The organism is Fibrobacter sp. (assembly GCF_017551775.1).
Classification (GTDB): Bacteria; Fibrobacterota; Fibrobacteria; order Fibrobacterales; family Fibrobacteraceae; genus Fibrobacter.
In genome coordinates this window covers 1-50,584 of sequence record NZ_JAFZKX010000086.1, presented here as the reverse complement: position 1 = coordinate 50,584, position 50,584 = coordinate 1, and the positions used below count along the sequence as shown (strand labels likewise).

General features: G+C 54.1%; 30 protein-coding genes, 2 tRNA genes and 2 pseudogenes. 15 read left to right on the top strand and 19 right to left on the bottom strand.

Features of this window, described 5'->3' with window-relative positions; translation table 11 throughout:
- Together IK012_RS10605 and IK012_RS10600 are read left to right on the top strand one after the other, a co-directional pair.
- Positions 1–1,256, top strand: a pseudogene (locus IK012_RS10605) (hypothetical protein); the annotation flags it as partial.
- Positions 1,257–1,519: 263 nt separating this feature from the next.
- Positions 1,520–5,587, top strand: coding sequence for a VWA domain-containing protein (locus IK012_RS10600; protein WP_290954185.1), 4,068 nt, complete (start codon positions 1,520–1,522; stop codon positions 5,585–5,587).
- 9 nt (positions 5,588–5,596) lie between these two features.
- On the opposite strand, the gene IK012_RS10595 is transcribed toward IK012_RS10600, so the two are convergent.
- The 3 genes and pseudogenes from IK012_RS10595 to IK012_RS10585 form a co-directional block, all read right to left on the bottom strand.
- Positions 5,597–6,208, bottom strand: coding sequence for a hypothetical protein (locus IK012_RS10595; protein ID WP_290954181.1), 612 nt, complete (start codon positions 6,206–6,208; stop codon positions 5,597–5,599).
- A 179-nt stretch (positions 6,209–6,387) separates the two neighbouring features.
- Positions 6,388–7,152: a TIGR03915 family putative DNA repair protein gene (locus IK012_RS10590; protein WP_290954178.1), complete on the bottom strand. Its 765-nt coding sequence runs from the start codon at positions 7,150–7,152 to the stop codon at positions 6,388–6,390.
- 337 nt (positions 7,153–7,489) lie between these two features.
- Positions 7,490–8,695 (bottom strand): annotated as a pseudogene (locus tag IK012_RS10585) (putative DNA modification/repair radical SAM protein); the annotation flags it as partial.
- 230 nt (positions 8,696–8,925) lie between these two features.
- Here IK012_RS10585 and IK012_RS10580 point away from each other — a divergent pair.
- Entirely contained in the window at positions 8,926–10,458 is a 1,533-nt protein-coding gene (locus IK012_RS10580; protein WP_290954172.1) for a carboxypeptidase regulatory-like domain-containing protein, read from the top strand.
- Between the two features lie 453 nt (positions 10,459–10,911).
- A complete protein-coding gene (locus tag IK012_RS10575; protein WP_290954169.1) occupies positions 10,912–11,514 on the top strand; it encodes a TIGR01440 family protein in 603 nt (200 codons plus the stop codon).
- 112 nt (positions 11,515–11,626) lie between these two features.
- Here the strand turns inward: IK012_RS10575 and IK012_RS10570 are convergent, their stop codons facing one another.
- Positions 11,627–12,436 carry a hypothetical protein gene (locus IK012_RS10570; RefSeq protein WP_290954167.1) on the bottom strand — a complete coding sequence of 270 codons (810 nt, stop codon included), beginning with the start codon at positions 12,434–12,436 and terminating at the stop codon, positions 11,627–11,629.
- The gene (locus IK012_RS10565) at positions 12,436–13,188 is read right to left on the bottom strand and encodes a YkgJ family cysteine cluster protein (protein WP_290954164.1); all 753 of its coding nucleotides are present in this window, start codon (positions 13,186–13,188) and stop codon (positions 12,436–12,438) included. The genes IK012_RS10570 and IK012_RS10565 overlap by 1 nt, the downstream gene beginning before the upstream one ends.
- A 171-nt stretch (positions 13,189–13,359) precedes the next feature.
- On the opposite strand from IK012_RS10565, the gene IK012_RS10560 reads away from it, so the two are divergent.
- Complete coding sequence (locus tag IK012_RS10560) at positions 13,360–14,649, top strand: tetratricopeptide repeat protein (RefSeq protein WP_290954161.1); 1,290 nt, start codon at positions 13,360–13,362, stop codon at positions 14,647–14,649.
- 2 nt (positions 14,650–14,651) lie between these two features.
- Complete coding sequence (locus tag IK012_RS10555) at positions 14,652–15,905, top strand: conjugal transfer protein TraF (RefSeq protein WP_290954158.1); 1,254 nt, start codon at positions 14,652–14,654, stop codon at positions 15,903–15,905.
- Here IK012_RS10555 and IK012_RS10550 read toward each other — a convergent pair.
- From IK012_RS10550 to IK012_RS10495, 12 genes are all read right to left on the bottom strand, one after another.
- Entirely contained in the window at positions 15,902–16,414 is a 513-nt protein-coding gene (locus IK012_RS10550) for a hypothetical protein (RefSeq protein ID WP_290954155.1), read from the bottom strand. The two genes, IK012_RS10555 and IK012_RS10550, sit on opposite strands and share 4 nt — an antisense overlap.
- Positions 16,415–16,515: 101 nt before the next feature.
- Positions 16,516–19,128: a DNA mismatch repair protein MutS gene (mutS, locus tag IK012_RS10545; protein ID WP_290954153.1), complete on the bottom strand. Its 2,613-nt coding sequence runs from the start codon at positions 19,126–19,128 to the stop codon at positions 16,516–16,518.
- Complete coding sequence (scpB, locus tag IK012_RS10540) at positions 19,128–19,838, bottom strand: SMC-Scp complex subunit ScpB (RefSeq protein ID WP_290954150.1); 711 nt, start codon at positions 19,836–19,838, stop codon at positions 19,128–19,130. The genes mutS and scpB overlap by 1 nt, the downstream gene beginning before the upstream one ends.
- Before the next feature lie 37 nt (positions 19,839–19,875).
- Positions 19,876–21,294 (bottom strand): MBOAT family protein, encoded by a 1,419-nt coding sequence (locus tag IK012_RS10535; protein WP_290954147.1) that lies wholly within the window; start codon positions 21,292–21,294, stop codon positions 19,876–19,878.
- Between the two features lie 104 nt (positions 21,295–21,398).
- A complete protein-coding gene (locus IK012_RS10530; protein WP_290954144.1) occupies positions 21,399–21,800 on the bottom strand; it encodes a hypothetical protein in 402 nt (133 codons plus the stop codon).
- Between the two features lie 37 nt (positions 21,801–21,837).
- Positions 21,838–23,361, bottom strand: a complete 1,524-nt coding sequence (locus IK012_RS10525) for a fibro-slime domain-containing protein (RefSeq protein ID WP_290954141.1) — start codon at positions 23,359–23,361, stop codon at positions 21,838–21,840.
- 104 nt (positions 23,362–23,465) lie between these two features.
- Positions 23,466–23,538, bottom strand: a tRNA-Asn gene (locus IK012_RS10520).
- 107 nt (positions 23,539–23,645) lie between these two features.
- Positions 23,646–24,476, bottom strand: a complete 831-nt coding sequence (locus IK012_RS10515) for a deoxyribonuclease IV (RefSeq protein WP_290954138.1) — start codon at positions 24,474–24,476, stop codon at positions 23,646–23,648.
- Positions 24,476–28,462, bottom strand: a complete 3,987-nt coding sequence (locus tag IK012_RS10510) for a hypothetical protein (protein WP_290954135.1) — start codon at positions 28,460–28,462, stop codon at positions 24,476–24,478. Before IK012_RS10510 ends, IK012_RS10515 begins: the two co-directional genes overlap by 1 nt.
- Positions 28,463–28,478: 16 nt before the next feature.
- Positions 28,479–31,526, bottom strand: coding sequence for a hypothetical protein (locus tag IK012_RS10505; RefSeq protein WP_290954132.1), 3,048 nt, complete (start codon positions 31,524–31,526; stop codon positions 28,479–28,481).
- Entirely contained in the window at positions 31,526–33,073 is a 1,548-nt protein-coding gene (locus IK012_RS10500) for a FecR family protein (protein ID WP_290954129.1), read from the bottom strand. The genes IK012_RS10505 and IK012_RS10500 overlap by 1 nt, the downstream gene beginning before the upstream one ends.
- 227 nt (positions 33,074–33,300) lie before the next feature.
- Positions 33,301–41,271 carry a cadherin domain-containing protein gene (locus IK012_RS10495; protein WP_290954126.1) on the bottom strand — a complete coding sequence of 2,657 codons (7,971 nt, stop codon included), beginning with the start codon at positions 41,269–41,271 and terminating at the stop codon, positions 33,301–33,303.
- Between the two features lie 666 nt (positions 41,272–41,937).
- Here IK012_RS10495 and IK012_RS10490 point away from each other — a divergent pair.
- Entirely contained in the window at positions 41,938–42,555 is a 618-nt protein-coding gene (locus tag IK012_RS10490; protein WP_290954124.1) for a histidine phosphatase family protein, read from the top strand.
- A 44-nt stretch (positions 42,556–42,599) separates the two neighbouring features.
- Here IK012_RS10490 and IK012_RS10485 read toward each other — a convergent pair whose 3' ends face one another.
- A complete protein-coding gene (locus tag IK012_RS10485) occupies positions 42,600–43,727 on the bottom strand; it encodes a DUF5683 domain-containing protein (RefSeq protein ID WP_290954121.1) in 1,128 nt (375 codons plus the stop codon).
- 189 nt (positions 43,728–43,916) lie between these two features.
- Between IK012_RS10485 and IK012_RS10480 the strand changes: the two genes are divergently transcribed.
- The 3 genes from IK012_RS10480 to IK012_RS10470 all read left to right on the top strand — a co-directional run bounded on the left by IK012_RS10480 (position 43,917) and on the right by IK012_RS10470 (position 46,464).
- Positions 43,917–44,513 carry a CinA family protein gene (locus IK012_RS10480; protein ID WP_290954118.1) on the top strand — a complete coding sequence of 199 codons (597 nt, stop codon included), beginning with the start codon at positions 43,917–43,919 and terminating at the stop codon, positions 44,511–44,513.
- Positions 44,514–44,555: 42 nt separating this feature from the next.
- Entirely contained in the window at positions 44,556–45,656 is a 1,101-nt protein-coding gene (gene recA, locus IK012_RS10475) for a recombinase RecA (RefSeq protein ID WP_173379931.1), read from the top strand.
- Positions 45,657–45,741: 85 nt separating this feature from the next.
- Positions 45,742–46,464, top strand: coding sequence for a hypothetical protein (locus IK012_RS10470; RefSeq protein WP_290954114.1), 723 nt, complete (start codon positions 45,742–45,744; stop codon positions 46,462–46,464).
- Here IK012_RS10470 and IK012_RS10465 read toward each other — a convergent pair.
- Positions 46,428–47,360: a hypothetical protein gene (locus IK012_RS10465; protein ID WP_290954111.1), complete on the bottom strand. Its 933-nt coding sequence runs from the start codon at positions 47,358–47,360 to the stop codon at positions 46,428–46,430. The genes IK012_RS10470 and IK012_RS10465 overlap by 37 nt on opposite strands.
- Positions 47,361–47,484: 124 nt before the next feature.
- Between IK012_RS10465 and IK012_RS10460 the strand changes: the two genes are divergently transcribed.
- From IK012_RS10460 to murD, 5 genes are all read left to right on the top strand, one after another.
- On the top strand, positions 47,485–47,928 hold the full coding sequence (locus IK012_RS10460; protein ID WP_173379928.1) for a hypothetical protein: 444 nt from the start codon (positions 47,485–47,487) through the stop codon (positions 47,926–47,928).
- Positions 47,929–48,027: 99 nt separating this feature from the next.
- Positions 48,028–48,789, top strand: coding sequence for a triose-phosphate isomerase (gene tpiA, locus IK012_RS10455; RefSeq protein WP_290954106.1), 762 nt, complete (start codon positions 48,028–48,030; stop codon positions 48,787–48,789).
- A 36-nt stretch (positions 48,790–48,825) separates the two neighbouring features.
- The gene (gene secG, locus IK012_RS10450) at positions 48,826–49,233 is read left to right on the top strand and encodes a preprotein translocase subunit SecG (protein ID WP_290954102.1); all 408 of its coding nucleotides are present in this window, start codon (positions 48,826–48,828) and stop codon (positions 49,231–49,233) included.
- 63 nt (positions 49,234–49,296) lie between these two features.
- Positions 49,297–49,380 (top strand) — tRNA-Leu (locus IK012_RS10445).
- 104 nt (positions 49,381–49,484) lie between these two features.
- The coding region (gene murD / locus IK012_RS10440; protein ID WP_290954099.1) for a UDP-N-acetylmuramoyl-L-alanine--D-glutamate ligase at positions 49,485–50,584 on the top strand (1,100 nt) is incomplete at its 3' end.

Here is a 50,584-nt window from a genome sequence, read left to right as displayed (position 1 = left end):
CCGCAGCACCCGCACCCGCAGCAGAGCAGGCCGCTCCCGCTGCCGAAGCCGCCCCTGCAGCCACCGCCGAAGCGGCTCCCGCTGAAGCACCTGTAGCCGAAGCAGCGCCCGCCAGCGAAGCCCCTGCAGCAGAAGCCGCCCCGGCCGAAGAAGCCCCGGCAACCGAAGTTGCAGCAGCCGAACCCGCACCTGAGGAACAGGTCGCAGCCAACGAGCAGAAACCCGCCAAGAAGAAAAAACGCCGCAAAAAGAAAAAAATGATCCAGAACGCCGTGCTCGAAACGCCTAAGCTCGCTTTCGACATCAACGCTGACTTCGAATTGGAAGCCGGCAAGGTCTTCTGGTACAGCGAGGATGACGAGATGAGCGACAACCTCGAAACCTGGAGCGGCGAAGCGAACTTCGCAGTTCTCGCCGAAGGCGAAGACTTCAAGGGCAAGATTGCCGTGGCCTTCTACCCCGGTGACCTGAAGGATGAATTTTTCTCCGACAAGGCAGCCAAGAAGGAAGCCTTCCGCAACGACGAAAACGGCAAAGCCGATGACTACTTCAGCCTCGACGAAGCTTGGGCATACCAGGAAACCGACATGTTCAACTTCAAGGTCGGTCGCTGGGACAACACCGACAAGAACGGTGACTACTTCGGTGGATACATCGACGGCTACATGAACGGCTTCATGTCCACGCAGCCCTCCGAAAACCAGTTGCAGTTCGGCATCACGCCGTCCGAAACGATGGACCTCTACCTTTCGTTCATCAGCAAGTCGGCCAACCTGAACAAGGGCGACCTCCGCGCCGTGTTCAACTTCCACAACCTCGAAGCGCTGAACAACATCAAGATCCAGCTCGGTTACCGCAGCAACATCTTCGACCTGGTCTATGATGCCGACGCCGAAATCGAGCACAACGTCTCCCTCAAGGCCAACGTGCCGGTTCTCGACTTCATCAACGTCTTCGGTGAAATCGCCCTTATGGACCTGAGCGCCAGCGGTGACATGGTCATTCCTATCACGGGTGGCATTGCCATCACCACGCCGGTCGTCGACCGCATCATCCTCGAAGCCGAATACGTGGGTGACCGTCACGAGCACGCCAAGTACGTCAGCGCGAACGCCAAGCACGTGAAGGACGTCCTCGGTGCCTTCTACATCGAAAAGGCATTCACCGACCGCTTCAGCCTCTCTGCCGGCTTCCACAGCTTCGGCAGCACGAGGGACTGGACGCTCTCCGGCAACCTCGTCGGCAGGATAAATTAAAGCGACCGCTTGCGCTACATTCAGGAGTTAAATTACTCCGGTATGCGCTCGCTCTCGCAACCACGCCCGGTTAATACCGGGCGTTTGTTGTATACAGACGAGCGCTTGAACCTTCCTTTTTAAGGAGGAAAGTTTACTTTTTTCGAAATTAATTTATACATTTTGTATACAACGTCATTCTTGTTTACGGCGTTGCAATCCTGGGGGAACGGATTGTGGTGTACAAATTGACAAAGGTTCTACTATTTACCTTGGCTTTGGCCATGGGCGCTTCGGCGTATACGCTCCAAATTAGTCCATCGACAACTTCTGGTTCCGGAAGCATCGATTCCTCTGGAATCAGCGTCAAAACATTAAGCAATGTCAACAGGGGCGATTCCATTATGATCATGGCAAGCGCGGCTTTTGACTATCTGTTCGACCACTGGGAAGTTATCGAAGGGTCGTGCAAAATACAAAACACAAAAAAAATCGCAACAAAGGTTTACGACATATCAAGCAACTGCACCGTCATGCCGATCTTCCGCTTGGGCTCCCTCTACGCCATCACGGAAACGCCCACCCTTTACAACTTCACAGAACACCTGTATGCAAAATTCGTTACTAGCGGAGTCTCCGGAGTCCGGTTCTTCTTCAAGCCCATTACGCCAGGCGACTATACGCTCGTCATCTCCAACGGATTGACCCAAGATTCACTAAAATACCTCCGGTACACCTCGCTCCACTTTACATCAATCAATAAGTCGCAGACTTTCTGCGGCACGTTTTCCGAAACCATACATTTCAACCAAGACACCGACCTGTACATCATCATCGCAAACACAACCGAAAACCCGAACAACTTTTGGATCAGCATTGCATCGCAATCATATAAGCTGAAGTTCAGTTCCGACGGGCACGGGACCGTCATGCCAGCAAACGGATACGATTCCGCTTTTGCCAATTCCAAATACACCGTCTATGCGAAAGGAGACTTCGGTTACCGATTTGCCGACTGGCAGACAATAACAGGTTCGCCCACCATCGACGACAGGGTAGCTGCAAGCACCTTCGTCACCGTCAAGGGCAATACCGAACTGAAGGCACGATTCAAGCCCGGCGAGATATACAGCGTGTCTACGCAAAAGCAAACTTTCAACTTCAAGAAAAATTACTACACGGAATCGACCCAATCGGCCATCCGCTTCACATGGACCCCGCCCGACACCATGCCGTACATCGTCAACTTCGGTATCGCCGATTCCATCCGAGGAACCTATACCGGATATAATGAAGACGGCTCTTTCCGGAATTCCTCAATCCCACAGCTGACAAGCGGTTCAAAATACTTCCTCGTAAAAGGAACCGCGGGCACCCCGCTCTACTGGACATTCCGGGAAAATTCCAACAACATCCCAGACTTATCCTTCACGAGCTGGATATCGACGCCCGCCATCCTGGACGTGAACGCGACAAAGGGCGGCGCCACAAGCCCGTCAGGGCGACAATATACGAATCCGGGAAGCAAATTCACCATTACGGCATGGCCCCACGGAGGTTATGAATTCAGTTCCTGGGTTCCCACCAGATGCAACCTGACCCTCGGTGACAGCAAGAAATCCAAGACTTCCGTCATCCAGACTGATCAGCAATGTTCTGTCGAGGCGCAGTTCATCGAAGACACGTCAGCCATACCGTCCCTTACCATATCGAATCTCGACATCGGGAATTATCCCGAAATCTGCGCGCAGGTTTCCGCGACCGACAAGAACTCCGGTCTTTCGTTCTACGGGCTCGGCGAGGACGATCTACAACTTTGGCAAGACGGCACCGCCATCAAACCCCAGGTCACTAGCATCACCAACGTTTCGGGAATTTCGGTCGTCATCGTCGTCGACGAGAGTCCCTCGATGGAATTCAACGACCGAATGATCAAGGCGAAGGACGCCATCAAGTCATTCATAAACAACATGGGCACCTACGACAGGACGGCCCTCGTCGGATTCCGCGGCTACGGAGACTCGACCATCGTACTCCAGTCCATGACCTCGAACAAGTCCCTGCTGCTAAAAGCCGTAGAAAAGCTCACTACCAAAGGGAACGGCACCAACATCATCACGGGCGCCTATGCAGGCCTGCGGCAAATCAGGAACGAGACCAACCCGACGGCGGTCATCATCTTCTCTGACGGGGAGAACAACGAAGGCACCATCGCACTCGAGACCGCCATCAACCTCAGCAAGTCAAAGAAAACCGTCATCCATTCCATCGGCGTCGAGACCGAGGCCTCGTACCCGCTGGAAGACCTTGCGCAACAAACCGGCGGCATATTCACAACAACAAACGACGCAAGCGAACTTTCCGGAATCTACGAGGCCATCCGCGACAACATCAACTCGCAGTACATGGTCTGCTACCAGGCGCCCGACACGCTCCAGGACGGCGAAACGCACGACGTCGTCATCGGCATGAGATTCAACAATATAGATGCGCGCGATACCGCCCAGTGGAGCAAAGGCGCCCTCCCGCCGACCATCTCCCTTACCGAAGAGACATGGGACCTGATCAACAATACGCAGGCGGCAAACAACACGCTCACCATCAGCGCCTACATCCATTCCGGAATCAAAATAAGTTCCGCCGACCTGTACCTGCGCACATCCGGCACGTCATACACGTCCTTCACGAAGTACACCCTGCGAAACACCCGCGACAGCCTCTGGGAATATACCGTCCCGGCAAACCTCGTCGTAGCGCCGGGGCTGGACTTCTACCTCGTCGTGACTGATTCTATCGGGCAAACAGGCAAGTCCCCGAAAATCCAGACACCGGCCATGGAACCCTACACCATATTCGTCGACAACGACATTCCCGACGTGGAATCAGTCTCCGTCGCCTGCGTAGATTCCTCAGACATCAAGACATTCTCGTTCCGCATAAAGGACAGCGACGGAATCGACAAGGCGCAAATCTACGTCAGGGACGCGCGAGCGGTACTCTTCCAGGAGGCGCCCCTCTCCTATTCTGTGGAAAAAGACGTCTGGACCATCGCTTTCCAGGCACCGGCAAGCGACATTCCGTCCATCCACTACTACCTGCGCGCAACCGACGCCCTGGGCGCGACAGTCCGCTCCCCGGCAAGCGGCTACATGATTACGGACGCATGCGAAATCGGCACCACCATTCCGGAGGATTCACTCCAAGACTCCGTAGAATATTCAGGACGTGATTCCGTCAAGTATTCCCTCATCGCCGATACCGCCGAAATGTACGACAGGGATCTGGACGGCAGGGCCGACTTCGTGCGCATCCATTTCAAGGAAGAACACGACGACAACATATCGAGCATCGATTCCATATTCTGGAATTCGAGCCGCGGGCAATGGCGCTACGCGACGAGCGATGCCATAAAGAAGAACCCGCAAGACGGGAAATGGATAGAAGCCTACATCAACGAGCCGTACGACTACGGTCTGACCATGGCCGATTCCTCAAGGAAGCCGTTCCTGAGTTTCTCGACACCGCTATCCAGCGAACTCGAAAACGTGACGTTGCGCGACAAGGTCGGCGCAGTCCCCGCAAGGGCGGTCCTGCATCCGGGCGAAATGAACCTCGGAAAATACATGGATCCGTCCTCAAACGACCCGCCCGACACTCTAGTCATCCAAATGTCAGAACCCATCATCGGCGGTAACAGCGAGAACGCCTGGGAGAGCCTGTTCCGCTACTCGGCCTCCTGCAAGGATTCCAATTCGGAGGCTCTTGTCACGAGCCTGCCTCCGACCGTCAACGAAGACATGACGCAATGGACGTTCGTTCTCGACAGGCACATCCTCAAGACCGGATTCTGCCTGTCTACCGACCCGGAAGCCGACTACATAGACTTGGCCGGCAACGCCCTCGGTCGCGGCGGCGTCAACATCAACGGTACGGACGGAGTCATTTACCTGACCGAAGTCATGCCGTTGCAACCGGTCAGCGGCATCGGGCCCCGTCCCAACTGGATTTCCCCGGATGGTTCCAGATGGGAAGAGCTGCCGGACACGCTTTCCGCCATCGGCGTAAGGGCAGTGCTCCCCTACACCGCAGACATCTACATCTTCGATGCAATATCCGTATTCGTAAACAACTTCGAGCAGAAATTCGGCTACGACGGCGAAATGAACGACCCGAGACGCGACGGCCCCGACGGGCAATCCAAATTGGGATTCCTGTACTGGGACGAACACTCGAAAAACGGGCGCAAGGCCGGTACCGGAGTTTACATCTGGAAGATATTCTTCACGTTCGAGGACGGCCACAAAGAGACAATTACCGTCAAGACCGGCATCATGCGGAAACAGGGCAAATAATTTTCGGGCCTAGCCGCCCGACTTGTACACCTTGGTGTGGGAAACCTCGATATTCATCCCGACCATGATTCCCACGCGGAGCGAGGAAACCCGGTACGTGACGTCTTCTTCCGAATAGGATTTCCGCATGGAAGATTTGTCGACACTGACCTCCAGCGTGAAGCCCATGGGGAATACGGCACCCACGCCGCAATTGACGAAGAAATTCGCAGGACTTTCCCACCAATGCTTGTCGCCTGTCAACGGAGTGAGGTAGCCCCCGCGCAGGGTAAAATACGGCGAGATGAAGTCATCCCAATTAATGCGCCCTATCGAAAGGACTCCCCACACCGGGAGCGTCGCCGGAGCCGCTTCGGAATCCTCGTTATGTTGAGAAGTCCTGAACCCCAGACCTAAACCGGTTCGCATCGGGATAAATTCCGACATGAACAACGCTTCGATGCCGGCCTCGATGACATATTCGGTTTCCCATTCCTCATCAGAAGAAACGGACTTGGAATCCTTCGGAATGGAGACTGTTGACGGGAAAAAGAACTGCGCCGACGGTTTCAAGTCGAGCGAATGGGAATAGCCGAACAGGCAAAGACCTGCCAGCAGAAAAGAACACTTTTTCAAGGACACCTAACCCTCCCTGTTATCCATAAACAAAATAACAAACAATCCGAATAAAATCAAGTCTTCGGATAAAGTATCCGCGTCGAGAGGCGTTTCGGATGCAAAAGGGCCCAGATAGGCGCGCGATGCAGGCCTAATCCGCAAGTTTATGCGGGCCTAGAAACGCGCCTTGTCAATTTCCATATCTAGAAACGCGCGGCCTGCCGCTCGGGCAAATTCTTCCAGTAGCGTACCGGGAGGCAACGGCGCAGCAGTTTCGGGTTCTCGCGCTCCTTGATGGCGATGGAATTGTAGTAGTCCTGCCACAGCCGGGTATAGTCATCCGAATTGATCGCATTTATCAGCGCCGCATCGTCGGGTATGTCGACGACCCGGCATTTTCCGGTCTTTTCGTGGAGCAACGCGTACCTGCGCTTCGCATCGTAGATAACCCAGTTCCCGTCCGCAAAGCGGTTGGTGAAATGCGATTCCATCAGCAAAAGGATATCGTATTTCGGTTCAATCTTCGCGACGTAGAAATTGCCCGGAGCTTTCGAGAAGCGGACCATCCCGAGCATGCCGCCTGCCTCGTGCCGCACGGAACCCGCAATCTTGTACAGCGGGAGCATCTCGGGCGATGCGGGATTCTTGCCGTAATTCGGGTCGTCGCCCGCGAACAGTTTGCGCAGGAACGCGAGAATCATCATCTCGATGCCCGCCTCCTCCGAAAGGAACGCCGTCTCAAGCAGGTTCAGTACGTCCTCGCTCGCATAGTTCACGATGGCGCGTCGCAGGCGCATTGCGGAATCCTCGTTCGCCTCCACGCGGAAGCGCTGCTGGAACAGGTCTCCCGCAGTTCCCGCATCACGATCAGGGACAAAACTTTCTACGTCGAGGTGCTGCGAATAGATTTCGAAAACGGCACTCAGGAAGCCGTCGAAGGTGGAATCGTATGAAATGCAGATAGACATGCTTTTTGCTCTGTAGTCAAAGGTTTTTAGAAATCACGGGGAGAACGTATTTATCGAAAGCCGCCGTCCGGATTCGCCTCTACCCCGCCGCCAGCAGTTGCGGTCGTGCCGGCAATGCAAGCGATGGCACACTGGCCGCGGGAATCACCGGTGCAGGCACGGAAGCGACGGACATCGGCATGGCGGTTGCAGGGAGCGGCACCGTCTGCGCAGGTACAGGCATGGCGCTCGACAAATGCGTTACTGACGGCGCAGGCATAGGCATAGGCATCGCGGCCGCGGGCATTGCAGGCGACGGCAACGCGGGCGTTTCCAGCGGGCTGAACAAGTCGAGCTGTTGCGATTTCGCGGGCGCAATCAACAGGGGGCGAATCATCTCGGGATAAAACTGCCGGATACCCGCGGGAATATCGGGATGGTAGATGAAGTACTTGGCGCGCTTCAAGACCACGCCCATCTTCTTCAGGGTTTCCAGGCGAATTTTGCTGTACCTGCGGCTCGAAACAATGAGCTGCGCCGACTTCACGCCGATACCGGGAACCCGCAAAATCATCTCGTAATCCGCCGTCTGCAAGTCGACCGGGAAGAACTCCGGGTGCCTAAGCGCCCAGCCCGCCTTCGGGTCCAGATTCAAATCCAGATTCGGATGTTTAGCGTCGAGAATCTCGTCGTAATCGAACTTGTAGAACCGCATGAGCCAATCGGCCTGGTACAGCCGGTGTTCGCGCACCAGAGGCGGCTTGGTGGTAAGCGCTGGCAGGCGCTTGTCCGCATTCACGGGTACATATCCCGAAAAATACACGCGTTTCAGGCGCTGCTGCTTGTAAAATCCCGCCGACAGCGTGAGAATCTGGAAATCGCTCTCGCCCGAGGCGCCCACAATCATCTGCGTGCTCTGCCCCGCCGGCAAAAAGTTCGGAGTATACCGCCCCCGCGAGCCGCCGTACTCGATTTTGCGCTCAGCAAAGTAGTTCATGGGGCCATAGACCGAACCATAGTTTTTTTCGGGAGCGAGGTACGTAAGCGAGCGCTCCGACGGGACCTCGATATTCACGCTGGTGCGGTCGGCATAGAGCCCCGCCTCGTGAAGTAGCGCCTCGGACGCCCCCGGAATGCTTTTCAGGTGAATGTAGCCGCCGAACCGGTGCACCCTCCGCAGTTCCTTGGCCACCCGCACAAGCCGTTCCATCGTGGCATCGGGCGAACCCACCACGGCCGAACTCAGGAACAGGCCCTCGATGTAGTTGCGGCGGTAAAATTCCAAGGTCAGGTCGATAACCTCTTTCGGAGTGAAGGTCGCCCGCGGGATGTCGTTGCTGCGGCGGTTCACGCAGTAGGCGCAATCGTACTTGCAGGCGTTCGAAAGCAGAATCTTCAAGAGCGAAACGCACCGCCCGTCCGAAGACCACGTATGGCATATTCCCGCCGGGCAGGCATCGCCCAAGCCGCTCGGGGGCGCGGAACGCCTGGAACCGCTCGACGAACAGGAAACGTCGTACCGGGCGGCAGCGGAAAGAATATTCAGTTTTTCACGGACATCCATATTCTACTCATTTATTCACTTGAACTCATGTGCACTATAAAATATAATACATAGTGAACAAAAAAGCAAGAATTTCCCCATTTTTTCAAAAAAAAGAATTGTAAACTTCCTTTTATAGACAAATCATCCATAAGCAATCGTATCAACCGTGTAATATTAAAAACACATCATATTAGATTATTACAAGGAAAGATGAGTTTCCAATGAGTTTTGGGATAAAAGGAACACTGATGAGCATCAAGACAAACAATCTTTTGACTACGGCTTGCCTCCTCGCGGTCTGCGGCATGGCTTCGGCATATTCCCTGTCGGGTACCGTTTCCGATGAACAAGGCAAAGCCCTCAAGGGAGCCTCGGTAAGCCTCCTCAAGGAAGGCAAATCCACCACGACCGACGACCAGGGCAAATTCACCATTCACGAAGACGAGCCGGATGATACCCTCACGGCAATCCACTCCTTCCGTAATTCCGTCGGTTACATCGGAATCAATAACGGCATTCTTTCGTACTCGCAGAGCAGTACATCTCCAGTACAACTAAAGATTTTCAACTCGCTGGGCCACCAAGTTTTTAAGAAGACCTTGCAAGGCTCTGGTTCTTATGATTTGAGCAAGGCCGTCAAGGCCCGTGGCACTTACTTTACGCAGGTTTCCGTGGGTAGCGCCAAGCAGAATTTCAAGTTCTCTACAGAAGGCAACTACAGCGGTACATTCGGTACGCAGACCGGAAGCCTCATGAAGGAAATCCAGCAGGGCGAAGCCGTCCGCTTCGTCGCCGAAGGCTTCGATACGCTTACCGTACCGCTCGGCACGCTCGATACCACGCTCGACGTGAAGCTCAAGGCAACCGCTCCGCAGTTCAAGTTCGGCTACGCTATTGGCAACGACCCCACCCCCAGCAAGGGATGCGGCACCAACTCCACGCTCAAAAAGGTCAAGAGCGTCGAAAACGGCGAACAGTTCGAGATCAGGGTCGGTAGCGACACGCGCAAATACTTCATCACGCTGCCCAAGAACTACGACAACAACAAGCCGCACAAGGTGCTCTTTGCGCTGCACTGCTACGGTAGTAACGGCGAGGACTTCGTGCACCATGCCGCGGACTACGACCATCCGACTCCTTACTATGGCCAGCAGGTGCTCGACAAGAACGGAGACTATATTTTCGTCTCGCTCGATGCTATCGGAGGCCTCTGGAACAAGGGCCAGGGCGACCACGATTTCTTCGCCCAGACGCTTACCGCTCTGAACGAGAACTATTGCATCGATACAAGCCGCGTGTTCATTACGGGCTTCAGCTACGGCGCCATGTTCAGCTACTCCTTGATGCAGGACATGCAGAGCCGCGTGCGCGCTGCCGCTACCTACGCTGTGGCCGATTACAACATCTGGCTCCCCGAAGGCAACAACATGAAGAACCTGCCCATCGCTTGGATGAACGTACATGGCGTGAATGACAGCCGCTGCGATTACAGCCGCGCCAAGACCAGCGCCCTCCCGAGAATCCTGAAGCGCAACGGCAAGGCCGACGCCGACGAAAACTTTACTGACGCAAGCAGCGAAAAGCCCGAAGAAGTCAGAGGCAATACCGGACACGTCTGCTATGACTTCAAGAACGTTGACGAACGCTTCCCGGTCAAGTGGTGCAGCTGGCCCGGAGACCACCAGTGGACCGCTCACGACACCGGCAACATGGGCATCGGCTGGAACTGGGAACAGACATGGGTTCCTGAAGAAGTCCACAAGTTCTTCGAGCAGTTCTAGAATTTACCTCCATAACCAAACCCAAAGACTTGCCAGAAATGGCAAGTCTTTTTTAGACCGCTCGCTCGACGTTTGGGGTATCAAGACCTCCGGTCTCTCACTCGCTCTCGCACACGCCACGGCTTAACGCCTGTGGCTTTGGTGCTCACGGTTAGACCGCTCGCTCGACGTTTGAGGTATCAAGACCTCCGGTCTCTCACTCGCTCTCGCACACGCCACGGCTTAACGCCTGTGGCTTTGGCGCTCACGGTTAGACCGCTCGTTCGTCATTTGGGGTATCAAGACCTCCGGTCTCTCACTCGCTCTCGCACCCGCCACGGCTTAACGCCTGTGGCTTTGGTGCTCACGGTTAGACCATTCAATCGACGTTTAGGGCAATTTCTTTTCGGCGCACGTCATTGACACCCTATTGTATTGTTGTTATTTTACGTCTGTAAAAAAAGGACGCAGAAAATGGCAGGCATAACTTACGAAATCGAAGACAAGGGCATCCTGGAGCAACTCCGCGCGGATGCGACACGCGCAGCGGAAGAACTCGTCGAGGCGGCGCACCTGGGCAAAGGCCAGATTGTCGTAATCGGATGCAGCACGAGCGAAACGCTCGGTCAAAAGCTCGGGAGCCATTCCGTTCCCGAAGCGGGCAAGACCATTTTCGAAGCGCTCCAGGGAGTTTTCGCACCGCGCGGAATCTTTATCGCCGCGCAGTGCTGCGAGCACCTGAACCGTGCCATCATTATCGAACGCGAGGCCGTCCCGAACGCCGAAATCGTGAACGTCGTCCCTCAGCCCAAAGCCGGCGGCTCGTTCGCGACCGCCTGCTACAAGGCATTCAAGAACCCCGTCGCCATCGAGCATATCAAGGCCGACGCTGGCCTCGACATAGGCGGCACCCTTATCGGCATGCACTTAAAAGAAGTCGCCGTACCCCTCCGCCTCTCGCAGAAAAACATCGGGCAGGCCTCACTCGCCGCCGCCCGCACCCGCCCGAAGTTCATCGGCGGTGACCGCGCCTTCTACGACGTGCGCCTGAAAGACGGGTATCCGAAGTCATGCTGACGCCGGTCAACATCAGATTTCCGACCCTGTCCCCGTTCCGAGGATTATATCCACTAAGTAGCAAAGCTGCAAGTGGCTATTAAAAACAAGTTCAGGGTGACTATGCCGGTAATTACAGTGGTTTGTGGCGGTGCATCGCCCGGATATTCTTGGGCAGCACTTCCTTGTGCCACTTGATCCACTCGTCGTAATAAATGTACTGGCGTTCGCGCTGTCTGAAAACGCGCCCGTGGACAACGCGCCTGCCGTTCTTCTCTTCGACAGGGATGACCACATGCAGGCATTCATGGTACACCACGCCCGCGACCGCATAGAGCGGGCAGTTCGCGGCATCGTATCCTTTGCTGATGCTTATCAGGTGGAATTCCTCGCCTGTCAGCGGGTCCTTGCGCTTGGAATGGAAACTCAGTCCCCCGACGCGGTTGCTCCAAGTGATGCGGCACTGCAGCGAATCCTCGAAGTACGTATGGTTGATAGCCTCCAGCACTTCGTCGAGATTGAAATAGTGGCCCTTCGGCCTTATGGGCGGAAGCCTTCCCCCGCTTTCGAGCGGAGCATGCCCCTTGTCCACGAGCACCTGGTCCACCACCGCCCAGAACCGCACGACCAGATCTTTGACAATTTCCTTGTTCTTCTTGGTCTTGCGCCTTACGGCATGTTCCGCCCACTCGGCGGCAAGCTCGCGCGCGGCCGCAAACTCGGGCGCCTCCATGTAGCCCGGGAGCAGCACTTCCGGATGCCCGAACAAGAAATTCGCCTTGCACCTTATGCTGCGCTTCATGCGCGGGTTGTACTTGAAATGCACGAGGCCGTTCGCGGAACACTTCGACATCTTCCGTGCAAGCGAAGGGTCCGGACCGGCGGGTTCAACAAGCGGCAGGCCCAGCTGGTCGAAAAAATCCATCTGTCCGGAGCCACTCATCAGCCCAGTACTCCTTCAAAGGCGTTCATCGAAACGAGCCCCCCGAAATAGCTTTCGGGAAGTTCCAAGCCGGCGTAATGCTCCGATATGCCGATAAGCGCCTCCTCGATATTGTCGGGAAGGTACACGATGTAGCTTTCGTTCTGCGGAGTCAGGAGCGTCTCGGGTCTGCAGAAGCAAGGGTCCGTCTGGCTAAAGTACATGCGGCACGATACCGGGCGGAACCCGTAGATGCGGCAATCGCCCTTCCGGTCCGAAAACGGGCACGGGACCCACTGCGCGAAATAATCATGGAGGGCCTGGTCCTCGGCTTCATCTTCCGAGTTCACCGCCTCCAGTCGCTTCTCAAACAAGTTATTGAACATGTCCGCACGCCTGCGGCACGATTCCATCACCGTAATCAGGTCGTCGCTCTTGCGCAGTTCCTGGTAAAGGAATATCAGTTCGAAGGGTTCCACCGACATCGGGTAATGATGGCAACAGTTCCCGCAGGCCGCCCTGCACTGGATAGGCTTGTCCTGCTGCGGCAAGACCGCCTTCAGGTACAAATCGTACGCGGCATGGTATTCCCGGGCGAAAGAGATTATATTCGGGAGTTCTTCCTTCAAGTTGTCGAGCCCGATGGCGTAGTCCCGCCCGAGTTTCTCGGCAATCAAATCCAGCCTGTCGCGTTCCCCGCCCAAAAGGCTCCCCAGACGCATTTCGGCGATTCTGTAGGCACGGGTTGGGAAATAATCACGACAAAGTTCCATTGGGCACAAATATATTTTCTAAAAGCCGTCCTGTCCATTTTTTTACGCAAAAAAAGGCATTTGCACCACAAACAGGAAAAAAAGCACAAAAAATAAAACTTTTTTCCAAAAGAAAGTTATTTTTTGCTTATAGATTATCTTTTGATAAATCGATTTTTGGGGGAACGACACATGAACCGTATAAAGAGGCTGTGGCTGTGCATCGCACTTGCGCTCATGACAGGCATAGTAGGATGCAACATTTTTAATCCGACAGATTCCGTCCACATCAAATCCAACGACGCAGACGCGCTTACCTACGAAGGCTATATCTATTTCCGCAAGGGCGAATATACCATGGCCAGGGCTTATTTCGAAAGGGCACTCGCTGCGGATTCCGCCGCCTCGGAAGCATGGTACGGACTCGCGAAGAGCGTTTTGAACCAGCAGAAACTGAACGTTTTCGAAATGCTCAAGTACACCAAAACAAAAGGCGGACAGAGCGGGTTCATGAGCATGGACGACTCCACCGCGACCCACTACAAAGACGGCATCGATTCCGTACTGAAAGTCCTGGATCCGTTCATCGTAAGGGACACGACCGGCCAGACCGACAAAAAGGTGACGTTCAAGACCATTTCGGCAAGTTACACTATTCTCCACCTCACCAAGGCCGCGCTCATCCTGCGCATCTTTTCCAAAGACCTGACAAAGATGTTCATCGCGTCCTTAGACCCGCCCATCATTGATATAGACTGGGCTGCCATGAAGGACTTGGGCAAAGAAGCTTTAGAAGTTTTCAGCACGCTGGGTGATGTCGGCAGGGCGGTTGCCGCCGACCCGAGCATCGCGACGGATATCATGCGTTCCTATGTTCCCGAAGCGGCGCTCTTCTCCGACAGCGGGCTCACGGTCGCAACCGAAACGATGGCCTCTTACGTCATCAACGCCAGCGAAACGGTCGAAAAGAGTTCCGACGGCTTCGCGGGTTACATCTCAATGGCCGACCTCATAGACAACGACGGCGACGGATGTATCGACGAAGAAATTGCCGACGGCTACGACAACGACGGTGACGGCCTCATCGACGAAGACATGCGCAACAACAAGCTCATGGTTCTCGAGACGGACTTCCTGAAGCATAAAATCGGGCAGGTGCAGTCGGTGAACTCGAGCGAAACCTACGACGTCATTGATATCGACATGAACGGAATACCGGCCGATGAACCCGAAAGGACCTTCTACATCAAGAATTCCAACGACCGCGATGTCGTAGGCAACTACATGTTCGAAGCCTTCACCGGCAACTTCTTCTGGAGCAAGTCGGAGTTCGCACTCACCGACGTCATGAAACTGGTCAAGGAAGACACCGACATAAACAACATAAAGTACAACCTCGCGTGGCGCAAGGCCTACGTCGGCGGATGTTGGAACAACTACAACGAAGAAACCTTCCTCAAGTGGTTTGAAGGGAGGAACTAGCAATGAGACTGATTCTTGTAGCATTCTATGTACTCGGATTTGCGGTAATCGCCCTTGCCGCCAAGGCACCGACCCACCATTCCATGCGCGGCGAATCCATGGGTAACGCCCACGTGGCCGTCGTCGACGACAAAGAAGCCATTTACTACAACTACGCGGGGCTCTCCCAAATCAACCGACTGGGCAACTACAGCAAGCGCCCCGAACAAGGCTACTACCCGCGCAACTTCTTCGGAGACGCGCGACTGAACCTGGGCGGCGCAGGCCCCTTCGAAAACTACTTCTCCACCTATAACGTGGCGAAGGATTTGCAGAAGCTCTACCAACGCGTGCACAAGGCAGCCGAAACCACGGGCCTCGACGAAAACGAGTTGCTCATGGATACGCTGTCCACCCATCCCGAACTCGTGCACAAAATCAACTCATACGACCACCAGTACCTCACCATGAAACTCAAGATGGATGCGGAACTCGCCCTCCGTGGTTTCGGCGGCGCGATATGGGTCGACGCGAGCGTGGCACCGTACCTGGACGGAGGCCTGGTGCTCCCCTTCATCGGTGTGGACACGTTCTACGTGGACGCCGTGATACAGGGCGGTTTTTCTGTCGCATTCACCAACAACTTCTCCGTCGGTATGGGCTTGAAGGCAGCAAAGCGCCACAAGGTCGAGGTCATCACCGTCGACATCCTGAACTACTCCTCGCTGCAAGACACTCTCGATGACCGCTACCACGACGCGGCCGACCATATATTCGATTCCAAATCCCTCTCCTTCGGTCTTGATTTCGGCGTGCTCTACCAGCTCACCCGCGAAATCCGCGTAGGCGCATCGCTACGTGACGTCTACTTCAAGGATTTGGCCGGAGATACGATTACACCGAACTTGAGCGTGGGCATAAACTACAGCCCGAGATTCTTCAACAAGAACACGGCCTATGCCCGAAAGTTCAACGTCGCCTGCGACTTCGCGGACGCCATCAACTCCGAGAAGAACTACAAGATCCTAAGCCACCTGAACTTCGGCCTCGAAGTGGAACAGACCCTGCTCGCCTGGCCCGGCTACAACAACGAAATCCGCGCGCTGAGCCTGCGCCTCGCCGGCGGTTTCAAAGGCGGCTACCCTTCCGCAGGCGTAAGCCTCGAAGTACTCCATCTCGTGACATTCGAATTCACCACATGGGCCGAAGAACTCGGATATTTCACCGGCCAGGATGAAGAACGAATCTACATGGGACAAGTCAGTATCGGTTTCTAGCGGAGCGTAGGCGCGACGGCACGCAGCCATTCGCGCATCGCATAAACGGAAACCTTCTGGGAATGCGCGGCACGGGCAAGCTTCTTGCCGAAACTTGTCGCCATCTTTTCGGGGTTGAGCGGAATGCCAACCCTACCCAGGTCAAGCCTATCGGCATCGTAGCAGGTATTGACAGTCGCATCGTCCGAGGCTCGCTCGTGCGTATGCATCCGGCAGGCATGATATAGCTTGTTGAACTGTTCCTGCGTGATATCGAGACGCTTTTCCTCGAAGCACTGCTTTGCGAAGGCGGCACCACGTTCCCCGTGCTCGCCGTCGTACGCATCATCCTGCCGCTTGCAGTCGTGGAAAAGCGCGAACAGGCGCACCACCGTGATATCGGCTCCCGTTACCGGCGCAAGCAGCAGCCCGTTGAATTCCACCTGCCGCCAATGCGCAAGACCGTGGTAGTCCGAATCGAACACCCGATTTTCAAAAACGTAATCTTGCAAGGCGGCGAAGTCAATCATAAGGTGGTCAATAGTTCCTAGTTACTAGTTCATAGTTTTTCTGTTTAAAACAGCTTCTTTCCTTCTGCATTACTAAAAACTAGTAACTCAGAACTCGTAACTCATTTTCCGTAATTTTCCTTCAGTTCCATCAAACGCTGGAGGGCCTGCATGGGAGTCATTTCCTCGGGCTTGAGTCTCCGGATTTCGTCCTTCAGGAGCTGCGTGTTTTCGTCGGGCGGGGCGAACATGTCAATCTGCGGATGTTCCTTCTGCTTTTTCTTCACGGCGCCGTCACTCGGGTCAATCTTTTCCTTCTCGAGACGGAGCAGAATCTTGCGCGCCCTCCGGACCACATTGTTCGGGAGGCCCGCCATTTCAGCCACATGGATGCCGTAGCTCGAATCGCAGGCGCCCGCGAGAATCTTGTGGAGGAACACCAGCTTGTCGCCCTTCTCCTGAACGGCCACCTGGAAGTTGCCCGCGTGTTCGAGCCCTTCGACAAGCCCGGTCAATTCGTGGTAGTGCGTCGCGAACAGCGTAAGCGCCTGCCTTGCGGGTTCGTCGTGGAGCGTTTCCACAATCGCCCAGGCAATGGAAAGTCCGTCGAACGTGCTGGTGCCGCGCCCGATTTCATCGAGCAGCACGAGGCTGTGCGGGGTCGCATTGCGCAGGATGTTCGCGGTCTCGATCATCTCGACCATGAACGTCGAAAGCCCGCGGCTCAGGCGGTCGCTCGCACCCACGCGGGTGAATATGCGGTCCACAACCCCAATGCGGGCAGATTCCGCCGGCACAAAGCAGCCGATTTGCGCCATCAAAACGATAAGTCCGGTCTGTCGCAGGTATGTCGATTTACCCGCCATGTTCGGGCCCGTGATGAGCATCAGGCGCGTTGCGTCGGGCGAAAGCGTCACGTCGTTCGGGATGAATTCCTGGTCGGGATTCACCGCGACAATCACGGGATGGAAACCGCCCTTGATCTCGATTCCTCCGTCTTCGACCACCTCCGGGCACACGTAGTTGTACCTGCGGGCCGCCCGCGCGAAACTGTACAGCGCGTCGACACGCGCGATAGCATCGGCAATCTCCTGGAGTTCGGCACGCGATGCGTTCACGCGGTCGCGCAGTTCGCAGAAAATCTTGTATTCGAGCGCATGGATGTTCACTTCGGCATTGCTGATGACGGATTCGCACTCCTTCATCTCGGGAGTGATATAGCGTTCGCCGTTCACCGTCGTCTGCTTGCGGATGTACTCTTCGGGTATGGGCTGCGTGGCCTTCGCCATCTGCGCCTTGGTAATTTCGATGTAGTAACCGAACACGCGGTTGTAGCCGACCTTCAGTTGCGGAATTCCGAGGCGTTCACGTTCGCGCACTTCGAGGTTCGCGAGCCATTCGCGGCGTTCCTTGATGTCCTCGTTCATGGCATCGAGTTCGGCATTCGCGCCCGGACGGATCATTCCGCCTTCGCGAACGGTGAGGGGCAAGTCTTCGTTGAAGTTGTCGAGCAACTGCTCTCCGCGGCCCTTCGCCTGCACGAGCTTTTCTCGCAGGCCTTCGAACATCGGGGCGCGCAGGCCCTCGAGCACGTCGGCAACCCGGGACGCCTGCATAAGCGAGCGTCCCATGCCCGCGAGGTCGCGGGCGTTGGCGCGGCCCGAGCCGACACGGCCCATAAGGCGTTCCATGTCGAGGATGGACGTGAGGGATTCCTTCAGCTCGTCGAGCGCCACGGGGTTGCCGACAAGTTCCCCCACGGCTTCCTCGCGCTCACGAATGCGCGGAACCGAAATCAGCGGGTGGCTCACCCAGTCCTTGAGCGTACGGCCGCCCATCGCGGTAACCGTATTGTCGAGCACATAGCACAGCGTACTGGAGTAATCGTCCGCATTCAGCGGGCGCGTGAGCTCCAGATTCCTAAGCGTACTCGGATCGAGCGTCATGTAGTCGTCGAGATTCAGAATCTCGAGCGTCGTAAAATGCGAAAGTTCGGACTTTTTCTGGTCCATCAGGTAGGCCATCATGGCACCCGTGACGCAGGTCTCGCATTCGCGTCCGTCGAGCCCGAGCCCCACCAGAGATTCCACCTTGAAGTGCCCATACAGCACGTCACGGCACTGCTCTTCCCCGAACATGAACGGGGGCAGTTCCGTTACCAGCACGTTTTCGGCCTTCACCAGGTCCATCACGGGCTGCGGAATGCTGCAACCTTCCGGCACGATGATTTCCTTGGGCATGCGTCGGCTGAACTCGCATTCAAACGCCTGCACGCCGCTTTTGCATACGGCCAAATAACCCGTCGTCACATCGGCAATGGCGAACGCGGCATCCTTTTCCGCAGGCATGTACGCAAAGAGGTAGTTCGCCTCCTTCGCGTTCAGGTTAGCCTCGTTCATCGCGGTGCCGGCACTGATAATTTCCACGATATCGCGTTTTACGATACCCTTCGCGAGTTTCGGGTCTTCCACCTGCTCGCAAATCGCAATCCTGTAACCGGCCGCCACCATCTTCGGCACGTAACGGTCCGCGGCATGATGCGGGAACCCGCAGAGCGGGGTGGCTCCCGAAGCCCCGTTATTGCGGCTCGTGAGCGTGATACCTAATATCTTGGAAGCGATGACGGCGTCGTCCTCGAAAAGTTCGAAGAAGTCGCCCATGCGAAAAAACAAAATGCAGCCGGGATTCTGTTTCTTGATCTCGTAATACTGCTGCATCAACGGGGTAGCAGCCATTACAGGTCTCCCATCGAAAGTTCAATCTGTTCGGGATTCTGTTCCTGTTCCACCGGTTCGGTCGGGCCCGGATCGGGCTTCGCGTATTGCGGCACGAGCGTCCCCGCTTCCAGGAGTTCGCTGAACTCGCGCAGGCGCGGCAGGTCCTCGGGAATGCGGTTGATGCCGAAATACTTCATGAATTCCTGGGTGGTAATGTACGTGTAGGGGTTGCCCACCGTCTCGGCGCGGGCGCCCAAGGCAATAAATCCCTTGTCGAGCAAATTGCGGATAGGACCATCCACCGACGACACGCCGCGCACCTGTTCGATGGCCGCCTTCGTAATCGGCTGCTGGTAGGCAATCACCGCGAGCGTTTCGAGGGCCGCCTGGCTCAAACGGCGGGCATTCGCCTCCGGAAACAACTTGCGCACCCACGGGTAATACTTGGCGCGGGTCCTGAACCGGTAACCGCCGGCCTGTTCCACAATCTCGAACGGAGAATTAATCTTGTTCAGCGAGTCGTTTGCGGCTATGAGAGCATCAGAAACGGTGCGCGCATCCAAAAAATCGCCTAGAATTTCACGCAACTTCTTCATCGTCACGATATCGGGCGACGCAAATACGATAGCCTGGATTATGCGGGCAAGGTCCTCGCTGCTCTCCACTTTCGGGAGCTCTTCTTCGACTTCCTCAGCAATTTCATCCATATTCTGAACGTTTTCACTCATACTACCCAATGTAGTAAAAAGTGCGGCAAAAAGAGGCCTAGAACTGGAAATACAGGAACGGATTGTAGCTCTGCGTAAACAGGGCAAGCGTCGCGAGCACGAAGAGCCCGAGGGCAACAGCCGCCTTCCAGGGCTTCACCTCGCTGCACCAGTCAAAGCTGCGGAACTTCCACAGAGAAAGGACGGCGGCCACAGCCATGAATACCACGCAGGTGGGCGTAAAGATTTCGGCCGAAAGGATGGCATCGGCAGCGCTTACCGGGTTGAGCCCGAGCATCGCCTTCCACATGCGCCACGCTTCGCCAATGCTATCGGCACGGAACAGCACCCAACCGAACAGCACGATGACCTGCGTAATCAAGATCTGCACGACCTTCGGGGCCTTCCAGTAGAAGGCGTTCTTGTTGTTCGCGCGTTCCACAATCATGAAGAAGGCATGGTACAGGCCCCAGCAAACGAACGTCCAGTTCGCGCCGTGCCACACGCCGCTCAGGAACATGACCATGAACAAATTAAAGTACAGGCGCTTTTTGCCCACGCGGTTTCCACCGAGGGCGATGTACAGATAGTCGCGGAACCAGCTGGTAAGCGAGATGTGCCATTTTTTCCAGAAGTCCGTGATGCTCACCGCGCGGTAAGGGCCGTTGAAGTTGCGCGGGAAATGGAACCCGAGCATAAGCCCGAGGCCAATCGCCATGTTGCTATACGCCGAGAAGTCAAAATAAATTTGGAACATGTACGCAATGGAACCCCACCACGTATTCAAAACACCCGGAGCGGCGGCGGCAAACACGCGGTCAGCGATGATGCCCACCTGGTTCGCGAGGAAAATCTTCTCGGCAAAGCCGAAGCTGAAGAACATGATGCCGCGGACGAAGTTTTCGAGCGTGTGCGTACGCGTTGCGAGTTCTTCGGCGACCGTATTGTAGCGCACGATCGGGCCCGCGACCAACTGCGGGAACAGCGCCACGTAGCAGGCGAACGTCACGAAGTCCTTGACCGGAGGGGCCGTACCGCGCCACACGTCGATGGCGTAGCTCATGGACTGGAACGTGTAGAACGAGATGCCCACCGGCAACAGCACCGTCATCACGGAGAACGGCTCGCAGCCGAGCTTCGCCACCACGTCGTTGATGACGCCCATGCCGAACATGTAGTACTTGAAGAAGCCGAGCGCGCCGAGGTTCACGACAATCGCCGCGAGGAGCGCCAGGTTACGCTGCCGCTTGCTCGCGCCCGGTGCAGAAATGAACCGCCCGCTCACGTACACCACGAGCGTGGAGCCGAACATCAAGAAGACGAGCCACGGCTCGAGCCAGCCGTAAAAGATGTAACTGAATATGGTAATGAAGAAATTGAGACCGGAATGCTTCACCCCGGCACGGAACAGCACGAAATAGCCAACGAGGAACGTCGGCAGAAAATAGAACAAAAAGATTTGGGAAGAAAAAACCATATGTAGTAGTTAGTTATTGGTCACTAGTTATTGGTTTCAACAATCGCAGCTACGCTGCACAAACACATTCTAATGACTAACGACCAATGACTATTGACCATATTCTACTCATTAACTTCCACAGCCAGGTAGCGCGGGGCTTCATCGTCAAAGTATTCGTCTTCGACAGCGCCGTCCCAGTTGCCTTCGAGCGGCACAATCTTGAGCGTGTACTTGGCCTTCGCCTTGAACTCGCCCACGTTGCCCTTGCTCTTGTCGGCCATCTTGTCCTTGACCTTGCCGCGGGCGATGAGCGGGTTGTACACACCCACGAGGATTTCCTTCGCGTCAAGCTTGCCCGAAACGACTTTCAGCACCTTGTACTTGAACACGTACACGTAGCTGTACAGGTCGTTGCTCGGCATCTTGCCCGGGATTTCGGTCAGGCGGGCTTCGACAGTGACGGGATCAGCCGCCAGCGTGAAAGCCGCAGCCGCGAGAATGGCGATAAAAAGTTTCTTGAGCATAAGTCAAATATACAAAAAATAAATGTTTCAAAATTCTCTAGAACTTCAAGTACAGGGCCGACCCTTCAGAACTTCTATTCGCATAGAATATGTGGATATGATGCCAAGAGCCATCTTTCCATGCACCCTTGTCGTCCACACGTCCTTCGCAGTAATCTTTCAGGGGGTCACCCGCATGGCACCCATGCCCTTCCGAAGCAAGGCTCTTCAAATCAACCTTTCCTCTGGCAGGCAGATGCGTTCCACCCAAATCCAAAGCCAGCACGCCATCGACAAAGACCCACAAGTCGTCTTGGGAAGTAAACTCGAACACCTTGCCCGCATCCTTCTTATACTTGAACGGTGCGTAGCCCATCATGGTATAGCCAGCATTGCGCAAATGCCAAAGTCCAATAATGTTTACCGCCATCGCAGCATTTATGGCAGCGTCACCCACTCTCGGGCCTCCATTCAACAACCATTCAGAGCACAAGCCGTATGTATTCGCAAACCTGTTATCGTTCTGCGTCGACGCATACTCATATTTATAAGGAGGGCAGTAAATAGTCAAGCTCTGGGGACCGAACTGATTTGGGTATTTCGGGTTTATCGAAACAAATTCTGACCTGTCAGAAATGGAATCCAGTGGATAGAACCCACCATTATTCCAGTCATACGAAATTCCCATCGAGTTTGCATCAAGCGAAGTAAGGGGCAACGTACCATCGGAACGCTTGTTCAAATCGTTATCGGTGAACCACTGTTCAAAATACTTGTTGTCGCAAGCATCGCGCGCCTTGGCAATGTTCGGCTCATGCAAGTCCGGCTTGCCGTCTTCCCCTTTCGGGAACGAAAGAACCGGTTTCACCATGTTCGATGTAATATAGACCCTCTCCGACCACAAAAGGCCATGGCAACGCTTATTACACTGGTGCGTTGAGTCCGATCCCCAGTCTTCTATCGCATCGGAGCAAAGGTCGTGAACAAAACCGCGCATTAGCGTATCGACCTCATCACAAAACCTAAATTCGCCATACCAGACTTGAGCGGAATTTTCAAGCACAGGCGTTCCGTATTCAGGAGTCTTATGGTTACCGCAACCATAAGTCGCATAGCCGCCGGGAATCTCACGGCGCGCCATCCAATCCGCATTGTCCGCATAACCGGGATAAACCCACGTATCAAAGTTTTTGTACGCGCTCGTCTGGCTTGCGTAGGCAGCCGACTGGAAGTTATCGAAATCGGGATAACCCGCCTCGAAGTCTCGCAAAACGATTTCCAGTTCCTTGATATCTTCACTTGCATCGACAGGATCAATCGCACCACGACTAGAAGAACTCACCTTCTGTTCACCATCCTGCGAATTCACTTTCCCGGCATCTTCACTTGAATCGACAGAGTCAATCGCTCCATGACTAGAAGAACTTCCCTTCTGTTCATCGCCCTGCAGATCCTCATCATCCTGCAAATCCGATTCCGGACCAACAAGAATTTTATTACGAGACGCATCCGACGGAGAATCACAGCCAAAGACCGCAAAAGCCAAGAGGCCAACAATCCCCAAACGCATAATTTTATTCATTCTTCCACCTATTTTTTATACAAGATAGAAATATGTGCAATCTTCGCTCTATTCGTTGCCGCAGCAAAAACAAAGAACCCCGCTCTTTCGAACGGGGTCCTAAGCTGCTTCACTTGGACTCGAACCAAGGACAACGCGATTAACAGTCGCGGGCTCTACCAACTGAGCTATGAAGCATCGTCTGTTAGACGCACCCAAATATAGATATTCCGTCTAACTTGTCAAGGGATTTTTTATGATTTTTTCAAAAAAAACGTTTTTTTAAGCATTTTATTCGCAGTTACTCAAAGTGCACGGCTTTTCATAAGAGCAATTTCGGCCGCATACCCCGGCAATTCGTTCGGAGTCTCGAGGTAGAACGGCAAATTCTTCAATGCCGGATGGTTCACCACGCGCACCAGGGCTTCCAACCCGATGTATCCCGCACCGATGACCTCGTGGCGGTCCTTGTGGCTTGCCAGCGGGTTCTTGCTGTCGTTCAGGTGTATCGCCCGCAAGCGCCCAAGCCCGACAACCTTGTCGAACTGTTCCAGCACCCAGTCCAGGCGGTTCACTATATCGTAGCCGCCGTCATGCACGTGGCAGGTATCGAGGCACACCCCGACCTTGTCCGCCAGTTCCACGCGGTCAATAATCGCACGCAGTTCCTCGAAGGTGCGCCCGACCTCGCTTCCCTTCCCCGCCATGGTTTCCAGCAAAACCACTGTCTTCAAGTCCGGACGGAGAATCGCGTTCAGGTGTTCCGCAATCAGCTCGATTCCCCTTTCCGCTCCCTGCTTCACGTGGCTTCCCGGATGGAAGTTGTACATCGCCCCCGGAAAGTGGTCCATGCGCCACAGGTCGTCCTTCATCACGTCGCGGGCATAGTCGCGCAGCCCCGAGTCCGCCGCACACGGATTCAGCGTGTAGGGCGCATGCGCAAGCGCGGGCCCGAACCCGTTTTCGCGCATCAAATTCACCAGCGCCGCAGCGTCGGCCTTGTCGAAGGGTTTAGCGCTTCCCCCGCGCGGATTGCGGGTAAAGAACTGAAAAACATTTGCACCAATGGAGAGGGCGTCCTCGCCCATCGCCTTGAAACCGGCGGACGAGGACAAATGGCAACCAATTTTGAGCATTACAGACGAATCCTTAGGGACTTGCGTTCATTTCCGGCACGAATCACCAGCATGCAGACGCCACCGCGTTCCGGCATAGCGAGCGACACATTGTTCGTCCGAGAAACGGATTCCAGCGAGGTAGCAGCAAGCGTGCGACCGCTCAAATCTAGCAACATGACATCGGCCGTGGCGCCGGCAAGCGATTCGGAAACGTCAAATGACACATTAAGCGCGGCAGGCATCTTCACGAAGCGGATGTTCTCCAACGATTTCGCGACCGTGAGGGCGGCAGACTTCGGGGAGACCTTGAGTTCGGCCTGAGACGCAGTCGTCGAGAGTTCAAGAACCACGGGAACGCCCGCACGGCAAGGAATAGACTGTCCCTTGTACTCGATAGTCGCCATGAGGCCAAGCGCATCGAGTTCTTCCAGGCCTTCTACTTCCAGCGTCGCCGACTGCGATTTCGCAGACGAAATCGCGAGCGTCCAGGAGACGCTCCCGCCGGAGGGAACGCCCGATTCCGCATATATGCTCTTCGAGAGGCGCTTCACGCCCTTCGCTCCGGCATCGTTACCACCAAGAATGTTCAGGGAGACGCCGCGTTCCATTCCCTCCGGCGGCTCGGCGACGCCCACATTCCGGGCTCCGACGCCAACCACATTCCAGCTGTCCTCGGATCCATCGGTTCCCTTCAGCATAAGGCGGAGGCTCCAGGAACTACCCGACGTACCGCGAGCCGTTTTCGCGAGAGCACGACCATTCTCGGGAAGCTTACCGTATGTTGCCACCGGCTGTTCGGTAAACTTCGGCTCAGTCGAAACGCTGCGCACTGTTTCTTCGGAAACATTCACCCAGAACGCACCGTATGCGGGCAACTTTCCAGCAGGCACATAAGTGCGGCGTTCCGGGTCCCACATCCAGTAGGGCGTTTTGGAATCATCCGCATTCTGGAATTCGGCAACAGAATCCAAGGCTATATCCCACGGATAGGGATTCGCGACCATGTTCCAGCCATAGAACTCGCTGTGGAGCTGCCAATGGAGCGAATCGACAGCCGGCTCATCATCCTTCGCCGGAATAGTTGCCGCCGACTTGGAGTAAATCCAGTAACCTTCCTCGGCCTTAAACTTCGCATCGACAGGCTGAACGACGTACTGCCAGTAATCGCAGGCCACACCGCGCTCATCCCAGCGGAATACCGTAAAGTCACCCGCGTTCGAAACAGTTTTCAAATCGGCAGACCCGAGAGCCGCCATCGTCCAAGTATTGGGTTTCAGTTCGATTTCGTTACGGACATTCCACGTAGACGTTTGAACACTGAGCGTATCGAGCATTACGACGATGTGGTAATCACCCGTCTTAAGGCCTTTATAGATAAAGTTCACCACGGAATCCGTCGAAGTCACGACAAGTATAGAATCGGAAACGACCTTTTCCGATTCCTTGACAAGTTGCACCCGCATCAAGGCCGGAACCGACGATTCGACACGGAAGTTGACATCGACCTTCGCAATGTTTCCCGAGGCATAGACGCCAATGTAATCACAAGCCAGCTTTTTCTCGGGCAACGTACCAATTTCAATTTCCGTCGAATCCTCTTCTTCGTCTTCTTCAACGAATTCGATGCGTTCTATAGAACCGTGAACCACATCGTAATTTTCGAGTCCCAGCAGCCAGGGCAACCCGTCGTTGACGCTGTCGGACCACGCCCATGCCGGTTCGCGCTCCGCGGCCTCGTTGAGGAGATCATTGAAATCCTGCGTGTTCAAAGTGACCATCTCTTTTTTACCATAAGTCTGCAACTCCAAGGTATCGGACGGAGCTGTTGCGACCACTTCGAACCCTTTCTTTTTCAGGTTGGAACCGTCCATCGCCACTCCCGTAAAGTCAATCGCATAGGCCGCATTGATAGAACCGTTCTTGTTGTCCGTCACCGCAAGCCCATAGGCAAGCGGACGGCGTTTCGCATAAAGGTCATCCATGACGAATCCGCCGCGATAGTACACATCCTGTATAAGTATACTCGCGCTCTTATCCTTCGGCATATCGCGAGCGACGATTCCGGCGACGTTCACATAATCCTGCAACGTCGAAAGCAAGGTATCGCAAAGAACGATGGAACCGCGAACAAAGTCATTCGTAATGCGGGTAACCCGCACTTTGTCGTTTATGCCGATCAAGCCGCCAATTCCGAACGAACCCGTATCCAGGGGTTGGAAATGTACTTCGACAAGAGTATCCTGCACACCCGTGGCATAGGAACGCGTCACCGCAAGCGAATCAAGCTCCTGCGTACCGCCAATCAAGCCACCGACGGCAAGCGTACCCGGAACCTTGTACAGCATCAGGTTTCCGGAAAAGTTCGAAGAATCCAAGGAGAGGAATCCCTTAGACACATAGCCGAACAAACCGCCCGCCTTCCAGTCCGTCGCCGTATCGACAGTAGCTACGTGTTCTTCAAGCTGCAGGAGACCGGAATAGGATGCCCCCTTGACCTTCATTTTTGCATTCTCGGAATGGCCAACCAAGCCACCCACATACAGCGGGGACCGATAATCATACAGCATATCGTGCATCTGCAAACGGACTTTTCCCGATGCTTCGGTTTCGTTGATAAGTACCGTCTGAGCGTCCAGGAATCCGACCAAACCGCCAGCAGCACCGCTAAAAGTGATTCCACGAATATCAGATTCCGCAGTCGTACTTTCTATAAGGACTGAAAAGTTTCCTGCGTCATTGTAGAAATCGCCTATAAGGCCACCCGCATAGGCCCTTTGAAAGTAATTCGACTCCAAGTCGATTTGGGTATTCTGCTTGACATCCATGACCGCGACCAGCGAGGTTCCCGTATTATTCTCAACAAAAGCATTCCCGAGAATTCCGCCGACATCGACAAACGGGACCAGAAGGCCCTTCGCCGAAATATCCGCATTGATTTCGGAACTATTGACCCAGAACGAATCCGAAGAAACCGCTTTCCATTGTCCGACAAGCCCGCCCATATAGAAAGCCGTCGAGAAGAAACGATCGGTAGTGGCCGTAGAACGCGCGTTTGTCTTAATATTCGCTTTAACCCAAGTCTGAGTCGCAAGCAAACCACCAGCATCCACCTTGCCTGCGGCACCGCCAATACCCACCGTCTGTACATTACGGTCAAAATCCGCGTTGATATCCATATTGACATCAATAGAGTCAATGAAGAGCTGAACCGTATTGGCGGCATAACCGACAACGCCTCCATAGAAAGCCGAATTAGCATCCACCACGCCTTCAATCGAATCCTGCTTCATCGCAAGCGAAATATTGGACATCATCATCGTGAGGGAATCCTGCACATAACCGAGGACACCGCCCACAGCCAGTTTCGAACGGCTTTCCACGACAAGATCCTTGATACGAAGATTCGATATGGTGACCTTTCCGCGTTCCGGGCCTTTTTCGGGCGCGACGACGGCGCCTAAAATACCACCGGAGAAATGGGACGCAGAGTCAACTTTTACATGCACATTTTCCAATTCCACGTTGTTTATCTGCACGTCACCATCGACCTTACCCACAAACAGGCCGAAATACTTGGCCTGGTTCGCATCGGCATAAATATTCTTGAACTTGAGGTTGCTTATGGAAAGTTGGTGCTCCGCGGTATAGAAAAATCCATAAGATTCGTTATTTATCAAATTATACATGCACAAGTTGGATACCGTAGGCTGCCCTTCGCCCTTGAGTATGACGGAATACGAGAACTTGATCGAATTAAAATTCGTCGAACAGTTTTCGTCCGGTGCATTTTCCAGAAACTCGATGTCATTCTTTACGGTCACCTGGATTGTTTGGAGATCATCGCAGCCCAATTCGCACATCAACAGATATGCGTGCAGGCTATCCCATTCCAGAAACGAACTCACATTGATATCGCAGCGAGTCTTGTCTACGCAACCTACATAGCCGCACCACCCCGCAGTCGCGAGGAGCAAAAGCGCTACCAGGAAGAAATGCCTATTCATACACCACCTCTTTTGATCAAAATTCATAATTCACCATAACCGACCCGTACAGGTCAAAATATTCTTCCGAAAGCAAATCAGGACGGTTACAATACAAAGCTCCGACAGTCCAGGCGGATGTCAAATTTTTCATATGGGTAAAGCCCAAGGTGGCGCTTCCGCCCACATCCATTTCCACTTCGCGTATATGCTTGCGCAATTCATCGCGATTCAAATATTCCCTGCGGAATACTGCGCCGACCGTCAAATCCATAAAGTCCTTCACAAGCGGTTTCTGCAAGTTTTCGGCAATACGCCATTCGAATTCTTCCATATTGTCGCGGTTGTACTGCTTGTAGCGCGGGATTACCATGAACATGTTGCGCAGGTTACCAACATTCGTATTCAAAAAAACCGGGTAGCTCTGTTCAAAATAGTCACCACCGTGGAAATAGTAACCCAGAAGCCCGAAGGTCTCGTCGCTGAAGTCGAAGTCCGAAATCAGTTCGTCCTGTTCAAAACGGGAAAGGTCACGACGCAGGCTCCACACACCACCGACCTTCAACACGTTCTTCGGCAGGTCCAGTTTCAATTCCAGCCGCACCACATGCTTCATGATGCGTTCCTCGAACTGGGTCGCCAGATAAGGACTTTCCGCAAGCGCATAGTAACTAGCCCAGCGCGCGGAATCCACCTTCAACGTATCTTCCCCATTCACGATATCCACCACATTCCCGTCGCCACCCTGGAACCAGCGGTCGGCGTATATTCCCGAGCCCGCGGAATAGACGGCCTGCAATCTCTGATTCGTACTGCGGGTCCTGTAATTGAAGGTATAGCCGATCGAAAGCTTCGCACGCGGAGCAATGTCGATGACATTCGCAAGCGCCGCCGTATGGTCGTAAAGCGTGCGGTCTTCGTCCTGCTCATGTTCCTTAAGCCAATGGTCTTCCGCACCGGGAACCAGTCCCAAGGCTGATCCTTCGGCAAAGCCAAACACATTGTAGTCACCCTCATGCGCAGCGTTTTCCACATTCAACAAGTACGAAAGTTCCAAGTTCCAGAAGTTCGCGACCTTCTGCTCCAACGAAATGTTCCATTCGCGAGAATTCTGCAACTGATCCGGGGAACCGATGCTATAGAAGCCTGCGCCCACATAGCGCATGCCGGCAGAAAGAACCGTATGCGGCAAAGCCCAGCGCAGGGAGGCAGCAAAAGCGACATTGTCGCCATCCCAGCTCCTGATTTCCGCACTCGACCTGTCCTTTCCGTAACTATCCAGCACATTCTTCGCCTTGGTGAGATACTGGCGCAGCTGCTGGCGCATTTCGGATTCGGTCATCATGGCATTCTCGCCAAAAATCTCGTTCAGTTCATCCCTCGAAAGGCGATCCACCAAACTCATGTTGTTCATGAGGCGGCGGAGTTTTGCGAAATTGGAAACGTCGAGATTGGCTTCCGAGAACACCTTGTTCACGGCCCGCTGCACAAGGACACCGGCGGTATCGGCACCGCCCATGGCCATCTGCGCATTTATCTGCAAATTGCCGGGGAACGGTTTCCAATCCACATCCGCAAAAATGGACTTCGATGTCGTAAGCGGAATAGCCGTATTCACATCCGCATTCGCCCCGTCGCGGAGCAGCGGATCTTCAAGTTCGCTCCTGCTGCCGACAAAACCGACAGTCGCATTGAAGCGCCTATCCAGATTCCAGCGCAACTTGCCGCCCACCATGAGCTGCTGGGGTTCGGCTTCGCCTTCTTCCACATAATCCTTGTAGATTTCCTTGTTGCGTTCGCCCACCAGTTTCGGCGCATTGACTTCACCGCCAAAAGCGCTCGCCACAAAGCGCGGGGTCCCAGTTGAATTGCGGAACAGGTTGATGTCGTAAGAGCCACCCAACACATCCATTCCGGCCATGTAGAGGTCCCCGGCGGAGATAAACATATCGCCCACGGCAACCCTCTGCATGCTATCCTTATACACGGCAAATACGTTTTCGGGATTGAAATACGTCCAGCGGTCCATCGTCAGGTTTGCCGACACTTCGAAAGAACGGCCCTTGGACGAACGCATCAACATGTAGGCATTCAGGCCCGCAAAGAATCCGGGAACCTGGAACAAGTTGGGGAAATCGTCCCCGTTTTCATCGGACGCCGTCCATACCGCATGGTATCCGCCCGTCACAGAAACGTTCCCGTTGAGCGACCATACCGTGGGCTTGTTTCCATTCAGCCCGGGGCGCTTCTTGGAATAATTTTCCGCCGCCGGATTCTGGGGGCTGTCAGGAATACCCTTCAGGGCCGCCTGCAGGTTCTGCGAAAAATCGGTATCGTTCTCGCGCGCCGCCTCACGGAGTTCCGCAGGCGGGTTGTCCTCAGACACGAGGCCAATGCCATTTCCTTCTACATCCAGTTCCTTACCCGCGAAACTGCTTCCGCTCTCCATCACGAGGCCATCCCCGTTGCGGCTGATGCTGACCTGCTTTACATCGAGTTTCGCTCCCGAAGACAGGAGCACGCCCACCTTGTTGCCAAAAAAGGCAGTCTCTTCCGCATCGATGACGCTGCCCTCGTGCGCCCAGAGGCCGACACCTTCACTGTAGTTGAACGCACCGCCGACAATCTTGACTTCGGCCTCCTTGGCAAACAGCGCCATGCGCGATACATTGCGGATGTAGACTCCGTTGAGCGAAAGCGAGCCTCTTTCCACGGCAAGGCCGATTTCCGCACCATCGATTTCGAGATACGACAACTCCGCGCGATGGTTACCCGTCAACGAGATACCATTCCAGGAACCGTCTTCGCCTTCGAATACAACAGGCCTGTCTTCTGTGCCCATGACCATAAAGGAGCCGCCACTGACATCAAGCCCGGCACCCGATTTGAACTTCAGGGTCACCCCCGCCTCGATGACAAGCGCCTTCCCTTCGGGAACTTCGATAGTCTCGTTCACTGTGTAGGGGGAGTTTTCAACCGTCAAGAATCCCGAAACGGGTCCGCCATTCAAAACAGACGGAGCTGCCTCCGCATAAGCGAGGGCAGCAACAATCAAGACAAGTGCAAGCCAACTCCAAACCTTCATCAACGAACCTCAAACTTCTTCACGGCGACAGACCGGAACCCACTCTTGTGGATGACTTCAATATCAAACTTGTTGCGCGCACCCCTGACAAGTTCGACCGGAATCTGGTAATCCAGCGTCTGTATCTGCGTCAAGGTTTCCTGCAGAATAACTTTCCCGTTCTGCTTCACGGTCACCTTGTACAGGAACTGCGGATCGTTTTCGGGGGTACGGATCCTGAATTCCAGCATTTTGGAAATCCTGTCCGCGAGACCATACGGTGGCGGCGGAACTATCAGTTCTTCGCGCGGCCCGCCAAAGACCTCAACGTTGAAGCGCCGTACTGGATAGCAGCCCATCATCTTCTTTGCATTTCCGACATTGCCCGCCTGGTCCTTCAGCACATATTCATATTCGTGAATGCCCGACGACAACTTGAATCTGGACAACCCGTTCTTGGAAACAGCCTCCTCGGAAACAGAAGTCCCGTCGATGGACTGCGTCAAGATACCCACGTCATCCTGCATGCCGTTCACGGCGACCTGCACCTTGCAGGAGGTCGAATCATACGAAGCAATTCTCACCTGCGGGGCGATATGGTTCACACCGCGACATGCGGGATTCACCTTCAGCGAAACCTTCTTGGAATCCTTGACCTTGCCCGAAACAAAGACCAGTTCCGCCTCGGTTTCTTTCCAGAGTCCGTTTTCATCGCTTACGGCGACATTGTAGGCAAACGGATGAGACTGGCCGTCGGCTATGGTAGCAAGATTCTCGGACACCTCATGCTTGCCCATTTTCACCACGAGTTTCGCATTGGGATCGCTCGTGCGGTAAATGCCGTCAAGCGCAAGCCCTTCATTACAGACTTCGACAGCATTCTCCGTATTGAGCGTAAAACCGTTTTCGGGCAGGTTATCCACAGCGGCCTTTTTCTTTTCCTGCTGCACCGCCTCATCGGCTGCCTTCACATCCTTGAGCATCTCGCCCATGTCCTTGCCCGACTGCATAATCATGGAAAGACGCTTGGCGAACTTCGGATCGCCCGAAGAAGCCAACTTCATGGAGACCAGGGAATCCGTACCGAAAATCGTCTCGCCGGCCCCGATTGCCAAAACCGGAGTCTCGCCATCTTCGACTTCAAGCTTGCCGTTCACAAGGCTCGCGGCAAAGACGTTGTTATAACTTCCCACGAAGCCTTCCGTCCCGCGGATAGAAGCTGTATGCGTCCCCGACGTCTTGAACTTGAACGTGGAATTTTTCTTCTGCTTCTTGACGGCGAAATTCACGACGCCCGAATCCACCTTAATCCGAGTGTCAAACGTCCCGTCGCCCTTCGGCACGAGAATTTGAGACATTTCGATATAAGTAAACTCAGCCATGCGTATAGCGCTTCCGTCCAGAAGACGGATAACGAGTTCCGACTCACGCCCCGTACGCAACCTATCGGTTTGATACACGTGAGCACCGACCCCCAGAGGGGACCACTTACTGTCCTTCTTCTTCTGGCGTTCGCATTCGTTCAGAGCTAGGCCGACCTTTCCGGCTACCGGAGCCGAAAAAATCAAAGAAGGGAGCAGCAAAATCAGCGAAATTAGGCGAATATGAGAATATTGCATGGGACTCTTTCTTTTGGCTTTACCAGTAAAAAATAGTCCATTTCCCCAAAAAATGCACTAGCAAATTTTTGCGACGTGAGCAAGCGCATATTCCAAGATACAATATTGCATTTTATCACATAAAAAAGTAACCCCTTGGTATTCAAGGGGTTACTATCAAAAATATTAAGAAAAACTTACTTCTTTTCCGGTCGCTTGTAGCCGAAGTTCTTCAGCATGTCTTCCTTGACCTTGCGGACATCGCCCTTCTTCAAGGACTTCGCCGATTCATCCTTCACAGGCGGGAGCGTACACTGCAATTCAGACCTCATGTCGACTTCGGTCTTGTAGATGTAAGCGCCCGTTGCCATGAGACGACCGTTCTTCGTACGGACATTGCCATCCCTATCCGGTTTCAATTCGAAGTACAGCGTCAGGAGACCGGCATCGTTCACGTAGTCAGGATCGTTAAGTTCCTGCGTGAAGGAGTAGTAATCCACAAACTGACCGAGAGTCGTGTAGATCCAGATCTTCACGTGCATTTCGGTTTCATACAAGTTCGCACGGCTCAGGTCGCTGCCCACCTTTTCGGCAAAGGCGGCGGAGCAGTACTCTTCCACGTATTCCGCGACAGGCATCTTCTCGCTCTTGGCAGCGTTGACACCGTCAAGCATCACGAGGCCTTCCTTGCTGACCAAGTCGTCGAGCGTGGCGAGGCCACCCACTTCGTTGAACGTCGGAGCCTTAGCATCGATAGCGAGCGTCGGTCCGAGGTGTCCATCAAGGCCTTCATACGGTTCATCACCGTTACCTTCCTTGGTTTCGAAGTCACCACCCACGAGGGTTTCGATTTCCTTCTTGGACTTCGTGTTGTAGATGGTCACAGCAAAGGTCTCGCCTTCTTCAGGCTCGCTCTTTGCGTAGTAATCAGCAACCTTGTCCTTCGAAATTTCGGTAACCGGCTGTTCGACGGAGATTGCAACTTCCTTCGCGTTCTTCATGACGACACGCACCGTATCGCTCGCTATGTTGCCCGCCTTGTCGCGGTACATGCGTACGATAACGTTTCCGCCCTTCTTGAGGCTCTGCGTCACGAGCGTATCCTGGACATCCGGGCCGTTGCCATCGCCGAGGTCCACAGTCCACTTCACATCGACAAAGTTCGAGTAGATAATTTCGCCGTTAGTCGGGTACAGGATCTTGACCTTGGGCGGCACCTGGTCGATCACTACGAATACAGACTGCGTTGCGGTGTTGCCGTACTTGTTCGTGAAGGAGTACGTAACCTCGTAGCCGATGCTGCCGAACTCGTTTCTCACGATATTGCCCTCGGCATCCACGCCGTAAGAGATGTGCACGACGTTGCCGGCCTTGTCCACAGTCTCATAAGAAACCGTGTAGACCACCTGGTTCTCGGCGGCCTTGCCCGTCGAATCCTTGGCCTTCACGTATCCGCCCGATGTCTTGATAACGGCACCGGTAACGGCATCGGCCTGGTAAGAGAACTTCACGTCAGTACCGTTTATGTTCTCGGTACAGGTGATAGTCATTTCCACCACGCCGTCTTCATTCTCGAGCGGTTCGCCCTTCATGTCGGTGTAGTAGGTAATCAGAAGTTCCTTCCCGTTCACCTTCTCCGTGTAGCTGACGGCAATCTTCTCACCGTTGACCGGCGTATGCGTCACCTTCGAAGACGGCTTGTCGCTCAAGGCAATGCTGAAGTCCGCAATATCACCAAGCGTCTTGTACGTCTTGGACGGAATCTTCAACGGTTCCAAGTCGAGCTTCATCGTGAAGGATTCGTTGGTCTTTTCGTCCGGATCCTTGACCGTCACGACAATCTCGTTAATCGGGGTATTCACGTAGAATGCCGTATCACTCTTCGCGGCTTCTTCCACCACGGTAAAGATGTTCGGGTCAGGCAGTTCGTCTTCGACCTTGCGGATCGTGACCACCGGGGACTTCGTGCTCACGTATACCACGAGCGTATCGACACCCGGAGTATCCATCGTCGGGTCTTCGAACTTGCGGATGATGATGTTCTCGCCTTCCTCGAGTTCGATGCCGCATTCCGTAGAGTCCTTCAGCTTTTCTTCGGAAACACGGTTCATGGCGACCCATTCAATGCACAGAGTCTTGTTGTTGATGTAGAGGGTATCCGGATAATGCCACGTCGAATCCACCGTCTCGGCGATGATGATATCGACCTTGGGCTGTTCGTAGACATTCTTCACCTTGATGGTGACCGTCGCCGTATCCGCATACTCGCCATCGGAGACCTCGACAATGAGCTTGTATTCCGACTTCTTTTCGTAATCGAGGGTATCCCGCAAGATGACCTCGCCCGTCTTCGGATCGATACGGAACACCAAGGTATCGCCGTCGATGGCAGTGTACGTGATATCGCTGTACTTCGGATCCTTATCGGGGTCCCTAGCCTCGATCGTATCGATAACCGTTCCAATCTTCTCGTCTTCATCCACGTAGATAGTCTGGTCGTCGACTTCCGGAGCCTCGTTCACGTCCGTAATCTTCACAGCAATAATCTTGGTATCGGAACCGCCCTTGGAGTCGGTCGCCTTCACCGTAATCGGGAGTTCCGGATTCTTTTCGTAATCCAGGTTCTTGCAGCGGTCGGCCTTCACGGTAATCACGCCGCTCTTGGAGACTTCGAAGCATCCGCTCGTATCCTTGACCAGCGTAAAGGTCAGCACGGTATCGTACAGGTCGAGATCCTTCGCCTCGAGGGTATCGACGACTGTACCCTTCTTCGCGTTTTCTTCGACACGCACGGAGTCCGTAAGGATTGTCGGATTTTCGTTGATATCGAGGAGCGTAATATAAACCGTATCGGTCTCGACGAGTTCAGGCATCAACGTATCCATCAGGGAAATGTAGATGACATATTCGTGCGGGTCCGTCTCGTAGTTGAATCTCTTCAGGGCAACCAGGTCGCCGTTCTTCAAAAGCTTGAACAGCGTATCGGCACCGTCGGCACCACCCGTCAATTCGAACTTGTCGTTCTCGTAGTACGCGGGGATGCTGATTCCCGAAATAGCTGTCGTGTCAACATCGACACCATGTTCGACATGGCCGACAATGGCACCCGGCTCATTATGTTCCTCGAATTCGAACGGCCAAGATTCGAAGGTCGGCGGTTCGTTCACGTCAAGCACTTCGATAATGCGCACGAGCGAATCCGTAAGGCCATCCGGGTCGGTAAGGACAATCGTCACCTCGTGCCTCGGGTTAATCGTCTCGTAATCGAGCTTGGAGCTGTCCAGCACGGTAATGACAAGTTTCTTCTTGCCGCTCTGCGTGTCCTTCACGAGATCGACCTTAAAGAGGGAATCGACGCCAGTATTCTTGTTGTCGAGCAACTTGACCTTCAGGCCGTTGATATCGCCGGCATCCTGGTCGTTAACGACGTACGAAAGTACGACAGTCGCCTGCGGCACGTTTTCCTTGACACCCACGGTAAGGGTCTTCTTGCCTTCCGGATCGACGCCACGGCCAGTCGTATCGCAGTATGCGATGCAGAGCGAGTCGGTGTCGTCGTCACCATCGGGACCATCGTCCACGATAATTTCCGGATTTTCGTTCACGTCAGAGAGCTTGACCGTCACGTCAGCCGTATCGGCAAGGCAGCCCTCGGTAAACTTGCCCGTAGAGGCGTTCTTCGTGCAGTTCTTGACTTCCACCTTGAACTTGAAGGTCGGAGTCGTCTCGAAATCGAGCTTCGTAGAGTCGGCCACCCTCACCTTGTTCGAATCCATCCAGAACGGCATGTTCTGCGTGATGATGCGGTAATCCAGGTGACCGAATTCAGCCACATGCTTCGTATCCGGGTCGGTCGCGGTAAGTTCCGCAACGAGGGCGTCCTTCGGGAGGTTTTCGGGCTTCGTGACCGTCTTGTCCGAAATCGTCGGGCGTTCGTTCACGTCCTTCACCTTGATGGTACGTATGAGCGTGTCAATCGCATTGCCCGCATCCTTCACCGTAAGGATCACGACATACTGGGCATTCACGGTCTCGTAGTCGAGCTTCGAGCTATCCTTTACAAAGACAATCATTTCCGTATTCGCGGCATTCGTCTTCACGTCGAAGAGCGTCTTCGCATTGCCGCCGTTCTTGTCGGCAAGTTCAACCTTCAGCAGGCCCGCATCGTTTGCGTCCACGTCAGAAATCGCGAACGTGTGAATGACGGTTCCCGTAGCGGAATTTTCAGCAATCTCGAACGGGCCGTTGCACTTGGTATCGCCCGTAACGCACTTGAGTTCCGGATTCTCGTTCACGTTCGTGAGCTTGACCGTCACGAGGGCGGTATCGGTAAGGCAACCCACGGTGAACATGCCCGTAGAGGAGTTCTTCGTGCAGTTCTTGACTTCCACCTTGAACTTGATGGTCGGAGTCGTCTCGAAATCGAGCTTCGTAGAGTCGGCGACCTTCACCTTGTTCGAATCCATCCAGAACGGAGTGTTCTGCGTGATGATGCTGTAATCCAGGTGACCGAATTCCGCCACATGCTTCGTATCCGGGTCGGTCGCGGTAAGTTCCGCAACGAGGGCGTCCTTCGGGAGGTTTTCGGGCTTCGTGACAGTCTTGTCCGAAATCGTCGGGCGTTCGTTCACGTCCTTCACCTTGATGGTACGTATAAGCGTGTCAGTCGCATTGCCCGCATCCTTCACCGTAAGGATCACGACATACTGGGCATCCACGGTCTCGTAGTCGAGCTTCGAACTGTCCTTTACAAAGACAATCATTTCCGTATTCGCGTCATTCGTCTTCACGTCGAAGAGCGTCTTCGCATTGCTGCCATTCTTGTCGGCAAGTTCAACCTTCAGCAGGCCAGCATCGTTTCCGTCTACGTCAGAAATCGCGAACGTGTGGATGACGGTTCCCGTAGCGGAATTTTCGGCAATTTCGAACGGGCCGTTGCACTTGGTATCGCCCGTAACGCAATTGAGCTCCGGGTTCTCGTTCGTGTTGGTAATGGTAATTTCGATGGTCGCAATCCTCGACACGAGTCCACCGCCGTCCTTAACGCGGACCTTGATGGTATCCTTGTGGTTCGGAGTCGTCTCGTAGTCAATTACCGCACCTTGCTTCACCGTAATCTTGCCGGTACCGCTTGCAACCGCATAACGGTCAGAAGTGCCGACAAGCGAGTACGTGAGTTTTTTGTAGACCGCATTATAGGTATCCGGGTCAGAAGCGCTGACGGTACCCACAAGCCTTCCCGCAGGAGCGTTTTCGGCAACGGTAAACGAGCCATCATCGATAGTCGGGACTTCGTTTTCATCGGTCACGAAGATCTTCGTATCGGCGGTAACGGTGTTGCTTCCGGTGCCACCATTGGCATCCTTTATGGACAGGGTCACATTGTAGCTAACCGTATCGGCCTTGAACAGCGCTTCGTAGTTCAAGAGGGCGCTATCCTTCACGAATATTTTGACATACACTGTATCGCCATTGTATGCCGCGACGGAAGCTCCGAAGAGCTGGTCGGCAGTAACAGAGCCCGAAACCGGGTTCTTGTCCTTGACAGTTGCGCTCAAAGTAGTGCTGCCATCGGCCGCATCCACATCGACAACCTTGAATTGGGCAAAAACAGTCCCGGTCTTGGTATTTTCGACAACGTTATAATTGTCCTTGATATCGACGATGATGGGCGGATCATTTTTGTCCGTAATCTTGATTGTGACTATGGCGGTATCCTTCAGGTTCGTAAAGCCCTTAGAGGCACCATTGTCCGTCACGATGGCGTAGAGTTTGTATTCCTTCTTCGTCTCGTAATCGAGCTTGGCACCCGTAGCCACCTTAATCATGCCGTCCGAATTGATCGTAAAGAGCTGCGCTGCACCACTATTTCCCGACATATCGGCAAGCGAGAAGGTAAGCACCTTCCAGGTGTCTTCGTCCGTCGCGGTAACCTTGCCCACTTCGGTACCTGCAGGCGAATTCTCCGCAACCGTCAAAGTCGTGTCTCTAATGACCGGCTTGTCGTTGACATCAAGAATCTGGATGGTCACAGTGGACTTGACCGTAATCTTACCGGTACCGTTAGTCGTGGATGCGGAATCCGTAACATTCACCTTGATTTTCAAGAGGCTGTCCGCCGATTCGTAATTCAGCAAGACACCGCTCTTCACGGAAATCTTGCCCGTCTTCGAATTGATGGTATACAAGGAGGTCACCTTGGCGTAGTTCGCATCCGTATTATCAAAGGCGTACTTAAACTGGCTATCATCCACATCCGTCACGGGAATTTTGCCGTTCACCGCATTGGGAGTCGTTTGACCTGCGACGTTTTCCTTGACCGTGAACGTTGTGTCTCTCACCTTCGGGGCGTCGTTCACCGGATTGAGGTTAATACGGACAAGATTGCTGCTGACAGCGGGGACACCCTTGTTGATAATCCTGAAGATGAACGAGGCGACATCCGTTCCGTACGCATTCGGGTTTCCACGATACGTGAGCTTACCGAGGTCGGCGCTTGGAATCACGAGACCCGCAGAAATTGCATCGGCATCCACGACGTTGCCGTCATAAATCAACGTACCGGCGACACTGCTGTTGTGCATCGGCAGCGATTCAATCTTCACATAATAATCCGTCAGAGGAAGCCCGTTACCCGTATAGGCCGGGAACCGGACAAACGCATTGTCCGTATCTTCAAGGCCAACAAATACAGTATCCTTGCTGGTAGGGGCCTTGTCGTCGTCCACGATTTCGATTAGGAACTCGCCTTCACGGCTCTTGTTCGGGAGCACGGCGCCCACCATGTCGAACACGCGAATCGTGAACATTTCGCCCCATTCCTCGATGAGTTCGTCCTTGACCGCAACCGCAACTGCCTTTGTCGGCGTCTTATGTCCCTTGGGGAACGTCACCGTCTCGTAGCTGGTAGAATTGGCTCCATTACAAATAGGAATCCCCGATGTGACGACATCGTCCAAGCTGGCAAACGCATTCAATGAATCTGGGTCCGTATCCCTGTTGTTCGCCTGATTACCATTGAAAATAAAACAATACTTGAAGGTGACGTCGGTCGTCGGGGCTTCGTTCAAAGAAATGCTAAGCGGCTGCAAGCCAGAAAGACCTTCATAGAGGGTACCCCATGTACGGGCTTCAGGATTGATATCGATCCAAGGCGGGTCGAAAGGCATGTACTGAAAGTCACCCTTGATATGGGCATAGAAATGAATATATCTTGCAACAATCTGGCCAGCCAGTTTAAAGTGACCGCCGACAGCAATGGAGTCCGTCGTCATCCAGGTGCCCTGGAATGAAGCTCCATCCCAATAATTCCATTGAACAGGCCTGTTTGTGTAAAAGAGCAGGTTACCCGAGTAATCAGAATTGGTCACGTAGGTAAAATTAGCCTTATTCGTCAAATCCCACTGGCCATTTGCAAACTTCGTGCCCTCGGTGACATATACCACCTGAATTACCAAATCATTCACGGCATTATCGAATTTGAAACCGTTCTTCGAGAATATTCTAGTCAACTTGCCGCCAGGAGGCATTAGCACATAAAGAGCCTTATTCTTGGTACCATTTATAACAAAATTGTTATAGTACTTATCATATGTCCCATACTTATTCTTTTCAACGGAATCAGGAGGAACATGGATATACCCTGTTTCTGGACTTGTACTGGTCATCATGAGATTGTCCGAACCCTGCCAGGCATTATCGGACAAATAAGGTACGGACAAATCCTCCAGAGGAGGAACCGCCTCCGGGCAAGCCCCGTAGTTTCCCACCTTCTTTGTAAAGACCGTGCTTGTTTCATTCGTATACAGGGGGCCCTGCAACAGAGAGTTCCACTGCCTATCGCCATCGTTGTACTGCGATGTAATACTCCCCTGAACGCACCACGTCCCCTCCATGACGTTATAGTCCTGAGTACCAAGTCGCAAATTTCCCTCTACACGCACCGGACCCTTAAGAATTTGATCATGATTCGAATTGTCGAAAACCATGTTGCCACCCACAATGGTCGGACCACCCAAAACATGCTCGTCATTTAAGAGATAGAGGCGCCCCTTCGTTCCATTGTAGCCAATCGTATCCGAGATGTTGACGTTCTTGAATATATTGATGGAATCCGTTCCCCAGATCTTGTACTTCATCAGGGAATCCCAGCGAGCCTGATTCTCCAAAGAATCTGCCGCCCCAGCAAACTGCAACGGAGCTACGCTAGCTTTAGCGAAAGCGAACGTCGGTATAAGACCAACGCACAAAACTGCCAAACACTTCAATTTGTTCATTTTCTCCACCACACGGAAAAATGGTTGACTCCAACCCATTTCACACCGACCCCAAAAATACTAAAAAAATGTTACATTCCAAGGTGGTCTTTCAAAGAACCGGGGCAAAATTTCCCGATTTACCGAATCCTGCCTTTTAGTGTGAGCAACATCACATTTGATTACAAAACCTTTTTTTTATCAAAAACCCCAAAAAACATCGCCGAACCGCTGTCGACGCCCTTAATATATACAAAAATTTACAATCATGCCAGTGTTATTTTGCTTATCAGCAAAGTCGGCAGATTTCCGTGCAAAAAAAAGCATTTTTTTGCATAAAAAGGCCAAATTTCTTGTAAAATCCGACAAAAATCCCTTGTAAATTGCCGAATTCTATCTATATTTAAGGCTCCTAGGCCCTGCGCAATGACTATTTGCGGGCAACACGCCAGGGCGAAAGCAGCAACGGACTTGTGAATTTTTATGTGCTCAGGTCGCCTAGGATTTTTCTTTTTGCCCCAAAAGGGCTTTTTTTATTTGCAGACACCAGCGTTCCCATTTTTCTATTCCGAATCGACCATGATCCTCTGGACAATCCGCCATACCAAGCCCTACAACCCGAAAGACGTCTGCTACGGCAGGCTGGATTTTGATGTCTCCGACACCTTTCCCGAGGAATCCTCCAGCGCCATCGCGGATTTTCTGAAGGCCGAGCCCAAGCCGAGCCGCCTGTTCAGCAGCCCGCTCCTGCGCTGCCTCAGGCTTGCCGAAAAGGTCTCCGAGGCGACGGGACTCCCGATCGAGAAGGAAGAACGCATCATCGAACTAAACTTTGGGTCGTGGGAAGGTCAGAAGCTTACCGCCGCCCCGAGAACGGAAATGGCGGCATGGATGAAGGACTGGCGCGGATTCCGGTTCCCGCAGGGCGAAAGCTTCCATGACGTAGACCGACGGGTGGAAGAATTCCTCGACACGCTCGAAGACGACGGCGAATTCCTGTGGGTTACGCATGCGGGCGTCATCGCGGCGCTCCAGCACTTCGCCTGCGGGCTTGCCGACGACATATTCGTGGAAGGCATGTTCAGCTACGCCATGGTGAACCGTTTCGAATTCACGCGCAACAGCGAAGGACACTTCCGCGGAACATTCACGACGGTGCACGAGGGCCTCAAGATGCCCCCGCTGGTGATGGAATAATTGGAATGAAAATGCGGGATAACCAAACCCGCATTCCTAACAAATTAAAAATCAAGCGAGAAAACCGCCTGCGCGCCGCCCGAGAAATTCGGCATCAAAGCGAAATGAATCGGGTTGTCGAAATCGCTCAAAAGCGCATCCACCGCGGCATCGCCAAGCGAATAGAGGTAAATAAGCGCAAGCCCCCAGATATACTGGTTGCGGTTCTTGCGGTAATAGGTAACCCGCTCGCTTACGCGTTCCAGTTCCTTTGGGCTAGAGTTTTCCCTTTCCAAGAAATGCTTGCGATCGAGGTAGTATTCCACCATGTTCTGCGAGGTGCGGATGCTCGCCGTGGCCCCGATGAGCCCCATGTACAACAGGCCCGCCTTGCCGAATTCGCCGTTATACATTTGTCCGAACCCAGGCAGAATTGCCCATAGCACCGCAGTCTTCATGCTGCGGAATTCCACGCTCCTGTGGTTGTTTTTGAACCAGATGCCAAAGGCGTCGAACATCCCGTACAAATGAAGGCCTATCAGCCATGCGTTCTCGGCGTAGCGCAGGTCTTCCTGTTCCATCTTCTTGTCGCTCTTCTCTCGCACACGGGACGCATACTCGTTGCGCTTGTCCTGAAGCGCCCTCAGGGAATCGCGGTCGGTCGCCTCCATGATAAACTTCGTGTACATCGAGACGGAATCCTGGAATGGGCGCGCCTGTTCGAGCACGCGGTCCTTCTGGTATGCCTTGTTGAAATACACCTCGTACACGAGCAAAAGTTCAATGCCCGTGATGAACCCGCCACGCACATAGTGTTCAGTGTAGTAATGCCCGCCGCCCGGCAAAATGCTCAAAAGCATCGTCAAGGGCAAGGAGTTGCGCGTCGTCGGGATATCCCATTCGTTCACGGTAAGGGTATCAATGGCTTCAATGCCCGTCTTGCCCTTCACCAGCGGGTCTCCCTTGAACTCGGAAGAATCCGCAGCCTGCGCCAGCGTATCGCCATCGGCCGTTTTCGCTTCTTCGGGAGCCTTGGATTCCCGTTGCAAACTATCTTGTGACGTTTCCGAGGCCGAAGACACCGGCTGTGCGCCCATCTGCCTGGCCCCCGTCTGCAGAACCGTCTGCGCACTAGCCACCCCAGCAAGGGCGAGGCAAACAAACAGGATTATGGAAAGCAGACGATTCGACATCGGCCCGAAATATAGAAATAATTCGTTTATACTCCCTGATTACCCTATTAATAATAGCATAGGCAGAACGAGCATATCCCATATGCGGGAACTGCATACCGCAGTCCCAAAAGGTATATTTTTCAAAAAAATTTCGCCATTTGTTCAAACTGTCATTTTATGACACAAAAGAATTCTAAATTACGGAGTATGAAAGTGAGCAACGAACAGACAATCACCGAAGCGAACATCGAAGGCTTGGAAATCGAGGCAAGCGTCCTCGAAGAAAAGATCGCCGAGCTGGTGCGCGCCATCAAGGAAACGCTCATTGCGCGCGGCGAGATGATGGCCACGGCGGAATCGTGCACGGGCGGGCTCGTGGCATCGAGCATCGTGAACGAAGCCGGCTCTTCGGCAGTGCTCGCCGGCGGTATCGTCGCTTACCAGAACGAAATCAAGGAAAAACTCCTGGGCGTAAGCCACGCGACGCTCGAACAGTTCGGGGCCGTGAGCGAACAGACCGTAAAGGAAATGTCCAAAGGCGCACTCGGAAAGTTCGGCTGCCAGTGGGCGGTATCCACCTCGGGCATCGCGGGGCCCGGCGGCGCCGTCCCGGGCAAGCCCGTAGGCACCGTCTGGATGTCCATTTCCTGGATTTCTGGTAACAACTGTTTGCAAAATGAATCCTTTTGTAAAATTTTCGCAGGGGATAGGCTCAAAATCAGGCTCAAAACCGTTTATATAGTGCTGGGCAGGTTACTTTTTTTGCTGAATAAACAAAAAAGCACTTGCACAAGTGAACACTAAATAGTATATTTAGACAAGAAAAAACAAAAAATGGAGTCCAATATGGCAAAGAAGAACACGACACCCACTAGCAACCTTTCCGCCGACAAGGCAAAAGCGGTCGAAGCCGCGATTGCGCAGATCGAAAAGAATTATGGTAAAGGTTCCATCATGGCTCTCGGTAGCCAGCCTGTCGAAGAAATCCCCGTCATCCCGACTGGATGCATCCAGCTCGACATGGCGCTCGGCGTGGGAGGCTTCCCCCGCGGCCGCATCATCGAAATCTACGGCCCCGAATCTTCCGGCAAGACGACGCTCACCCTGCATGCCATTGCCGAAGCCCAGAAGCTCGGCGGCGTCGCGGCCTTCATCGATGCAGAACACGCTTTCGACGCGGTCTATGCCCGCAAGCTCGGTGTCGATATTGAATCCCTCCTCGTTTCCCAGCCCGATACCGGTGAGCAGGCCCTCGACATCGCCGAGACCCTCGTCCGCTCCGGCGCTATTGACATTATCGTGATTGACTCCGTGGCAGCCCTCGTCCCGCAGGCCGAAATCAACGGCGAAATGGGCGACAACCACGTGGGACTGCAGGCCCGCCTCATGAGCCAGGCCCTCCGCAAGCTCACCGGCATCCTCTCGAAGTCCAACACCTGCATGCTGTTCATCAACCAACTCCGTATGAAGATCGGCGTGATGTTCGGCAACCCCGAAACGACTACCGGCGGTAACGCCCTCAAGTTCTACGCCACGCAGCGTATCGACATCCGCCGCATCGCCGCCATCAAGGACGGTGAAGAAGTCATCGGCAACCGTACCCGCGTGAAGGTCGTGAAGAACAAGGTCGCGGCTCCGTTCACCCAGTGCGAATTCGACATTCTCTACGGCTGCGGCATTTCCCGCGAAGCCTCCATCCTCGACCTCGCCACCGAACTCGACATCATCCAGAAGAGCGGTTCCTGGTTCAGCTACAACAACGAACGCATCGGCCAGGGCCGTGAGAACACCCGCCTCTTCCTGAAGGACAATCCGGAACTCTGCAACGAAATCGAACAGAAAATCCGCGAAAGCATGAAGGACGTGGAACTCTTCAAGCTCGGCGAAAACGAAGCCCTCGAGATTGAAGACGACGGCGAAGGCGCCTCCGTCGAAGCCGACGCCTAATCTCCAGTCGAATCTTCCTTAAAAACGAACTCCGTTCTTTCTTTTTAGCCATTGGGAGAGAACGGAGTTTTTTATTTTTCCACACATGAAGTTTGTTCGCACCCTCATCCAGTCCGCCCTGCTGACCGCAACGTTTGCGGTTACGGCGCATGCGCAGGAACTCTGCACGCATTCCTTGCTGGACCAGGACATGATTGTGAACATGGAGGGTTGGTTCATCAATGCGCAGCATTCGCGCGCAAGAATCGATATCGAATGGCGTCACCACGAAGTAAGCAAGCGCGACACCTTCTTTATCCACCTGCCGAATACGCCCTCGTACAAATACATCACCGACTCGACAAGCCGCTATATCGAGAAGGATTCCCCGAAAATGAAGCGCCAGATGGCGATGCACCACCTGAAAGAAGAAATCGGCAATACGCCCGTCCGGTATGACGACCTCGAACTTCTCGCCCGCGGGCTCTTCATGTGCAAGGATTCTTCGGTCCAGAAGCCGACCATATTCTCCACGGCGTTCTCCCAGATGTGGTGGAGCATCGCAAGCGACACGCTCCCGCAGCCGCATCTCGTGACCATGCGCGGGGCCTTCAGGGAAAAGCGCGAAATGCGCATCGACTCCTGGAAAGAACTTTCCGGCGTTTTCCTCCCGACGCTCGTGACCGTCGCGGGCATGGACTACCGCGGCAAATTCTGGATACGTTCGGCCTACCCCGTGGAAGACCTGAACCGCGATCCGTTACGCGAGAACCTGTTGAAATTCGGACACGACTACCGCGCGTCCTTGTGGATCGGGAACGAGAAGTAACCCTGATATTGCAACTGCACGATAAACTGCTGGGCCAGGTTTCCGTCGTAGAACCTGTCCTTCAGGCGGTTCCAGAAACCGAGTTCCAGCGTAACGCTGCGCAAGCCTTCTTTCCAGGAAATATGCGGGCCAAGCCTGACCATCATGTAGCTGAGGGCTTCTTTCTCGACGACATCGCCGTTGCGCAAGAAACCCGTCCTGAACAGGGAGGTTTCCACCAGCAAAGCGACATTCTCGCTGATGGGCGTACGCCCGAAGAATTCGAAGTCCAGAATAAAATCGCGGCTGAACACGGGCATGTTGAGCTTGTAGTCGTAACTCTTGCCCGAAAAATCGGTGCTGATATCCGTAAGGATATAATGCATGTTGAGGCCGATGAGCGCGGACTTCGGGAAGAAATACTCGATCTTGACCGCGACATCGAACAGCTGGGCGTAATCGAACTCGTCGCTATCCCAGGCGTTGTCGACAATGTAATCCGCATTCCACGTTTCGGCGATTCGCCCTTCGCCCAACACGTCGGAAGTGACCATCTCGAGGTTGCTCATCAGGTAGAAGAAGCTCTCGTACGTCGCCGAGACCTCCACCTGCGGATTAGTCTTGAACGGACGCAGCCCGAACCCCACCTGGTAGCCCGCGTAGAACGGGGAAACTTCCAGCGCGCCTTCCATTTTAAGGAACGTGGGAATCCGGCCCATTCTCTCGCCGTAATTGAGCGGTTCAATGGGTTCGAGCCAGGTGTAGTGAAGATCCGCGGTAAACTGCGGCAGCCACTGTCCCCATACAAACGGCGTATTGCCCATGGCGCTCCAGGAGAGGTTCGGCCCGTAACGCAAGCCGAACTGTGCACTCTGGTCGAAGCCGTCACCCATGGAAAGGGTGAAAGCAAGTAGCACCGAAACAAGCGAAATCCTAATTTGTTGACAGAAAAACCGCATTTCAATGTAAAATCTAAAAAATATTTCATCTATTTGCCCGATAAATTCTTATTTTGTGGACACTAATCTTATAGGAGTTCCTATGAAAATTTCTCATCTGTGCGTACTAGCCCTCAGCGGACTGCTTTTCTGGGGGTGCGCAAACAAAGCATCTTCTCCCATTCTTATTGAACGTGGCGTGGGCCAAAACGAATACGAACGCGAGTACTTCGTCACCAAGGAAAGCATGGGCATCGAAAAGCGCCTCAAGGACGTGTTCAAGCAGGGCTATATCGAAGAAGGCATGACCAATGACATGGTGAACCTGCTGTGGGGACCTCCCGACCACGAAACGGAGACCGATTCCACCAGCGTGTGGGAATACTACACCGAAGAAGGCAAGCTCATCACTCGCCTCCTCTGGAAGCACCCCGACCAGGCCCGCCTGAAGGGTTACGAAAACGAATGGATCCTCGAAAAGATCGAAGGCGACCGCTACGGCGGCTCTCCGGCCCCGACTTCGAGCCGTTCCAGCAACTACAACTAACCTTTTTTACGGCCTTAGTTTAAAAAGTCGCCTTTCAAAAGGCGGCTTTTTTTACTAAATTTAGGCGCGTTAAATTTTAAACCTTTCAAGGAGTTAATTATGCGTCAGTATATCATTGCTGGTAACTGGAAGATGAACAAGACCGTTAGCGAATCCGTTCAGCTCGCTAAGGATATCGTGGAAGCCGTCAAGGACGTGAAGAAGACCGAAGTGGTCATCGCCCCGACTTACCTCGCTGCCGCCAAGGTCGCCGACGTCATCAAGGGTACCAACGTGAAGCTCGCCATCCAGGACATCCACTGGAAGGACCAGGGCGCATTCACCGGCAAGGTCTCCGTTGACATGGTCAAGGAAATCGGCGCCGAATACATCATCATCGGCCACTCCGAACAGCGTCAGTACTTCCACGAAACCGACGAAACGGTGAACCTCAAGGTCAAGAAGACCCTCGAAGCCGGCATCAAGCCGATCATCTGCATCGGTGAAACTCTCGACGAACGCAACGGCGGCAAGCTCGAAGCCGTGCTCAGCACCCAGGTCAAGGGCGCCTTCAAGGACGTTTCCGCCGAAGACGCTGCCAAGTGCGTGCTCGCCTACGAACCGGTTTGGGCGATTGGTACCGGCGTGACCGCTACCGACGAACAGGCTCAGGACACCCAGGCTTTCGTCCGTAACGTCGTGAAGGAAATCTACGGTGAAGCCGTTGCCGAAGGCATGCGCATCCAGTACGGTGGCTCCATGAAGGGCGCCAACGCTGCCGGCCTCCTCGCCCAGAAGGACATCGACGGTGGCCTCATCGGCGGTGCAGGTCTCAAGGCCAACACCTTCAAGGAAATCATCGACGCTGCCGAAGCCAAGTAATTTCGCGGCTAGAAACTTAAACCAAGGAATCGTCACATGACAACTCTTTTTTGGATTCTGATTGTCGTCCACGTCTTTCTCTGCCTGTTCCTCTCTCTGCTCGTTCTCGTGCAGAACGATAAGATGGGCGGCCTCGCAGGTCTCGGTGGCATGACATCCCAGTCCGCATTCTCTACCGCTGGTGCGGCAACCTTCATCCAGAAGCTGACCCGCGTCGTCGCCATCATTTTCTTCATCGTGGTATTCGCCCTCGGCCTCATCACCGCCAAGAAGAACGTCACCGTTGAAGAATCTGCCATGCAGAAGGCAACTCGTGAGAATGCCGAACAGCAGGCTCCCGCTCCGGCTCTTCCGGGCGATTTCGCCGCTCCGGCCGTTGAAGCTCCCGCAGCACCCGCTGCCGAAGTTCCGGCTGCACCGGCTGAAGCTCCCGCTGCCGAGTAACACGCCAAAAGGATTTGTCATCGCGTAAACCTGCACTTGCGGGATTACGCATGTGACGAACCTGCGGTCGTGGTGGAATTGGTAGACACGCTAGCTTGAGGTGCTAGTGGGAGCGATCCCATGACAGTTCAAGTCTGTCCGACCGCATTACGAAGTCCGCCCTGCATTGCGGGGTGGACTTTTTTGTTGCGCTGAAGGCGCAGCATCTCACATTACACATCGTTTTCTACTTTTCTCTCCGAGGTTTTATCATGCAGAATACATTAGTCGCACCCGTAGGAGTTTTAGGCTTTGGCGTCGAAGGCCAGAGCACGTTCAACTACCTTGTCCGCAGCGGTATCAAGGAAATCGTCGTGATGGACAAGAACCCGGTGAAACTTCCGGAAACACCCGCAGACGTAAACGTGAAAGTTTTCAGTGGCGAAGGCTACCTGGACGGACTCAAGGACTGCGTGACCGTCGTGCGCTCCGCAGGCGTGTACCCGATGAGCCAGGACCTGTTCAAGTTCCAGATGAACGGCGGGCTCATGACGAGCCAAATTCAGTTGTTTTTAGAACAAACTAAATCCAAGAAAGTCGTTGGCGTCACGGGAACGCTCGGCAAGGGTTCTACCGTGAGCATGATAAGCCATATCCTCACCAAGTGCGGCGTAGAAAACGAGATTGGCGGAAACTTCGGCGTGCCCGCGCTCGACTTGCTCGAGACCGAGACGCCTGACCGCATCAGCATCCTGGAACTTTCGAGTTTCCAGCTGATGACGCTTTCGCGTTCGCCCGACGTAGGCGTGGTGCTGCGCGTATCCACCGAGCACCTGGACTGGCACAAGAGCGTGGAGGAATACCGCGACGCGAAGGCCAACCTGGTACGCTGGCAGAAGCGTGGCGGGACCTGCGTGTACCTGAAGGATGCCGCCCCCTCCGCGAAGATTGCAAGCGAAAGCCCTGCCGGAACGAAGTATGCCGTATGCCACGCCGATGGCGACGGTGCCGGTGACGGGGACGCCGTGATTGAAGGCGCCACCCTCGCCATCGACAGCGAGAAGCTGTACCTTGCGGACTGCAAGGTGCGCGGCATTTACCAGCTGGAAAACATGGCTGCAGCGACCCTCGCCGTGAAGGCACTCGGGATCAAGGTGGCCGACGCATTCGAGGCACTGAAGAGCTACGAGACCCTCCCCTTCCGCATGGAATTCAAGGGCGAGAAGAACGGGATTGAATTCTTCAACGACAGTTACGCCACCCGCCCCGACGCGACGATCGCCGCTACGGCCAGCATGACGCGCCCCTTCGCGCTCATCCTCGGCGGCTCCGAGAAGAACGCGGACTTCACCGAACTTTCGAACATCCTCGT

What these genes read in the sequence shown, in the direction of transcription:
- mutS (WP_290954153.1), bottom strand. Translation starts at nt 19,128, where the DNA reads ATGGCTGCTACCCCGTTGATGCAGCAGTATTACGAGATCAAGAAACAG.
- IK012_RS10550 (WP_290954155.1), bottom strand. Translation starts at nt 16,414, where the DNA reads ATGATTGACTTCGCCGCCTTGCAAGATTACGTTTTTGAAAATCGGGTG.
- scpB (WP_290954150.1), bottom strand. Translation starts at nt 19,838, where the DNA reads ATGAGTGAAAACGTTCAGAATATGGATGAAATTGCTGAGGAAGTCGAA.
- IK012_RS10490 (WP_290954124.1), top strand. Translation starts at nt 41,938, where the DNA reads ATGATCCTCTGGACAATCCGCCATACCAAGCCCTACAACCCGAAAGAC.
- IK012_RS10565 (WP_290954164.1), bottom strand. Translation starts at nt 13,188, where the DNA reads ATGGAACTTTGTCGTGATTATTTCCCAACCCGTGCCTACAGAATCGCC.
- IK012_RS10510 (WP_290954135.1), bottom strand. Translation starts at nt 28,462, where the DNA reads ATGAATAGGCATTTCTTCCTGGTAGCGCTTTTGCTCCTCGCGACTGCG.
- IK012_RS10530 (WP_290954144.1), bottom strand. Translation starts at nt 21,800, where the DNA reads ATGCTCAAGAAACTTTTTATCGCCATTCTCGCGGCTGCGGCTTTCACG.
- IK012_RS10590 (WP_290954178.1), bottom strand. Translation starts at nt 7,152, where the DNA reads ATGTCTATCTGCATTTCATACGATTCCACCTTCGACGGCTTCCTGAGT.
- IK012_RS10525 (WP_290954141.1), bottom strand. Translation starts at nt 23,361, where the DNA reads ATGAATAAAATTATGCGTTTGGGGATTGTTGGCCTCTTGGCTTTTGCG.
- IK012_RS10535 (WP_290954147.1), bottom strand. Translation starts at nt 21,294, where the DNA reads ATGGTTTTTTCTTCCCAAATCTTTTTGTTCTATTTTCTGCCGACGTTC.
- IK012_RS10580 (WP_290954172.1), top strand. Translation starts at nt 8,926, where the DNA reads ATGAGCATCAAGACAAACAATCTTTTGACTACGGCTTGCCTCCTCGCG.
- IK012_RS10470 (WP_290954114.1), top strand. Translation starts at nt 45,742, where the DNA reads ATGAAGTTTGTTCGCACCCTCATCCAGTCCGCCCTGCTGACCGCAACG.
- IK012_RS10460 (WP_173379928.1), top strand. Translation starts at nt 47,485, where the DNA reads ATGAAAATTTCTCATCTGTGCGTACTAGCCCTCAGCGGACTGCTTTTC.
- IK012_RS10575 (WP_290954169.1), top strand. Translation starts at nt 10,912, where the DNA reads ATGGCAGGCATAACTTACGAAATCGAAGACAAGGGCATCCTGGAGCAA.
- IK012_RS10600 (WP_290954185.1), top strand. Translation starts at nt 1,520, where the DNA reads ATGGGCGCTTCGGCGTATACGCTCCAAATTAGTCCATCGACAACTTCT.
- IK012_RS10570 (WP_290954167.1), bottom strand. Translation starts at nt 12,436, where the DNA reads ATGAGTGGCTCCGGACAGATGGATTTTTTCGACCAGCTGGGCCTGCCG.
- IK012_RS10555 (WP_290954158.1), top strand. Translation starts at nt 14,652, where the DNA reads ATGAGACTGATTCTTGTAGCATTCTATGTACTCGGATTTGCGGTAATC.
- IK012_RS10505 (WP_290954132.1), bottom strand. Translation starts at nt 31,526, where the DNA reads ATGAAGGTTTGGAGTTGGCTTGCACTTGTCTTGATTGTTGCTGCCCTC.
- IK012_RS10560 (WP_290954161.1), top strand. Translation starts at nt 13,360, where the DNA reads ATGAACCGTATAAAGAGGCTGTGGCTGTGCATCGCACTTGCGCTCATG.
- recA (WP_173379931.1), top strand. Translation starts at nt 44,556, where the DNA reads ATGGCAAAGAAGAACACGACACCCACTAGCAACCTTTCCGCCGACAAG.
- tpiA (WP_290954106.1), top strand. Translation starts at nt 48,028, where the DNA reads ATGCGTCAGTATATCATTGCTGGTAACTGGAAGATGAACAAGACCGTT.
- IK012_RS10515 (WP_290954138.1), bottom strand. Translation starts at nt 24,476, where the DNA reads ATGCTCAAAATTGGTTGCCATTTGTCCTCGTCCGCCGGTTTCAAGGCG.
- IK012_RS10480 (WP_290954118.1), top strand. Translation starts at nt 43,917, where the DNA reads ATGAAAGTGAGCAACGAACAGACAATCACCGAAGCGAACATCGAAGGC.
- secG (WP_290954102.1), top strand. Translation starts at nt 48,826, where the DNA reads ATGACAACTCTTTTTTGGATTCTGATTGTCGTCCACGTCTTTCTCTGC.
- IK012_RS10485 (WP_290954121.1), bottom strand. Translation starts at nt 43,727, where the DNA reads ATGTCGAATCGTCTGCTTTCCATAATCCTGTTTGTTTGCCTCGCCCTT.